Source organism: Pseudomonas sp. zfem004, assembly GCF_032621715.1.
GTDB classification, from domain to species: domain Bacteria; phylum Pseudomonadota; class Gammaproteobacteria; order Pseudomonadales; family Pseudomonadaceae; genus Aquipseudomonas; species Aquipseudomonas sichuanensis.
The window spans coordinates 1-56,699 of record NZ_JAVYJF010000011.1 but is presented as its reverse complement, the minus strand read 5'-3'; the positions used below and the strand labels follow the sequence as shown (position 1 = coordinate 56,699).

The 56,699-nt window shown below is 65.3% G+C and carries 49 protein-coding genes (1 of these 49 running past the window's edge); 23 read left to right on the top strand and 26 right to left on the bottom strand.

Features of this window, described 5'->3' with window-relative positions:
- The 8 genes from RTH46_RS13915 to RTH46_RS13880 form a co-directional block, all read right to left on the bottom strand.
- A protein-coding gene (locus RTH46_RS13915; RefSeq protein ID WP_153788809.1) for an efflux transporter outer membrane subunit crosses the window boundary here: on the bottom strand, nt 1–757 show its 5' portion. Its footprint begins 734 nt before the window's first position; only the first 757 of its 1,491 coding nucleotides appear in the window; its start codon is at nt 755–757; its stop codon lies off the left edge, out of view.
- Complete coding sequence (locus RTH46_RS13910) at nt 754–3,864, bottom strand: efflux RND transporter permease subunit (RefSeq protein WP_316905926.1); 3,111 nt, start codon at nt 3,862–3,864, stop codon at nt 754–756. The genes RTH46_RS13915 and RTH46_RS13910 overlap by 4 nt, the downstream gene beginning before the upstream one ends.
- Nucleotides 3,861–6,959, bottom strand: coding sequence for an MdtB/MuxB family multidrug efflux RND transporter permease subunit (locus RTH46_RS13905; RefSeq protein ID WP_316905925.1), 3,099 nt, complete (start codon nt 6,957–6,959; stop codon nt 3,861–3,863). Before RTH46_RS13905 ends, RTH46_RS13910 begins: the two co-directional genes overlap by 4 nt.
- Nucleotides 6,956–8,245, bottom strand: a complete 1,290-nt coding sequence (locus RTH46_RS13900) for an MdtA/MuxA family multidrug efflux RND transporter periplasmic adaptor subunit (RefSeq protein ID WP_153788806.1) — start codon at nt 8,243–8,245, stop codon at nt 6,956–6,958. Before RTH46_RS13900 ends, RTH46_RS13905 begins: the two co-directional genes overlap by 4 nt.
- A 288-nt stretch (nt 8,246–8,533) precedes the next feature.
- Nucleotides 8,534–9,034, bottom strand: a complete 501-nt coding sequence (gene tpx, locus RTH46_RS13895) for a thiol peroxidase (protein ID WP_153788805.1) — start codon at nt 9,032–9,034, stop codon at nt 8,534–8,536.
- A 169-nt stretch (nt 9,035–9,203) separates the two neighbouring features.
- Entirely contained in the window at nt 9,204–10,484 is a 1,281-nt protein-coding gene (locus RTH46_RS13890) for a serine/threonine transporter (RefSeq protein ID WP_153788804.1), read from the bottom strand.
- A 280-nt stretch (nt 10,485–10,764) separates the two neighbouring features.
- Nucleotides 10,765–11,964 carry an aromatic amino acid transaminase gene (locus RTH46_RS13885; protein ID WP_153788803.1) on the bottom strand — a complete coding sequence of 400 codons (1,200 nt, stop codon included), beginning with the start codon at nt 11,962–11,964 and terminating at the stop codon, nt 10,765–10,767.
- A 238-nt stretch (nt 11,965–12,202) separates the two neighbouring features.
- Nucleotides 12,203–13,228, bottom strand: coding sequence for an Ldh family oxidoreductase (locus tag RTH46_RS13880; protein WP_316905924.1), 1,026 nt, complete (start codon nt 13,226–13,228; stop codon nt 12,203–12,205).
- A gap of 142 nt (nt 13,229–13,370) precedes the next feature.
- On the opposite strand from RTH46_RS13880, the gene RTH46_RS13875 reads away from it, so the two are divergent.
- The 6 genes from RTH46_RS13875 to RTH46_RS13850 all read left to right on the top strand — a co-directional run bounded on the left by RTH46_RS13875 (nt 13,371) and on the right by RTH46_RS13850 (nt 18,723).
- A complete protein-coding gene (locus tag RTH46_RS13875; RefSeq protein ID WP_153788801.1) occupies nt 13,371–14,246 on the top strand; it encodes a MurR/RpiR family transcriptional regulator in 876 nt (291 codons plus the stop codon).
- A gap of 26 nt (nt 14,247–14,272) precedes the next feature.
- The gene (locus RTH46_RS13870) at nt 14,273–15,025 is read left to right on the top strand and encodes a transporter substrate-binding domain-containing protein (RefSeq protein ID WP_153788800.1); all 753 of its coding nucleotides are present in this window, start codon (nt 14,273–14,275) and stop codon (nt 15,023–15,025) included.
- 194 nt (nt 15,026–15,219) lie between these two features.
- On the top strand, nt 15,220–15,939 hold the full coding sequence (locus RTH46_RS13865) for an ABC transporter permease (protein WP_153788799.1): 720 nt from the start codon (nt 15,220–15,222) through the stop codon (nt 15,937–15,939).
- Nucleotides 15,936–16,646: an ABC transporter permease gene (locus tag RTH46_RS13860; protein WP_153788798.1), complete on the top strand. Its 711-nt coding sequence runs from the start codon at nt 15,936–15,938 to the stop codon at nt 16,644–16,646. Before RTH46_RS13865 ends, RTH46_RS13860 begins: the two co-directional genes overlap by 4 nt.
- 16 nt (nt 16,647–16,662) lie before the next feature.
- Complete coding sequence (locus RTH46_RS13855; protein WP_316905923.1) at nt 16,663–17,907, top strand: FAD-binding oxidoreductase; 1,245 nt, start codon at nt 16,663–16,665, stop codon at nt 17,905–17,907.
- Between the two features lie 24 nt (nt 17,908–17,931).
- Nucleotides 17,932–18,723 carry an amino acid ABC transporter ATP-binding protein gene (locus tag RTH46_RS13850; RefSeq protein ID WP_153788796.1) on the top strand — a complete coding sequence of 264 codons (792 nt, stop codon included), beginning with the start codon at nt 17,932–17,934 and terminating at the stop codon, nt 18,721–18,723.
- Nucleotides 18,724–18,753: 30 nt separating this feature from the next.
- Here the strand turns inward: RTH46_RS13850 and RTH46_RS13845 are convergent, their stop codons facing one another.
- From RTH46_RS13845 to RTH46_RS13835, 3 genes are all read right to left on the bottom strand, one after another.
- Nucleotides 18,754–20,856: a putative bifunctional diguanylate cyclase/phosphodiesterase gene (locus RTH46_RS13845; RefSeq protein ID WP_279848136.1), complete on the bottom strand. Its 2,103-nt coding sequence runs from the start codon at nt 20,854–20,856 to the stop codon at nt 18,754–18,756.
- A gap of 125 nt (nt 20,857–20,981) precedes the next feature.
- Nucleotides 20,982–21,482, bottom strand: a complete 501-nt coding sequence (locus RTH46_RS13840) for a GNAT family N-acetyltransferase (RefSeq protein WP_153788794.1) — start codon at nt 21,480–21,482, stop codon at nt 20,982–20,984.
- A gap of 197 nt (nt 21,483–21,679) precedes the next feature.
- A complete protein-coding gene (locus RTH46_RS13835) occupies nt 21,680–22,093 on the bottom strand; it encodes a RidA family protein (protein WP_316905922.1) in 414 nt (137 codons plus the stop codon).
- A 528-nt stretch (nt 22,094–22,621) separates the two neighbouring features.
- On the opposite strand from RTH46_RS13835, the gene RTH46_RS13830 reads away from it, so the two are divergent.
- Entirely contained in the window at nt 22,622–23,632 is a 1,011-nt protein-coding gene (locus RTH46_RS13830; RefSeq protein WP_316905921.1) for a GlxA family transcriptional regulator, read from the top strand.
- Between the two features lie 4 nt (nt 23,633–23,636).
- On the opposite strand, the gene RTH46_RS13825 is transcribed toward RTH46_RS13830, so the two are convergent.
- Together RTH46_RS13825 and RTH46_RS13820 are read right to left on the bottom strand one after the other, a co-directional pair.
- Nucleotides 23,637–24,152: a thioredoxin family protein gene (locus RTH46_RS13825; RefSeq protein WP_153787794.1), complete on the bottom strand. Its 516-nt coding sequence runs from the start codon at nt 24,150–24,152 to the stop codon at nt 23,637–23,639.
- Nucleotides 24,153–24,180: 28 nt separating this feature from the next.
- Nucleotides 24,181–24,456, bottom strand: a complete 276-nt coding sequence (locus RTH46_RS13820) for a DUF2790 domain-containing protein (protein WP_153787768.1) — start codon at nt 24,454–24,456, stop codon at nt 24,181–24,183.
- Nucleotides 24,457–24,675: 219 nt separating this feature from the next.
- On the opposite strand from RTH46_RS13820, the gene RTH46_RS13815 reads away from it, so the two are divergent.
- The 4 genes from RTH46_RS13815 to RTH46_RS13800 all read left to right on the top strand — a co-directional run bounded on the left by RTH46_RS13815 (nt 24,676) and on the right by RTH46_RS13800 (nt 28,061).
- Complete coding sequence (locus tag RTH46_RS13815; protein WP_110994426.1) at nt 24,676–25,416, top strand: response regulator; 741 nt, start codon at nt 24,676–24,678, stop codon at nt 25,414–25,416.
- Nucleotides 25,413–26,699, top strand: a complete 1,287-nt coding sequence (locus RTH46_RS13810) for a sensor histidine kinase (RefSeq protein ID WP_153787769.1) — start codon at nt 25,413–25,415, stop codon at nt 26,697–26,699. Before RTH46_RS13815 ends, RTH46_RS13810 begins: the two co-directional genes overlap by 4 nt.
- A 244-nt stretch (nt 26,700–26,943) precedes the next feature.
- Complete coding sequence (locus tag RTH46_RS13805; RefSeq protein WP_153787770.1) at nt 26,944–27,555, top strand: ferric reductase-like transmembrane domain-containing protein; 612 nt, start codon at nt 26,944–26,946, stop codon at nt 27,553–27,555.
- Between the two features lie 17 nt (nt 27,556–27,572).
- Nucleotides 27,573–28,061: a DoxX family protein gene (locus RTH46_RS13800; RefSeq protein WP_153787771.1), complete on the top strand. Its 489-nt coding sequence runs from the start codon at nt 27,573–27,575 to the stop codon at nt 28,059–28,061.
- Between the two features lie 155 nt (nt 28,062–28,216).
- Here RTH46_RS13800 and RTH46_RS13795 read toward each other — a convergent pair whose 3' ends face one another.
- A complete protein-coding gene (locus tag RTH46_RS13795) occupies nt 28,217–29,116 on the bottom strand; it encodes a pirin family protein (RefSeq protein WP_316905920.1) in 900 nt (299 codons plus the stop codon).
- Between the two features lie 140 nt (nt 29,117–29,256).
- Nucleotides 29,257–30,006, bottom strand: coding sequence for a FadR/GntR family transcriptional regulator (locus RTH46_RS13790; protein WP_279849017.1), 750 nt, complete (start codon nt 30,004–30,006; stop codon nt 29,257–29,259).
- A gap of 191 nt (nt 30,007–30,197) precedes the next feature.
- On the opposite strand from RTH46_RS13790, the gene RTH46_RS13785 reads away from it, so the two are divergent.
- Both RTH46_RS13785 and RTH46_RS13780 read left to right on the top strand, forming a co-directional pair.
- Entirely contained in the window at nt 30,198–30,848 is a 651-nt protein-coding gene (locus RTH46_RS13785) for a DUF998 domain-containing protein (protein WP_316905919.1), read from the top strand.
- 74 nt (nt 30,849–30,922) lie between these two features.
- On the top strand, nt 30,923–31,252 hold the full coding sequence (locus RTH46_RS13780) for a hypothetical protein (protein WP_153787775.1): 330 nt from the start codon (nt 30,923–30,925) through the stop codon (nt 31,250–31,252).
- A 129-nt stretch (nt 31,253–31,381) separates the two neighbouring features.
- On the opposite strand, the gene RTH46_RS13775 is transcribed toward RTH46_RS13780, so the two are convergent.
- The 3 genes from RTH46_RS13775 to RTH46_RS13765 all read right to left on the bottom strand — a co-directional run bounded on the left by RTH46_RS13775 (nt 31,382) and on the right by RTH46_RS13765 (nt 34,190).
- Nucleotides 31,382–32,302, bottom strand: a complete 921-nt coding sequence (locus tag RTH46_RS13775; protein WP_316905918.1) for a LysR family transcriptional regulator — start codon at nt 32,300–32,302, stop codon at nt 31,382–31,384.
- An 18-nt stretch (nt 32,303–32,320) separates the two neighbouring features.
- Nucleotides 32,321–33,295, bottom strand: coding sequence for a quinone oxidoreductase (locus RTH46_RS13770; protein ID WP_316905917.1), 975 nt, complete (start codon nt 33,293–33,295; stop codon nt 32,321–32,323).
- 142 nt (nt 33,296–33,437) lie between these two features.
- Nucleotides 33,438–34,190, bottom strand: a complete 753-nt coding sequence (locus RTH46_RS13765) for a class I SAM-dependent methyltransferase (RefSeq protein ID WP_316905916.1) — start codon at nt 34,188–34,190, stop codon at nt 33,438–33,440.
- Nucleotides 34,191–34,295: 105 nt separating this feature from the next.
- Here RTH46_RS13765 and RTH46_RS13760 point away from each other — a divergent pair, with 105 nt between their 5' ends.
- Entirely contained in the window at nt 34,296–34,988 is a 693-nt protein-coding gene (locus RTH46_RS13760) for a class I SAM-dependent methyltransferase (RefSeq protein WP_153787779.1), read from the top strand.
- Between the two features lie 87 nt (nt 34,989–35,075).
- Here the strand turns inward: RTH46_RS13760 and RTH46_RS13755 are convergent, their stop codons facing one another.
- Complete coding sequence (locus RTH46_RS13755) at nt 35,076–35,939, bottom strand: hypothetical protein (protein ID WP_316905915.1); 864 nt, start codon at nt 35,937–35,939, stop codon at nt 35,076–35,078.
- Nucleotides 35,940–36,143: 204 nt separating this feature from the next.
- Here RTH46_RS13755 and RTH46_RS13750 point away from each other — a divergent pair, with 204 nt between their 5' ends.
- From RTH46_RS13750 to RTH46_RS13735, 4 genes are all read left to right on the top strand, one after another.
- Nucleotides 36,144–37,124 carry an aliphatic sulfonate ABC transporter substrate-binding protein gene (locus tag RTH46_RS13750; RefSeq protein ID WP_316905914.1) on the top strand — a complete coding sequence of 327 codons (981 nt, stop codon included), beginning with the start codon at nt 36,144–36,146 and terminating at the stop codon, nt 37,122–37,124.
- Between the two features lie 15 nt (nt 37,125–37,139).
- Nucleotides 37,140–38,504, top strand: a complete 1,365-nt coding sequence (locus tag RTH46_RS13745; protein WP_316905913.1) for an LLM class flavin-dependent oxidoreductase — start codon at nt 37,140–37,142, stop codon at nt 38,502–38,504.
- Between the two features lie 132 nt (nt 38,505–38,636).
- Nucleotides 38,637–39,473 (top strand): bifunctional allantoicase/(S)-ureidoglycine aminohydrolase, encoded by an 837-nt coding sequence (locus RTH46_RS13740; protein ID WP_125464268.1) that lies wholly within the window; start codon nt 38,637–38,639, stop codon nt 39,471–39,473.
- Nucleotides 39,474–39,562: 89 nt separating this feature from the next.
- The gene (locus tag RTH46_RS13735; protein ID WP_125858835.1) at nt 39,563–40,168 is read left to right on the top strand and encodes an START domain-containing protein; all 606 of its coding nucleotides are present in this window, start codon (nt 39,563–39,565) and stop codon (nt 40,166–40,168) included.
- 127 nt (nt 40,169–40,295) lie between these two features.
- On the opposite strand, the gene cysS is transcribed toward RTH46_RS13735, so the two are convergent.
- Entirely contained in the window at nt 40,296–41,678 is a 1,383-nt protein-coding gene (gene cysS, locus RTH46_RS13730) for a cysteine--tRNA ligase (RefSeq protein WP_153787783.1), read from the bottom strand.
- Between the two features lie 9 nt (nt 41,679–41,687).
- On the bottom strand, nt 41,688–43,391 hold the full coding sequence (locus RTH46_RS13725; protein WP_153787784.1) for a glutamine--tRNA ligase/YqeY domain fusion protein: 1,704 nt from the start codon (nt 43,389–43,391) through the stop codon (nt 41,688–41,690).
- Nucleotides 43,392–43,652: 261 nt separating this feature from the next.
- Here RTH46_RS13725 and RTH46_RS13720 point away from each other — a divergent pair, with 261 nt between their 5' ends.
- Together RTH46_RS13720 and RTH46_RS13715 are read left to right on the top strand one after the other, a co-directional pair.
- Nucleotides 43,653–44,156 carry a peptidylprolyl isomerase gene (locus tag RTH46_RS13720; RefSeq protein ID WP_153787785.1) on the top strand — a complete coding sequence of 168 codons (504 nt, stop codon included), beginning with the start codon at nt 43,653–43,655 and terminating at the stop codon, nt 44,154–44,156.
- Nucleotides 44,153–44,875, top strand: coding sequence for a UDP-2,3-diacylglucosamine diphosphatase (locus RTH46_RS13715; protein ID WP_153787786.1), 723 nt, complete (start codon nt 44,153–44,155; stop codon nt 44,873–44,875). Before RTH46_RS13720 ends, RTH46_RS13715 begins: the two co-directional genes overlap by 4 nt.
- Before the next feature lie 138 nt (nt 44,876–45,013).
- On the opposite strand, the gene RTH46_RS13710 is transcribed toward RTH46_RS13715, so the two are convergent.
- Entirely contained in the window at nt 45,014–47,326 is a 2,313-nt protein-coding gene (locus tag RTH46_RS13710; RefSeq protein WP_316905912.1) for an acylase, read from the bottom strand.
- A gap of 207 nt (nt 47,327–47,533) precedes the next feature.
- Between RTH46_RS13710 and RTH46_RS13705 the strand changes: the two genes are divergently transcribed.
- Nucleotides 47,534–47,896 (top strand): fe2+ zn2+ uptake regulation protein, encoded by a 363-nt coding sequence (locus tag RTH46_RS13705; RefSeq protein WP_153787788.1) that lies wholly within the window; start codon nt 47,534–47,536, stop codon nt 47,894–47,896.
- Between the two features lie 36 nt (nt 47,897–47,932).
- On the opposite strand, the gene RTH46_RS13700 is transcribed toward RTH46_RS13705, so the two are convergent.
- The gene (locus RTH46_RS13700; protein ID WP_153787789.1) at nt 47,933–48,121 is read right to left on the bottom strand and encodes a hypothetical protein; all 189 of its coding nucleotides are present in this window, start codon (nt 48,119–48,121) and stop codon (nt 47,933–47,935) included.
- Nucleotides 48,122–48,606: 485 nt separating this feature from the next.
- On the opposite strand from RTH46_RS13700, the gene RTH46_RS13695 reads away from it, so the two are divergent.
- Nucleotides 48,607–48,987 (top strand): Mor transcription activator family protein, encoded by a 381-nt coding sequence (locus tag RTH46_RS13695; protein ID WP_153787790.1) that lies wholly within the window; start codon nt 48,607–48,609, stop codon nt 48,985–48,987.
- A 77-nt stretch (nt 48,988–49,064) separates the two neighbouring features.
- Here the strand turns inward: RTH46_RS13695 and RTH46_RS13690 are convergent, their stop codons facing one another.
- The 3 genes from RTH46_RS13690 to RTH46_RS13680 are packed head-to-tail and all read right to left on the bottom strand — an operon-like array spanning nt 49,065 to nt 55,182.
- Nucleotides 49,065–52,739: a translocation/assembly module TamB domain-containing protein gene (locus RTH46_RS13690; protein WP_316905911.1), complete on the bottom strand. Its 3,675-nt coding sequence runs from the start codon at nt 52,737–52,739 to the stop codon at nt 49,065–49,067.
- Nucleotides 52,736–54,478: an autotransporter assembly complex protein TamA gene (locus tag RTH46_RS13685; protein WP_153787791.1), complete on the bottom strand. Its 1,743-nt coding sequence runs from the start codon at nt 54,476–54,478 to the stop codon at nt 52,736–52,738. The genes RTH46_RS13690 and RTH46_RS13685 overlap by 4 nt, the downstream gene beginning before the upstream one ends.
- Before the next feature lie 53 nt (nt 54,479–54,531).
- Complete coding sequence (locus tag RTH46_RS13680; RefSeq protein WP_316905910.1) at nt 54,532–55,182, bottom strand: GNAT family N-acetyltransferase; 651 nt, start codon at nt 55,180–55,182, stop codon at nt 54,532–54,534.
- Nucleotides 55,183–55,345: 163 nt separating this feature from the next.
- Between RTH46_RS13680 and xthA the strand changes: the two genes are divergently transcribed.
- Nucleotides 55,346–56,158 (top strand): exodeoxyribonuclease III, encoded by an 813-nt coding sequence (gene xthA / locus RTH46_RS13675; RefSeq protein ID WP_153787793.1) that lies wholly within the window; start codon nt 55,346–55,348, stop codon nt 56,156–56,158.
- Nucleotides 56,159–56,699: the final 541 nt, after the last annotated feature.

The window sequence follows — 56,699 nt, the reverse complement described above, 5'->3', positions numbered from 1 at the left end:
GGGTGCTCTTGAGCTGGGTGCGCGCCTGGGCCACGGCGTCCGGCCCGGCCACGCCGGCACGGTACTGGTTTTCGTTCATCTTCAATGAACGCTCGTAAGCAGCGACGGTTGCTTCGAGCAGGCGCTTCTGCGCATCGATCACCCGCAACTGCAGGTAGTTCTGCACCAGCTCCGACTGCTGGCTGAGGCGGATCGCGGCCAGGTCGGCGAGGCTGGCCTGGGCGCTGGCCTCGTTGGCATTCAGGGTTTCGCGCAACTTGCCCCACAGGTCGATCTCCCAGCTGACACCAAGCTGGGCGTTGTAGGTGTCGCGGATACCGCTGCTGTTGTTCGACAGGCTCGAGCTGGAGCTGCCGGTGCCCTGGGCCGACCGGGTCTTGCCAACGGACAGGTCCAGCGAGGGGAACAGCGAAGCCCGGCTGCTGCGCACCAGGGCCTGGGCCTGGCGGTACTGGGCCGCGGATTGCGCAACGGTCTGGTTGCTGCGGTTGAGTTCCTCGACCAGCGAATTGAGCTGCACGTCGCCGTAGATCTCCCACCAGGCGCCGCGGGCGATGGCGTCGGACGGTTTGGCCTGGGTCCAGCCTTCGGCCTGCTTGAACTGCGCCGGGGTGCTCAATTCTGGGCGGTGATAGTCGGGGCTCAGGGTACAAGCGCTGAGCATCGCCACGCACAGCCCGGCGCCAACCAGGCGCGAGCCGCGCCCGTGGGTCAGGCGCATGAGGGCACGGTGCAGGCGGGTATGGGCAAAGTTCATAGCGGGGTATCCAGGGCAGCGTCGGTGCGCACGCCGCGCCAACGGTTGAAACGGTGGCGCAGGCGGTCGAGGTAGAGGTAGACCACAGGCGTCGTGTACAGGGTGAGCATCTGGCTGAAGACCAGGCCGCCGATGATGGTCAGGCCCAGTGGCTGGCGCATTTCGGCGCCTTCGGCCTGGCTGAGCAACAGCGGCAGCGCGCCGAGGATGGCAGCCAGGGTGGTCATCAGGATCGGCCGCAGGCGCAGCAGGCAGGCACGGCGGATCGACTCTTCGGGCGACAGGCCGTCGTTGCGCTCCAGTTGCAGGGCCAGGTCGATCATCAGGATGGCGTTCTTCTTGACCACGCCGATCAGCAGGAACAGCCCCAGCAGCGAAATCAGGCTGAACTCGCCGCCGGTCAGGTACAGCGCGAGCAACCCGCCGACGCCGGCCGAAGGCAGCGTGGACAGAATCGTCAGCGGGTGGATGTAGCTCTCGTAGAGGATACCCAGCACCAGGTACACCAGCACCAGGGCGCCGAGGATCATCAGCGGCTGGCCTTCGGTGGTCTTGGTGAAGGCATCGCCAGTACCGCCCAGCTTGGCGATCACCGATTCCGGCAAGCCCAGCCTGGCCACCGCACGCTCCAGCGCGGCCAGGGCCTGGTCGGTGCTGTAGCCTTCGGCCACATCGAACGAGATGTCTTCGGAGGCGAACTGCCCTTCGTGGCTCACGCGGTCGTTGGCCAGACTGTTCTCGTATCGGGCGAAGCTGGACAGCGGCACACGGGCACCGTCGACGGTGATCACCTGCACCTGCTCCAGGGTGCTCGGGTCCCAGGCGTATTTGGGGTTGATCTCCAGCACCACCTGGTACTGGTTGAGGCTGTCGTAGATGGTCGAGATCTGCCGCTGGCTGTAGGCGTTGTTGAGCACCGAGGTGACCATGCTCATGTCGATGCCCAGGCGCTTGGCCTGGTCACGGTCAACCACCAGGGTCACTTGCTGGGTGCCGGCGCCGTCGCGGGCATCGATGGCGGTCAGTTCGGGCAGCTTGCGCAGCTCGGCGGCCACCTTCGGGAACCACTCGCGCAGCGCGGCCAGGTCGCCGCTCTGCAGGGTGTAGAGGTACTGCGAAGTACTCTGGTCGCGGCCACCGCCGCCCAGTTGCAAGTCCTGGTCGGCCATCAGGAACAAGCGGCCGCCGGGCACCTTGGGCATTTCCTTGCGCAGGCGTTCGATGACCTTTTGCGCGTTCTCCTTGCGCTGGGAGATGGGCTTGAGCCGCACCAGCATGAAGGCGTTGTTGGTGCCGCTATTGCCACCGATGAAACCGGCGACGCTCTCCACGGCCGGGTCCTTGAGCAGCGCCCGACGGTAGATCTCCATCTTCGGCTGCATCACGCTGAACGACAGGCCGTCGTCGCCCCGCACGAAGCCCTGCAACTGGCCGGTGTCCTGCTGCGGCATCAGCGTCTTGGGCACCACCACATACAAGGCAATGTTGAGGCCGATGGTGGCCAGCAGGCTGAACAGCGTCAGGCGCTTGTGGCGCAGCGCCCAGCCCAGGCTGCGATCGTAACCGGCGACCATGCGCTGGTGGATGTGGTCGCTCAAGCGCTGCAGGCGGGTCTGCTGCTGCGGGCCATGCACCTTCAACCAGCGTGAACAGAGCATCGGCGTAAGCGTGAGCGACACCACCAACGAGACGATGATCGCCGCCGCCAGGGTGATCGAGAACTCCTTGAACAGGCCGCGCACGATGCCGCCCATGAACAGGATCGAAACGAACACCGCCACCAGCGAAACGTTCATCGACAGCAGGGTGAAGCCGACCTCCTGCGCGCCCTTGTAGGCAGCGCGCATGGGGTTCTCGCCGTTCTCGATATGCCGGGAGATGTTCTCCAGCACCACGATGGCATCGTCCACCACCAGGCCGGTGGCCAGGATCAGCGCCATCAGCGACAGGTTGTTCAGCGAGAAGCCGCACAGGTACATCACCGCAAAGGTGCCCACCAGCGACACCGGCACGGCCAGGCTTGGAATCAGCGAGGCGCGGAAGTTGCCGAGGAACAGGTACACCACCAGGATCACCAGCGCCACGGCGATCAGCAGGGTGTGTTCGGCCTCCTTGAGGGTGGCCTTGATCACCGGCGAGCGGTCCATGGCCACGTCCAGCTTGACGCTGGCTGGCAGCAGCGACTGCAGGGCCGGCAGCTCGGCCTTGATCTGCTCGACGGTCTGGATGATGTTGGCGCCGGACTGGCGGTTGACCACCAGCAGCACTGCGCTCTCGTCGTTGAAGAAGCCGCTGTTGTAGCGGTTCTCCACGCCATCGGTGACCTTGGCCACGTCGGACAGGCGCAGGATCGCGCCGTTCTGCTGGCGGATCACGATCGGCTTGTAGTCTTCGGCTTTCTCCAGCTGATCGTTGGCGCGCACCTGCCAGTTGCGCTCCTTGTCCTCGACAAAACCCATGGGCCGGCGCTGGTTGGCGTTGGCCACGGCGGTGCGCACATCGTCCAGGGCCAGACCGTACTGGTTGAGCAGCTGTGGCTCCAGCTCGATGCGCACGGCGGGCAGCGAACTGCCGCCGATCTGCACCTCCCCTACCCCACTGACCTGGGACAGGCTCTGGGACAGGATGGTGTCGGCCAGGTCGTACAACTGCCCCTTGGACAGCACCGAAGAGGTCAGCGAAAGCACCATGATCGGCGCTTGCGAAGGGTTGATCTTCTTGTACGTGGGCATGCTGCGCATGCCGCTGGGCAACAGGTTGCGGGTGGCGTTGATCGCCGCCTGCACTTCACGCGCGGCGCCGTCGATGTCACGGCCCAGGTCGAAGCCGATGATCACCCGGGTCGAGCCCTGGTTGGAGCTGCTGGTCAGGGTGGTGACACCGGCAATCGCGCCGAGCTTGCGCTCCAGCGGCGTGGCCACGGTGGAGGCCATGACCTCGGGGCTTGCACCGGGCAGGCTGGCCTGCACCACGATCACCGGGAAGTCCATCTGCGGCAGCGGCGACACCGGCAGCAGGCCAAAGCTCACCCCGCCCAGCAGCATGATCGCCAGGCTCAGCAGCATGGTCGCCACCGGCCGGCGGATGAAAGGACCGGACAGGTTCATGCGTCGGCCTGCTGTGCGTCAGTCGCTGGGCGCCAACGACGGGCCAGGCGGTCGAAGTACAGGTAGATGACCGGGGTGGTGAACAGGGTCAGCACCTGGCTCACCAACAGCCCGCCGACCATCACCAGGCCCAGCGGCTGGCGCAGTTCGGCACCGGAACCGGTGGCGAGCATCAATGGCACGGCACCGAACAGCGCCGCCAGGGTGGTCATCAGGATCGGTCGGAAACGCAGCAACGCGGCCTGGTAGATCGCATCACGCGGGCTCATGCCCTGGTGGCGCTCCGCCTCCAGGGCAAAGTCGATCATCATGATCGCGTTCTTCTTGACGATGCCGATCAGCAGGATGATGCCGATGATCGCGATCATCCCCAGGTCATTGCCGCTGAGCAGCAATGCCAGCAAGGCGCCAACCGCCGCCGAGGGCAGCGTCGAGAGGATGGTCACCGGGTGGATATAGCTCTCGTAGAGCACGCCCAGCACGATGTACATGGTCACCACCGCAGCCAGGATCAGCAGCAAGGTGCTCGACAACGACGCCTGGAACGCCTCGGCGGCACCCTGGAAGCGGGTCTGCACGCCAATCGGCATGCCGATCTCCTGTTGCACCTGTTCGATCACCTGCACCGCCTCGCCCAGGGACGCGCCATGGCCGAGGTTGAACGACATCATCACTGCCGGGAACTGGCCGATGTGCGAGATGGCCAGCTGGGCCTGGCGCTGTTCGATGCGCGCCAACGCCGACAGGCGCACCTGGCCGCCGTCGGTGGCCTTGACGTGGATCGACTCCAGGGCCTGTGGGCCGAGGCTGGCAGCGGTCTGCGACTGCAGCACCACACGGTACTGGCTGGCCTGGGTGTAGATGGTCGAGATCTGCCGCTGGCCGAAGGCGTCATACAGCGCGTTGGTGATCTGCGACACGCTGATGCCCAGGCGGCTGGCCATGTCGCGGTCGATCACCAGATACACCTGAAGGCCCTTGTCCTGCAGGTCGCTGGCCACGTCCTGCAATTCGGGGCGCTGCTGCAGGGCCTGGACCAGCTTGCCGCTCCACTGCGCGAGCAGCTCGGCGTCGGGTGAACTGAGGCTGAACTGGTACTGGGTGCGGCTGACCCGGTCCTCGATGCTCAAGTCCTGCACCGGCTGCATGAACAGGCGGATTCCTACCAACCGGTCGAGCTGTGGCTGCAGGCGGTTGATCACCTGGCTGGCGGTCACGTCGCGCTCGCCGTGGGGCTTGAGGTTGATCAGCAGACGGCCACTGTTGAGGGTGGCGTTGTCGCCGTCCACGCCGATATACGAGGACAGGCTCTGCACCGCCGGGTCCTGGAGAATCACGCCGGCCAGCGCCTGCTGGCGCTCGCTCATGGCGGCGAACGAGGTGGATTGCGGGGCTTCGGAGATACCCTGGATCACGCCGGTGTCCTGGGCCGGGAAGAAGCCTTTGGGCACCGCCAGGTACAGCACCACGGTCAGCGCCAGGGTGGCCACCGCCACCAGCAGCGTCAGTGGCTGATGCTTGAGTACCCAGGTCAAGGCGCTTGCGTAGTGCTTGATCAGCCAGTCGATCCAGGCGCCGCTGGCACGGTAGAAGCGGCCCTGCTCTTCTTCCTTGGGCTCGCGCTTGAGCAGGCGTGCGCACATCATCGGCGTCAGGGTCAGCGATACCACCAGGGAAATCAGGATCGCCACCGCCAGGGTGATGGCGAACTCGCGGAACAACCGCCCGACCACATCGGCCATGAACAGCAACGGGATCAATACCGCGATCAAGGAAAACGTCAGCGAGATCAGGGTGAAGCCGATCTGCTTGGCGCCCTTGAGCGCCGCCTGGAAGGGTGTCTCGCCCTCTTCGATATGCCGGGAGATGTTCTCCAGCATGACGATGGCGTCGTCCACCACGAAACCGGTGGCAATGGTCAGGGCCATCAGCGTGAGGTTGTTGACCGAAAAGCCGGCCAGGTACATCACCCCGAAGGTGCCGATCAGCGACAGCGGCACGGCGATGGAGGGAATGATCGTGGCGCTGACCCGGCGCAGGAACAGGAAAGTGACCATCACCACCAGGGCGATGGCAAACAAGAGCTCGTGCTGCACGTCGCGCACGGCGGCGCGGATGGTCTGGGTGCGATCGGTGAGCACCATCACGTCCAGGCCCGCCGGCAGGTTGTCGGTGATCGACGGCAGCAGTTCCTTGATCCGGTCGACCACTTCGATGACGTTGGCACCGGGCTGGCGCTGGATATTCAGCAGCACCGCCTCGTTCTGGTTGGCCCAGGCCGCCAGGCGTTCGTTTTCGGCGCCATCGACGATCTCGGCGACGTCCTTCAGGCGCAGCGGCGCACCGTTGGTGTACTTGAGGATGAGGTTGGCGTACTCCTCGGGCGAGCGCAGCTGGTCGTTGGCGTCGAGCATCGACACCCGGGTGGGGCCGTCGAAGTTGCCCTTGGGCTGGTTGACGTTGGACGCGCCGATCAGGGTGCGCACGTCATCCAGGTTCAGGCCGTTGGCGGCCAGGGCATCGACGTTGACCTTGATCCGTACGGCCTGGCGCTGGCCGCCGGCGATGCTGACCATGCCCACGCCGCTGATCTGGGCGATCTTCTGCGCCACGCGGGTGTCGACCAGATCGTTGAGCTTGGGCAACGGCATGGTTTTCGACGAAATCGCCAGGGTCAGCACCGGGGTGTCGGCCGGGTTGACCTTGTTGTACACCGGCGGTGCCGGCAGGTCGCTGGGCAGCAGGTTGCTGGCGGCGTTGATCGCGGCCTGCACCTGTTGCTCGGCAACGTCCATGTTCATGTCGAGGTTGAAGCGCAGCGTGAGTACCGAAGCGCCACCGGAACTGGTCGAGGCCATCTGCTCCAGGCCCGGCATCTGCCCGAACTGGCGCTCCAGCGGCGCGGTGACGGCACTGGTCATCACCTGCGGGCTGGCGCCGGGGTACAGGGTCATGACCCGGATGGTCGGGTAGTCGACCTGGGGCAAGGCCGCCACTGGCAGCATCTTGTAGGCAATCAGGCCGGCCAGGACGATGGCCAGCATGCTCAGCGTGGTGGCGACCGGCCGCAGGATGAACAGGCGGGAAAGGTTCATGCGCCCGCCTTGGAGCTCGATTTACCGGTCTGGGCCGCGCCTTTGGCGTCCTGGCCCTGCAGGTGCTGGCCGGGGGTGGTTGGCACTTGCGAGCTGTCTTCGACCACATCGACCTTGGTGCCTTCACGCAGGCGGTCGGTGCCTTCGAGCACCAGGCGGTCACCGGCGGCCAGGCCTTCGAGGATCACGCTGTGCTGGCCATCGCTGGCCCCTACCTTGAGCTTGCGGATATTGACCTTGCTGTCCTGGTTGACCACATAGGCGAAGGTGCCGTCGTTGCCGAACTGGATCGCCGCGGCCGGGGCCAGTACCACCTGTTTGAGGGTGTCGGCCAGCAGGCGCACGTTGACGAACTGGTTGGGGAACAGTGCGTGGTCCTTGTTCTGGAACGCGCCCTTGAACTTCAGGGTGCCGGTGGTGGTGTCGATCTGGTTGTCGAGGCTGCCCAGCACGCCGGTGGCCTGTAGCTTGCGATCGCCACGGTCCCAGGCTTCGACTGGCAGGCTGGCACCGCTGCGGTAGCGGGCAAGCACGGTGTCCAGTTCGGTTTCCGGCAGGGTGAAGGCGACGTTGATCGGCTCGGTCTGGGTGATCACCACCAGCGCGGTGGTGTCGTTGGCGGCGACCAGGTTGCCCAGGTCCAGCTGACGCAGGCCCAGGCGGCCGTTGATCGGTGCACGGATCTGGGTGAAATCGAGGTTCAGGCGGGCGTCGTTGACGGCGGCCTGGTTGGTCTTGACCAGCCCCTGGAACTGCGCCACCTGGGCTTCGGCGGTGTCGAGGGTCTGCTTGGCGATGCTGTCTTCGGCGTACAGGCCTTTATAGCGGGCCAGGTCGACCTGGGCGTTCTTCAATTGCGCCTGGTTCTGCGCCAGGGTGCCTTCGGCCTGCTGCAGGGCAATGCGGTACGGGCGTGGGTCGATCTCGGCGAGCAGGTCGCCGGCCTTGACCTGCTGGCCTTCCTGGAAGTGGATCTTGACCAGCTCGCCAGCCACCCGGCTGCGCACGTTGACGGTGTTGGTCGCGGTGACGGTACCCAGAGCCTTGTAGTACAGCGGGAAGTCACCGACTCGCACAGGCTCCACACGCACCGGCACCGGGTCGCTAGAGGCGCCGAAGCCCGGGCGCCCACCCATGCCCATGCCTTTGCCCGGTCGGCCACCGCCAGTCGCTTCCTTGTGGACGGGCGCTGCGGGCCACAGCCACCAGGCCAGCAGGGCCACCAGCAGCAGGATCAGCAGGCCGAACAGCCAGCGACGGGGGGAACGGGAATTGGACACTTGCATGGGACGAACGAACCTTGTTCAGAGAAAGACGGCGGGAAGAGCGTGAACGATAAGCACTGGCATCGGATTAGCAAAGGAGCTTTACCCGTGCTTTACCTTCGGCTGACGTTGGCCAGGGGGTGCACTTTAAATGAAAACGGCCTGGAACGTTGTCCAGGCCGTTTACCGGGTGTAACCCGTTGGGGGCGCTTTGCGGCCCTTTCGCCGGCAAGCCGGCTCCCACAGGGTGGTGATCGCCTGTGGGAGCCGGCTTGCCGGCGATGGGCTGCGCAGCAGCCCCAATGACACTTACTTCAGAACAGCCAGCGCCGCCTCGTAGTTCGGCTCGTCGGCGATTTCGCCCACCAGCTCGGCGTGCAGCACTTTGTCGTTCTCATCCACCACCACCACGGCACGTGCGGCCAGGCCGGTCAGCGGGCCGCTGGCGATAGCCACGCCGTAGTTCTCCAGGAACTCGACGCCACGCAGGGTGGACAGATTCTGCACGTTTTCCAGGCCTTCGGCGCCGCAGAAGCGTGCCTGGGCGAACGGCAGGTCGGCGGAGATGCACAGCACCACGGTGTTGGCCACGTCATTGGCCTGGGCGTTGAACTTGCGCACCGAGGTAGCGCAGGTCGGGGTATCGACGCTTGGGAAGATGTTCAGCACCTTGCGCTTGCCGGCGAAGTCCTTGAGCGACTTGTCGGACAGGTCGCCTGCGACCAGGGAGAAGGCTGGAGCGGCGGCGCCGGCTTTGGGCAGTTCGCCTTTGACCTGAACCGGGTTGCCTTTGAGAGTCACTTGAGCCATGGCAGAAATCCTTATACGGGGTTTGAAAAGGACCCTGAGTTAAGCATGAAGCCGCGCAAGTGCCTATAAGCAAACATGAAATTGTTCCATTCTCAGAAAATTCCTGTGAACAAAAAAATGTCCGGGTGGCGACAACCAACCCGGACATTTCTTATTGCAAGTGGTCGTTTCAGCCGATCAGGCCATACACCACCGAGGTCAGGGCCACCAGGCCGATCACCACCACGAACAGGTTCGACAGCGCGCCGCTGTACTTGCGCATCGACGGCACGCGACGGATGGCGTACATCGGCATCAGGAACAGCAGCACGGCGATGATCGGACCACCGAGGGACTCGATCATGCCGAGGATGCTCGGGTTGAGGGTGGCGACGATCCAGCACACCACCAGCATCAGCGCCGCGACCATGCGGTCCAGGGCCTTGGCGCCCGGGCGCAGGCCGGTCTTGACGATCATGCCCTTGAGGCCTTCGCTGGCACCGATGTAGTGGCCCAGGAACGACTTGGCGATGGCGATGAACGCGATCAGTGGCGCGGCAAAGGCGATGGTCGGCTGGTCGAAGTGGTTGGCCAGGTACGACAGGATCGACAGGTTCTGCGCCTTGGCTTCGGCCAGCTGGGCGCTGCTCAGGGTCAGCACGCAGCTGAACACGAAGAACAGCACCATGAGCACCATCAGCAGGTGAGCGCGGCGCAGGATCTGGCCGCTGCGCTCGTCGGCATGTTCACCGTAGCGGCGCTTCTGGTCGACGGCGAAGGCCGAGATGATCGGCGAGTGGTTGAACGAGAACACCATCACCGGAATGGCCAGCCACACGGTGTGCAGGAAGGCAGAGCCCGACGGCACTTGCGAGGCGGTGTCGAGGATGCCACCGGTCCAGTGCGGCACCAGGTACAGGGCCAGCAGCGCCAGGGCGACGATGAACGGGTAGACCAGCAGGCTCATGACCTTGACCGTGGCCTGCTCGCCGCAGCGCACGATGGCCAGCAGGCCGAGGATCAGCACGAACGACAGGATCGCCCGCGGCGGCGGCGCGATGTGCAGTTGGTGCTCCATGAAGCTGCTGACGGTGTTGGTCAGGGCCACGCTGTAGATCAGCAGGATCGGGAAGATGGCGAAGAAGTACAGCACGGTGATCAACGCACCGGCCTTGATGCCGAAGTGCTCTTCCACTACCTGGGTGATGTCACCGCCGTTGCGCCCGGACAGCACGAAGCGGGTCAGGCCGCGGTGGGCGAAGTAGGTCATGGGGAACGCCAGCGCCGCGAGGATCAGCAGCGGCCAGAAGCCGCCGAGGCCGGCGTTGATCGGCAGGAACAGGGTTCCGGCGCCGATGGCTGTGCCGAACAGGCCCAGCATCCAGGTGGTGTCGTGACGCGACCAGCTGCCGAGGGTGGCGGGGGTCGATTCTGCAAAGCGTTGTTCAACGCTTGGGGCCTGCTCATTCATTCCGGGTGAAGCTCCACTCGCAAGACTGCAACAGGCTGAGAATGGCGAAATAGACGTTTCGCCCAACTCAACCGGGGAAGAGGGGCGCGATTGTGCATGCAAAGGTTGCACTTGGGGAAGCCCCGTCCGAGGGACGGTTGCACTTGTCTGTACAACAAATCTGATTTTTGGGTTGCACAAAAGATCGCGGGGCAAGCCCGCTCCCACGTCTACCCGCATTCAAGAGGTCGGCGTGGGAGCGGGCTTGCCCCGCGATAAAGCCAGATCGGCCAGTGGTGACTCAGCCCTTTTGCACGGCGGCAAACGCCTCGGCCACCTGGCACAGGTTGGCCGGACGCAGCCCGGACATGCACACCCGGCCGCTGTCGATCAGGTACACACCGAACTCGTCACGCAGGCGACGCACCTGCTCGACGCTGAAACCGGTGTAGCTGAACATGCCGCGCTGGCGCAGGAAGAACTGGAAATCCTGGCCCGGCAGCAGCTCGCCGAGCAGGTCGACCAGGCCCTGGCGCATGTCGAGGATGCGCTTGCGCATCACTTCAACTTCCGCCGCCCACTGGGCATTGAGCGCGGCATCGCCGAGCACGCCGGCTACCAGCTGGGCACCGAACGCGGGCGGGCTGGAGTAGTTGCGGCGCACGGTGGCCTTGAGCTGGCCGAGCACGCTGACCGCGGTGGCGGCGTCGTCACAGACCACCGACAGGCCCCCTACCCGCTCGCCGTACAGCGAGAAGATCTTCGAGAACGAGTTGCTGACCAGGCACGGCACGCCGGCACGGGCCATTTCGCGGATGGCGTAGGCATCCTCGACCAGGCCTTCGCCGAAGCCTTGGTAGGCGATGTCGAGGAACGGGATGAGCTGACGTGCCTTGACCACTTCGACCACTTGCTGCCACTGGCTCTGGTCCAGATCTACGCCGGTGGGGTTGTGGCAGCACGGGTGCAGCAAGACGATGCTGTTCGCCGGCAGGGTCTGCAGGGTCGCCAGCATGCCGGCGAAGTCGACGCCACGGGTGGCGTTGTCGAAGTATGGGTAGGTATGCACCTTGAAGCCCGCGCCTTCGAAGATCGCCCGGTGGTTGTCCCAGGTCGGGTTGCTGACCCAGACTTCCGAGCCTGGGAAGTAGCGCTTGAGGAAGTCGGCGCCGACCTTCAGCGCACCGGAACCGCCCACGGTCTGCACGGTGGCCACACGGCCATCGGTCACGGCCGGGTGATCGCTGCCGAACAGCAGCGCCTGGATCGCCTGGCGATAGGCGGCCAGGCCTTCCATCGGCAGGTAAAGGGAGGCTTCGTGAGGCTGGCCGGCCAGGCGCTTCTCGACTTCAGCCACCGCCGCCAGCTGCGGCACCACGCCGGCTTCGTCGTAGTACAGGCCGATACTCAGGTTGACCTTGTCGGCGCGCGGGTCGGCCTTGAAGGTTTCCATCAGCGAGAGAATCGGGTCGCCGGCATAGGCATCGACATGTTTGAACACAGCGTGCAGCTCCTTGGAAATCAGGACAGTTCAGAAAAGGCTGCAGCGAGGATACCCGCAGACAGGCGTCAGGAACATCACTGATGTGCAAGGGGGTGGATGCGCCGTTGCACACACTGGCCCCTGTGGGAGCGGGTTTACCCGCGAAGATGACACCGCGATGCATGGCACGGGCTACGCCCGTGATCGCGGGCAAGCCCGCTCCCACAGGGATCGCGTCAGCTTGAGAAATTCCGGTTCAGCCAGCCAGTTCCTTCAAACCGGCCAACTCCTGCTCGGTCAACGCCACCCCTTCGCGCCCGGCCACTTCCCGCTCGCGATAGCGACGCTCCCCCGGCATGCGCGACAGCCCCACCGCCTGCATCTGTTCCACCAATTCACGGCTGCGCTGGGCAAAGCGCTCGCCCTCGGCCTTGCTCGGGTCGATCACGATGATCAGTTGCCCGGTCCACGGCGTCTTCGCCCCCGGGTGCCCGGACCAGTCGAACTCCCAGGAGAAGTGGCCACCAGTCAGCGCCGCTGCCAGCAACTCGACCATCATCGACAGCGCCGAACCCTTGTGCCCGCCGAACGGCAGCAGCGCACCGCCTTCAAGAATCGCCCTCGGATCGGTGGTGGGCTGCCCGCCGGCATCCACACCCATGCCTTCAGGCAATTGCTGGCCGGCACGGGCGGCAATCTGCACGTCACCGTGGGCCATGGCGCTGGTGGCCATGTCGAACACGATCGGATCGTGCCCGGCGCACGGCGCGGCAAAGGCGATGGGGTTGGTGCCGAACAACGGCTTGCGCGCACCGTGGGGCACCACGCAGGTCATGCTGTTGACCACGCTCAGGGCCACCAGGCCTTCATCGGCGAACGGCTCGACATCTGGCCACAGGGCCGCGAAATGGTGCGAATTGTGGATCGCCAGCACGGCGATACCGGCGCTGCGGGCCTTCTCCACCAGCAGCGCACGCGCCGCCGCCAGGGCCGGTTGGGCAAAACCGCCACCGGCATCGACCCGCACATAGCCCGACGCCACGTCGGTCACCTGCGGCACGGCCGTGCCATCGACCCAGCCGCTGGCCAGGGTCGAGACGTAACCGGGAATACGGAACACGCCATGACTGTGGGCGCCATCGCGCTGGGCGCTGGCGCAGTTATGGGCAAGCACGGCGGCCACCGCTGCGCTGCAGCCATGGCGTTGGAGGATCGCTTGCAGCAGCGCCTGCAGCTCGGCAAAGGGCACGCGCACGGCAGGGCTGGTGGACGGTGCGGACATCTGAAGCTCCTTTCTTGGTATTGGAATGGCTACAGCGCAACGCCCTGACTTTCCCGTGAATGACAGCTATCTGTCAAATATTGACTTGATGACAGAAAACAGCCATTTTCTTCTCCACGCCAGAAATCAGCCGGAGCGCTTCATGAGCCAATCGATCAAGCAACGCCTGGAAAGCAGCCTCGACAGCGCTGCCGCCTCTGGCCGCAAGATCGCCAGCTACATGCTCGCCAACCTGCACGAGCTGCCGTTCCAGACGTCGGCGAGCATCGCCGCCAAGCTGGACGTCAGCGAATCGAGTGTCGGCCGCTTCTGCCGCGCACTGGGCTACGCCCACCTCAAGGCGCTCAAGCAGGATTTGCAGAACGACCTCGGTGATGGCCCCTGGCTGGTCGGTGACCGCCTGCAGGAGTTTCGCCAGCAACCCGAAGACGACCGCGAACACGCCGGCAGCCTGGAGCTGGAAATGGCCGCCCTGGTGCGTGTGCACGAACACAGCCGCAGCGAGGCCTGGCGCCAGGTGGCCCGCCGCCTGGCCGACAAACCCCAGGTGTTCATCGCCGGTTTCCAGACCGAGCGCGGCATCGCCCTGTGCATGACTCACCTGCTGCAGTACCTGCGCAATGGCGTGCACTGCGTGGATGGCAGCGCCGGGCACTTCGGCGAGGTGCTGCTGGGCAAGCCCGAGGACCTCACCCTGGTGGTGTTCGAAGCCCGCCGCTACTCGCGCCACGCCCTGCAGCTGTGCCAGAAGGCGCGCGCCCTGGGCATCCCGGTGACGCTGGTCACCGACACCTTCTGTGACTGGGCCGATGCCAACGCCGACGAGGTGTTCCGCATCCCCACCGAATTCAATCTGTTCTGGGACTCCACGGCGGCGATGCTGTCGTGGGTGCACCTGATGGTCAACGAGGTCTGCAAGAAGCTCGGGCCGGATGTTGAAAAACGCTTGGAAGCAACTGCCGCTCTACATAACGAGTTCGTCGGCTACACCTCGTGGCCGGCGGGCAAACAACAATAGCAAGAGTGTTGGTACAGAGGTGCGAGATGAAAAGATCCATGGCTGTGGTGGGTGCGTGCGCCCTGCTGCTGGCGGGTGCCGCCAGCGCCGAAACCCTGCGCTTTGCCACCGAAGGCGCCTACCCGCCCTTCAACTATGTCGATGCCGATAACAAGCTGCATGGCTTCGATATCGACATCACCCACGCCCTGTGCGAGCAGATGAAGGTCGAGTGCACCCTGGTGGCGCAGGACTGGGAAGGCATCATCCCGGCCCTGATGGCACGCAAGTATGACGCCGTGGTGGCGTCGATGATCGACACCGAGGAACGGCGCAAGAAGATCGCCTTCACCGACCACTACTACCGCACCCCACTGACCGTGGCCGTGGCCAAGGACAGCAAGATCACCGACGCGCAGACCGACTTCGTCGGCTACACCGTCGGCGCCCAGTCCTCCTCCACCCAGGCGATCTACGCCGAAGACGTGTACGGCAAGGCCGGCGCCGACGTGAAGCTGTACCCGACCATGGACGAAGCCAATGCCGACCTGGCCGCCGGGCGCCTGGACGGGGTGATCGCCGACAAGTTCCCGCTGCACGAGTGGCTGAACAAGAACGGCCAGGACTGCTGCAAGATCCTCGGCGACGTCAAGGACACCAAGGCCGATGCGGCGATTGCCGTGCGCAAGGACGACGAAGCGCTGCGCACGCGGTTGAACACGGCGCTGGCGGCGATCGTGGCCAATGGCACGTACCAGAAGATCGCCAGCAAGTATTTTGCCTTCGATATCTATAACTGATGTGCCGTTGAGAGCAGCTTGGGGCGGCTCATTCATCTGCTGACTGCCCCGGCCCTATCGCTGGCAAGCCAGCTCCCACAGGGATAAGCACACACTCTGTGGGAGCTGGCTTGCCAGCGATAGGGCCAGCCGGAGCAACTCCACAGTCGAAGGTGCCCCGCAAGCCAAACCCAACCGAACTGGGGACTCCACCCATGCTCGATCAACTGTCTCTACTGTCCTTCGCCAGCGGCGGCTGGGGCCAGGCGCTGCTGGCCGGCGCCCTGGTGACCGTGTCGCTGGCCCTGGCCTGCCTGCCCGTCGGCCTGCCGCTGGGGCTGCTCGTGGCCCTGGCCGCGCGTTCGCGCAAACGCCTGCCACGGGCCTGGGCCACCACGTTTTCCACGGTGTTCCGCGGCCTGCCCGAACTGCTCACCCTGCTGATCATCTACTACGGCTGCCAGATCGCCGCGCAGAAGATCCTCGCCGCCCTGGGCTACCCGGGCGAGGTGCTGATCAACACCTTCCTCGCCGCCATGGTCGCCTTCAGCCTGGTGTTCGCCGCGTTTTCCAGCGAAATCTGGCTGATGGCCTTCAAGACCCTGCCCAAGGGCCAGCTGGAGGCCTGCTCGGCCCTGGGCCTGAGCAAGCGCACCGGGTTCTTCAAGGTGGTGCTGCCGCAGCTCACGCGCATCGCCCTGCCGGGGCTTTCGAACAACTGGCTGAGCCTGCTCAAGGACACCTCGCTGGTGTCGACCATCTCGCTGATCGACCTGATGCGCCAGACCAACCTGGCGGTCAGCGTGACCAAGGAGCCGATGTTCTTCTACGGCGTGGCCTGCCTGGCCTACCTCCTGTTCTCGGCAGTCTCGGGCCGGGTCTTCGCCGTGCTTGAAAAGCGCAGCAACCGCCACCTGCAAGGAGCCCGCACATGAGCCTCGAACAACTGCTGGCCTACGTGCTCGACCCGGACCTGCTGGAGCGCTATGGCCCGCGCTTCGTCGACGGCCTGCTGGTCACCGCCAAGCTGGTGGCCATCTCGTTCACCCTGGGCGCGCTGCTGGGCATGCTGCTGGCCCTGGCGCGGATGTCGCGCAGCCTCGTGCTGCAGCGCCTGGCCGCCGGCTATGTGTACTTCTTCCGCGGCTCGCCACTGCTGGCCCAACTGTTCCTGCTGTACTACGGGCTGGGCTCGCTCAAGGGCTTCTGGCAGGACGTCGGGCTGTGGTGGTTCTTCCGCGAGGCATGGTACTGCGCCCTGCTCGCCTTCACCCTGAACACGGCGGCCTACCAGGCAGAGATCTTCCGCGCCAGCCTGCTGGCCATTGCGCCCGGGCAGTACGAGGCGGCCAAGGCGCTCAACCTCAAGCGCTCGACCACCTTCTTCAAGGTGATCCTGCCGCAATCGCTGCTGGTGGCCATCGGCCCGCTGGGCAACGAGCTGATCATGATGATCAAGGCCAGCGCCATCGCCTCGCTGGTGACCATCTACGACCTGATGGGGGTGACCAAGCTGGCCTTCTCGCGCAGCTTCGACTTCCAGATCTACCTGTGGGCGGCGGTGCTCTACCTGCTGATCGTCGAGATCGTCCGGCGCACCCTGAAACACCTGGAGGCCCGCCTGGGCCGCCACCTGAACTGATTGAAGGAAACGTTCCATGCATTGCCAAACCATCGTTCTGGGCGCCGGTATCGTCGGCGTCAGCACCGCACTGCACCTGCAGGCGCGCGGCCGCCAGGTGATCCTCGTCGACCGCGACGAGCCGGGCAGCGGCACCAGCCACGGCAACGCCGGGCTGATCGAGCGCTCCAGCGTGATCCCCTATGCCTTCCCCCGGCAGTTCGGCGCACTGCTGCGCTACGGCCTCAATCGCCAGCCCGACGTGCGCTACAGCCTGCTGCACCTGCCCAAGGCCGCGCCCTGGCTGCTGCGCTACTGGCAGCAATCGGCGCCGAACCGCGTGGCCGAAGCCGCGGCGGACATGTTGCCGCTGGTGCAACGCTGCGTCGAGGAACACGACGCCCTGATCGAGGCCGCCGGGCTGCAAGGCCTGGTGCAGGCCAAGGGCTGGATCGAGGTGTACCGCGACAGCGCGCTGTTCGAGCAGGCCAAGCAGGATGTGCTGGGCCTGGCGCGTTATGGCCTGAAATACGAGTTCCTCGACCGTGGGCAACTGCAAGCCCGCGAGCAGGGGCTTGACGGCGGCGTGGTCGGCGGCATCCACTGGCTCGACCCGAAGACCGTGAGCAACCCCGGCGGCCTTACCCGTGGCTATGCCGCACTGTTCGTCCAGCGTGGCGGCCAGTTCCTCCACGGCGACGCCCGCACCCTGCAACGCACCGAGGGCGGCTGGCAGGTCGACACCCAGCGCGGCGCGGTGATTGCAGACGAAGTCGTGGCCTGCCTCGGCCCGCAGTCGGGCGAGCTCTTTGAGCGTCTGGGCTACCACTTCCCGCTGGGGATCAAGCGCGGCTACCACATGCACTACAGCACCCGCGACGGCGCTCCACTGCAGCACTCGGTGTGCGACACCCAGGGCGGCTACGTACTGGCGCCGATGGCCCGGGGCGTGCGCCTGACCACCGGCATCGAGTTCGCCGCCAGCGATGCGCCTGGCAACGAAATCCAGCTGCGCCGCTGCGAAGCCCTGGCGCGCAAATTGTTCCCGGCCCTGGGTGAACGGCTGGACGACAAACCCTGGCTGGGCCGCCGCCCATGCCTGCCGGACATGCGCCCGGTGATCGGCCCGGCACCGCGGCACCAGGGCCTGTGGTTCAACTTCGGCCACGCCCACCATGGCCTCACCCTGGGCCCGGTCAGCGGCCGTCTGCTGGCCGAACTGATGACCGGCGAGCGCCCTTTCACCGACCCTGCGCCCTACAGCGCCGCACGCTTCGACTGAACCTTGAGCGGGAGAACAACAACGATGTCCGCACCTTCCAGTCTTGCCAGCCTTGCCACCCCGCAACCCACGCCCGACCTGCGCCCGGAGCTGATCCGCATCGAGGGCCTGAACAAGCACTACGGCGCGTTTCACGTGCTGCACGATATCGACCTGTCGGTGCGCGAGGGCGAGCGCATCGTGCTGTGCGGCCCTTCGGGCTCGGGTAAGTCGACGCTGATCCGCTGCATCAACCGCCTGGAGATCGCCCAGCAGGGCAGCATCCAGGTGGCCGGCATCGACGTGGCTGGCACCGACCGCAAGGCCACCCAGATCCGCAGCGAAATCGGCATGGTGTTCCAGCACTTCAACTTGTTCCCGCACATGAGCGTGCTCGACAACTGCCTGCTGGCCCCCACCAGCGTGCGCGGCCTGTCGCGCAAGGATGCCGAGGAACGGGCTCGCATGTACCTGGCCAAGGTCGGCATCGAGAACCAGGCGCACAAGTACCCCAGCCAGCTTTCCGGCGGCCAGCAACAGCGCGTGGCCATCGCCCGGGCACTGTGCATGAAGCCGCGGATCATGCTGTTCGACGAACCCACCTCGGCGCTCGACCCGGAGATGGTCGCCGAGGTGCTGGACGTGCTGGTGCAGCTGGCCGGCACCGGCATGACCATGCTCTGCGTCACCCACGAAATGGGCTTCGCCCGCCAGGTGGCCGAGCGCGTGCTGTTCCTGGAAGGCGGGCAGATCATCGAGGACAGCCCGCCCGAGGTGTTCTTTGGCCAGCCACGCACGGCCCGGGCGCAGGCGTTCCTCAAGCAGATCCTGCACTGAGCCGGTTGGCGCGGGGCATGCCCGCGCCGCTTACTGACCGGCCGGCGTGAGCTGTTTGAGGCGCTCGCTGGCCGGCGCCGGGCGCCCGTACAGGTAGCCCTGGAAGTGCGAGCAGCCCTCGGCCATCAGCCGCTGCATCTGCTCTTCCGACTCCACCCCTTCGGCCGTGGTCTTGATCATCAGGCTGTTGGACAGCTCGGTGATGGCGCGGATGATCGACATCGCCTCGCGGCTGTCGCACATGTCGTGGACGAACGACTTGTCGATCTTGATCCGGTCGAACGGGAACGAACGCAGGTAACCCAGCGACGAGTAGCCGGTGCCGAAGTCGTCCAGGGAGATCGACACCCCCAGGTCCTTCAGCGCCCTCAGGGTGCGCACGTTTTCCTCGCTGTTGCCCAGCAGCACCGATTCGGTGATTTCCAGTTCCAGGCGTGTGGCCGGCAGCCCCGAATCAGCCAGGGCCAGGGCCACGGTGTGGACCAGGTTGGCGTTCTTGAACTGCACCGGCGACAGGTTGACCGACACGGTCTGCTCGGTGCCCCAGCTTGCCGCTTCCTGGCAGGCCAGGTTGAGCGCGCGAACCCCGAGCTCATGGATCAGCCCGGTTTCTTCGGCAATCGGAATGAAGTCCATGGGCATGATCATGCCGCGCACCGGGTGCTCCCAGCGCAGCAGCGCCTCGTAGCCGGTGACGCTGTTGCTCTGCTGGTCGACCACGGCCTGGTAGTGCAGTTGCAGCTGGCCCAGGTGCAGGGCCGTGCGCAGGTCGGTCTCCACCAGGCGGCGCTGGCGGGCCGCCACGTCCAGTTCAACGTGGAAGCTCTCGAAACGGTTGCGGCCGTTGCGCTTGGCCTCGTACAGGGCCATGTCGGCGTAACCGAGCAGTTGTTCGGCGTTGTCGTGATCGTCGGGCGCGATCGCCACCCCGATGCTCACCCCCACGCTGAATTGGTGGCCCTCGATATGGAACGGCGGGCTGATTGCATCGATCAGGCGCTGCGCGGTGTTGCGCGCGGCCTCGCGGTTATCCAGCCCGACCAGCACCACGGCAAACTCGTCACCGCCCAGGCGCGCCAGGGTGTCGTGCTCGCGCAGCTCGCGGCGCAGGCGCTTGCCGAGGGCGCGCAGCAACTTGTCGCCGAAGGCGTGGCCGAGGGTGTCGTTGATGTTCTTGAAGTTGTCCAGGTCCAGGCACAGGGTGGCGGTCAGCTTGCCGCTGTCCTCGCCGCGCAGCAGGGCCTGCTTGAGCCGTTCATGGAACAGCGTGCGGTTGGGCAGCCCGGTCAGCGCGTCATGGTGGGCCATGTGGTGAATCTGGGCGTGGGCGGCCAATTCCTCGGTGGCATCCTCGGCCACGTACAGCACGTAGTCGCCCTGCCCGGCGCGGCCCTCGCAACGCAGGGTGCGGCTGCGCAGGGTGCGCGGGCCGCTGGCGGTGTCGACGCGGGTTTCGGCGACATAGCCCTTGCTGCTGCGCGCGCCGCGGGCCAGTTGCTGTTCCAGGTACTCCGCCGCCTCCGGGGCCAGGCCCTGCCCGGGCAACTGGCCGACCAGGCTGACGCCCTGGCCACCGAACAGGCGCTCGGCCTGGGGGTTGGCCAGCAGGATCTGCTCGCTGGCCAGGTCCTGCACGATGACGCTGGCCGGAATATTGCCGATCACCGAGTCGAGGAACTGCGACAGGCTGGTCATCTCCTGGCTGTATTGCTCGGCCAGTTCCTTGGCCTTGAGCAGTTCCAGCTCCTGCTGGCGGCGTTCGGACATATCGCGGGTGATCTTGGCAAAGCCGATCAGCTGGCCGCTGCCTTCGTCGACGATCGGCTCGATCACCACACTGGTCCAGAAGTGCGAACCGTCCTTGCGCTGGCGCAGGCCGTCTGCCTGGAAGCGCCCGGCTTCCAAGGCGGTGGCCAGGCTCAAGGCCGGCAAGCCGGCATCGCGGTCGGCGTCGGTGTAGAACACCGAGAAATGCTGGCCGACGATTTCCTCGGCGCGGTAGCCCTTGGCCCGCTGCGCCCCCGGGTTCCAGCTGGCGACGACACCCTCGGGGGTCAGCAGGTAGATGGCGTAGTCGACCACGCTCTGGATCAACAGGCGGGACAGGGTGTCTGGGCTTGCAGCTAGCGGCATGGGATTTACCTGAGCAAGGAAGCTTCCGGACTTCGCGTCAGACCAGTCCGAAAATACGAATTACTGGCATTATGCCGCCAGACGAACGGTTTTTGTGAAGTGCGTCACAAAAAAATCCCGTGCATTCAATGGCGGTACGGCGTGACCAGAAAATTGCGCAGCTGCGGTTCATCGTCCAGCGCAATCTCGCGTACCGGGCGCGGCAGGTCGGCCAGCACGGCCTGGCAGAAGCTCATGGCCGGGGCATCCCCGGCATAGCAACGCAGCAGCCAGTCGCCCCGACCGTCGCTCAGCAACTGCAGGGCCACGGCTCGGCCGACGCCCTGGCGCCGATAGCGCTTGAGGATGAACAGGTCGGCCAGCTCCAGGGCATCGATGCCCGGCAGTTCGCTGCGTTCGACCAGCACGAAGCCGGCGATGAAGCCATCCACCAGCACCAGGTGGGCAGCCCAGTCGGGGGACTGCCAGTAGCGCTCGAAGTGCGGCTCGTGGAGATAGAAGCGCCCGTCCACCTCGACATCCTCCTGTTCCCAGTCGGACGATTCGTAGGCATAGAACTGGTAGAGGTTGCGTACCAGATCGGCCTGTTCGGGGCCGGTCTGGAGCAGTTCGATGGGGGTGGGCATCAAGGGCGCTCGGGCAGAGGGGAAGCGCGAGTCTAGCGCCAAGCGGGCGACTGCGCAGCACCCTGTGGCAGCAACTTTCTTGTGTCGCTCGCGCCGGCCTCATCGCCGGCAAGCCGGCTCCCACAGGTACAGCGCCGGCCTTGAGGATGGCGCGATTGATTGGGAGCCGGCTTGCCGGCGATGAGGCCAGTGAGTTACTAACTCAGCGCCGCCACCGCATCGATTTCCACCAGCATGCCGTCCAGCGCCAGCCGCGGCACCGGGATCAAGGTGCAGGTCGGGGTCATGCTGCCATCCCAGGCGCGGGTAGCGGCGGCCACCCACTGCTGCAGCCGGGTTTCACTGTGGTCCACCACCAGCAGGGTGAGCTTGACCACGTCCTGCAGGCTGGCGCCTTTGGACGCCAGGGCGATCTTCAGGTTGATCAGCGCCTGACGCACTTGCGCCTCGAACTGTGGTGACAGCACGCCATCCAGACCCTCGCCGCCCTGCCCGGCCACATACAGCAGGCGACTGCCGGCGCGGACTTCGGCGACATGGGAATAGGCGTTGCCGCTGGGGTCGTAGAGGCCTTCGGGGTTGGACAGGGTAAAAGCGCTTGGTTGGGTCATGGGCACGCTCCATCGTTGGTCAGAGCGGGCGAGTATCAGACCTCAGGTTTGGTTGAGGTCAAGCACAGGCGCGACCGGAATTTGTCCACGGTGCGATGAGGGCTGCGGGGTGCCCGGCGGGAGATTTGCAGCGCCTATCAGATCGAGCGCCGCCCGCGCGGCGCTTCGCGGGTAAACCCGCTCCCACATCTGTTTCGGGCCAATTATTCCTGTGAAAGTACCGCTGCCCGCCTTGGTGCATGTCTTGAGTCATGTGAAGCAGCATTAGCGACCACGCCAAAACAGCGTCGTACCAACAAGGCGGACCAGGTGATGGCACAGGAGAGACTGGCCCGAAACAAACTGTGGGAGCGGGTTTACCCGCGAAGCGCCGCGCGGGCGGCGCTCGATCTCATAGGCGCTGCAAACTTGTCGCCTTACACCTGGCCGCCCAACCACCCTTCCAAGACACACACCCGGCGCCCCCCGTTGTCTTTACCCGCCACACCCCGCACACTCACTGCCGCCAGCCAGGAAACGGAGTCCGCAGTGCCCACGCCACGCCAGTTCAGCAAGAAAACCAGCACCAGCAACATGCTGCGGCTCAAGACCAGCGAAGGCAGCGCCCAACGCCCCTACCGGGTCGACTTCGTCCTGCTCGAACACTTCTCCATGGCCAGCTTCACCGTGGCCATGGACGTGCTGGTCACCGCCAACCTGCTGCGCGCCGACAGTTTTGCCTTCACCCCCCTGTCACTGGCCGGCGGTGACCGGGTGCTCAGCGACCTGGGCCTGGAACTGGTGGCCAACCCGCTGGAGCCGACCGACCTGCACGACCTCGACCTGCTGGTGATCTGCGGCGGCCTGCGCACCCCGCTCAAATACCCGACCCTCGACCGCCTGCTCGGCGACTGCGCCGCCCACGGCATGACCCTGGGCGGGCTGTGGAACGGTGCCTGGTTCCTCGGCCGCGCCGGGGTGCTCGATGACTACGGTTGCAGCGTCCACCCCGAGCAGCGCGCCAGCCTCAGCGAATGCAGCCCGCAAACCCGCATCACCCCGGCCAGCTTCACCCTCGACCGTGACCGCCTCACCGCCGCCAGCCCCAACGGCGCCATGGAACTGATGCTCGGCCTGGTCCGCCGGCTGTACGGCGATGCCCTGGCCGAGGGCGTGGAAGAGATCCTGTCGTTCTCCGGCGCGCGCTATCGCCAGGTCGGCCCCGGGGCGAAGAAGTCCATGAGCCTGCACCTGCGCACCATCGTCGAGCTGATGGAAAACAACCTCGAGGAAACCCTGAGCCTCGACCAGCTCGCCGCCTACTCCGGGCGCTCGCGGCGGCAGATCGACCGGCTGTTCCAGGCCCAGCTCGGTACCTCGCCACGGCGCTACTACATGGAGCTGCGCATCACCAAGAGCCGGCGCTTGCTGCAATATTCCGACCTTTCGGTGATGGAAGTGGCAGTGGCCTGCGGTTTTGTCTCGGTGTCGCACTTCAGCAAGTGCTATGCGGCGTATTTTGGGTACCCGCCGTCACGCGAACAGCGTTTGGGCGAGTAACCCACTAGCTGCGCTCATCGAGCAGCTGCTTGATGACCCGCTCCTGCCCGTCGTAGTCGCCTTCACCGAAATGCACATGGCGCACTTGCCCCTTGCGATCGACAAAGTAGTGCGCCGGCCAGAACTGGTTACCCCAGGCATTCCAGATCCGATAGTCGTTGTCCACCGCCACCGGATAGCCGATACCCAAGCGCTTGACCTGCTCGCGCAGGCTGGCGACATCGTGCTCGTAGTCGTACTCCGGCGTGTGCACCCCGACCACCACCAGCCCCTGGTCGGCATAGCGCCGCGCCCAGTCGTTGACATGGGGCAGGCTGCGCCGGCAGTTGATGCAGTCGTAGGTCCAGAAATCCACCAGCACCACCTTGCCCTTGAGCTGTTGTCCCCCCAGCGGTGGTGAGTTGAGCCACTGTTCGGCACCGGCCAGCGACGGCATGGGGCCGTAGTCGTCGCGTGCCAGCAGGTGGCCGGCCAGCCCCAGCCCGACAAGGGCCAGGGCCACGCCGCCAGCCTTGAGCAGGCGACCTTTGCTCCCTTTACCGCGCGGATCAGTTGTCATGGCAGCTGCTGGTGGCGTAGGTACGGTATTCAACGCTTTGCGGTTTGCCGTGGGAATCGATGTAGTCCATGCGGGTGTTGACCAGGCCACAGCCGCTGCGCTGGTCATCTTTTACCGACAGGACTTTCTTGATGTCCAGATGGTCCCCGTAGCGATACTGCATCACGCTGCTGTCGTTCATCGAGGTGCTGCTGGCCTGGGCGGTGATGGCTCCCAGGCCAAGGATGGCGAACAGGGCGGCGCTGGTAAAAGTCTTGACGGTCATGGCATCTCTCCTGGTGCGGCTTCTTGGGTGGGGAGGTGTTGCTCCCCGGTCGAGAGCCATTTCAGCGCCGCCAGGTATCGCGCTTGTGTCCGCCCAGGCACTGAAGTGCTTGCGCCTGTATCTGCAGCCGCGCCAGATACACTGCAATACAAACCGCCGCAGGCAAGGCCGAACGCGCTCGGTACACTGCGCCCACACCCAAGACAAGGACACCCCCAGATGGAACACGTCGATCACATCCTGGTCGTTGACGACGACCGCGAGATCCGCGAACTGGTCGGCAACTACCTGAAGAAGAACGGCCTGCGCACCAGCATCGTCGCCGATGGCCGGCAGATGCGCGCCTTCCTCGAGAACAACGCCGTCGACCTGATCGTCCTCGACATCATGATGCCCGGGGACGACGGCCTGCTGCTGTGCCGCGAACTGCGTGCCGGCAAGCACCGCAACACGCCGGTGCTGATGCTGACCGCGCGCAACGATGAAACCGACCGCATCATCGGCCTGGAGATGGGCGCCGACGACTACCTGACCAAGCCCTTCTCCGCCCGCGAGCTGCTGGCACGGATCAACGCCGTGCTGCGCCGCACGCGCATGCTGCCGCCCAACCTGACCATCAGCGAAAGCAGCCGGCTGATCGCCTTCGGCCCATGGCGCCTGGACACAACCTCGCGCCACCTGCTGGACGCCGAAGGCACGCTGGTGGCGTTGTCCGGCGCCGAATACCGGCTGCTGCGGGTATTTCTCGACCACCCGCAACGGGTGCTCAGCCGCGAACAACTGCTCAACCTCACTCAAGGCCGCGAGGCCGACATCTTCGACCGCTCCATCGATTTGCTGGTCAGCCGCCTGCGCCAGCGCCTGGGCGACGACGCCCGCGAGCCCACCTGCATCAAGACCGTGCGCAGCGAGGGCTATGTGTTCTCGCTGCCAGTGCAACTGCTGGAGTCTCCGGCATGAAATGGCCGCGTACCCTCGCCTCGCGCCTGGCACTGATCTTCTTCACCGGGCTGGTGCTGGCCTACGGCCTGTCGTTCAGTCTGCAGGCGTATGAGCGCTACGTCAGCAGCCGCTCGATGATGCTCAGCAACCTGGAGCTGGACGTGTCCACCTCGGTGGCCATCCTCGACCGCCTGCCCGCCGCCGAGCGCCCGGCCTGGCTGCCGCGCCTGGAGCGGCGCACCTACCGCTACCGCCTCGACGGCGGGCTGCCTGGCGAGGCCATGCCCAGTGCCGAAGCGCCCATGGCCGCCGAGTCGATCGTCAAGGCCATCGGTGATCGCTATCAGTTGACCTTCCTCGAGATCCCCGGCCCCAACGCGCACTTCCAGGCCCACCTGCGCCTGGCCGACGGCGCGCCATTGACCATCGACGTGACCCCGGCACCGGTGCCGGTGGCCACCTGGCTGCCAGTGGTGCTGCTGATCCAGCTGCTGGTGCTGCTGCTCTGCACCTGGCTGGCGGTACGCCTGGCCATCGGCCCGCTGACCCGCCTGGTGCAGGCGGTGGACAATCTCGACCCGAACCACCCCGGCCCGCTGCTGGACGAAAGCGGCCCGCGCGAGGTGCGCTATGCCGCCGTCGCCTTCAATGCCCTGCAGGCGCGAATCGCGGCCTACCTCAAGGAACGCATGCAACTGCTTGCAGCGATCTCCCACGACCTGCAAACCCCGATCACCCGCATGAAACTGCGGGTCGAGCAGATGGACGACGGGCTGGAAAAAGACAAGCTGTGGCATGACCTCGACGCCATGGAGCATCTGGTGCGTGAAGGCGTGGCCTACGCCCGCAGCATGGACAGCGGCACCGAGGCGCCGTGCAAGGTCAACCTGGATGCCTTCCTCGACAGCCTGGTGTTCGACTACCAGGACAGCGGTGCCCGGGTCGAGCGCCGTGGCAGCACCCAGGCCACCCTGCAGGCACGGCCCCACGCCCTACGCCGGGTGCTGGTCAACCTGGTGGACAACGCCCTGAAGTTTGCCGGTGCCGCCCAGCTTGAAGTCGGCCATGAGGGCGGCGTGACGCTGATCCGTGTACTTGACCACGGCCCGGGCATCCCTGAGGCGGAGCTCGATGAAGTACTCAAGCCGTTCTACCGGGTCGAGGGGTCGCGCAATCGCAGTACCGGCGGCACCGGGCTGGGCCTGGCCATCGCCCATCAGCTGACCCAGGCCATGGGCGGCAGCCTTACCTTGCGCAACCGCGCAGAAGGCGGGCTGTGCGCGCAGATCGAGCTGCGCTGAGCGGCCTGTGCTGGCCTCATCGCTGGCAAGCCAGCTCCCACCAAGACCGCATGAATCCAAGGCATGCACCAACCCTGTGGGAGCCGGCTTGCCGGCGATGAGGCCGCCAAGGCAAAGCTGATCTACAAACCGATACACAACCCCCAACCCGCCGACACACTGCAGATACCCCACCCCCGCAAACTCCCGGCCACAACAGAGCGACGGCACCCCGCCGTCGCCACACACTCCGGGAAACCCATCGATGAAAGCCTTGCCCAGCGGCTGGAAGCTGTTTGCCGCCCTCGCCGCCCTGACCCTGCTGATGACCGCCGCCGTACTCGCCGCCTACCCGGCGGGCGCCGAAGGCCTGCGCAGTGCCATCCGCGCCACCGCTCGCAGTTCGTTCGCGCTGTTCCTGCTGGCCTTCCTCGCCTCGTCGCTGGTCACCCTGCTGCCCGGCGCGACAAGCCGCCAGCTGATGCGTGAAAGGCGCTACCTGGGCCTGGCCTTTGCGTTTTCACACACGGTGCACGGGGCCCTCATCTACCTCTATGCCCAACGCTTCCCCGAACTGTTCTGGGCCGGGCGCACGGCGCTGGCCAACCTGCCGGGCTCGCTGGGTTACCTGTGCATCCTGCTGCTCGGCATCACCTCGTTCAAAACGCCCGCTCGCCTGCTCGGCCCGCGCCAGTGGAAGGGCCTGCACAGTACAGGGACCTGGGTGCTGGCAGCGGTGTTCTGCCTGTCGTTCTACAAGCGCATTCCTCTCGGAGGCTGGTACCCGCTGGCCTTCGCCCTGATGTTCGCCGCCATCACCCTCAAGCTCATCGCCAAGGCTGCCCTGCAACTGCGCCGCCCAGTCACGTCCCACTGATCCCAAGGAGTTCTGCCATGCTGACGCACACCCTGACCCGCCCGTTTACCGCCCTCGACCGTATCGGCAACTGGGGCGCCGACTTGCCGCTTCGGCTATTCCTGGCCTGGGAGTTCTTCGAATCGGGGCTGGAGAAATTCAACGGCGCCAACTGGTTCGCCGACTTGCAAGGGAGCTTTCCGTTCCCCTTCGACCTGCTGCCTGCGGGCCTGAACTGGCAGTTGTCGATGTGGGCCGAGCTGCTCTGCCCGTTGCTTCTGCTGTTGGGCCTGGGCACGCGACTGGCCAGCGCGGTGCTGGCGGTGGTGACGCTGGTGGCAATTGCCGCCGTGCATTGGCCGGCCGAGTGGTCAAGCCTTGCGGAGCTGGCCCAGGGCTATGCGATCAGCGACCAGGGGCATGGCAACTTCAAACTGCCGCTGATCTACCTGGTGGCGCTGCTACCGTTGCTGCTCAAGGGTTCGGGGCGCCTGAGCCTGGATCACTGGCTGTGGCGTCGGGCCTGATACCGGTCAGTCAGCCAATCGGGGCCGCTTTGCGGCCCTTCGCGGGTAAACCCGCTCCCACAGGTTTTGCGCCAGCTCTAGGCTTTGCGCAATCTTGTGGGAGCGGGTTTACCCGCGAAGGGCTGCAAAGCAGCCCCATTGGTGACGATGAAATGTTACCTGTCAGGCATTAGCGCGGGACCGGTTTCAACCCCGCCCATCTGGCCGAAGCGCCCGGCCTGGAAATCGTCGAACGACTCTGCGATCTCCGCCTGGCTGTTCATCACGAACGGGCCGTAACCTACGATCGGCTCGTCGATCGGCTCGCCGCTGAGCAGCAGCACGCTGACATCCTCCAGCGCGTCGATACGCAGCCCCTCGCCATCACGCTCGAACAGCACCAGGCTGGCCGGGCCGGCCTCGCGCTCGCCGTTGACCCGCAGGGTGCCGCGCAGCACCACCAGCGCCGCGTTGCGCCCGCTGGCAACCGGCAACTGCAGGCTTGCACCGGCCTTCAGGCGCAGGTCCCACACATCCATGTCGGTGAAGGTGCGGGCCGGGCCCTGGTGTTCGAGGTAGCGGCCGGCAATCACCCGCAGGCTGCCAGCCTCGCCTTCCAGCGACACCACCGGGATATCGCTGGCCAACAGGGTCTGGTAGCCGGCGGCGGCACGCTTGTCCTTGGCCGGCAGGTTGACCCACAACTGCACCATCTCCAGGGTGCCGCCACGCTTGGCAAAGGCCGGCGAATGGAACTCCTCGTGAATGATACCGCCTGCGGCGGTCATCCACTGCACGTCACCCGGGCCGATCAGGCCACCGGCGCCAGTGGAGTCGCGGTGCTCCAGCTCGCCCTGATAGACGATGGTCACCGTCTCGAAACCGCGGTGCGGGTGCTGGCCGACGCCACGGCGGGCACTGGTCGGGGCGAAATCATGGGGGCCGGCGTAGTCCAGCAGCAGGAACGGGCTGATATGCCGGGCCAGATGGTCGTAGGTGAACAGGCTACGCACCGGGAAACCGTCACCCACCCAGTGGGCGTGGGGGCTGCGGTGGATACCCTGGATCTTTTTCATGAGAAACCTCCTCTCGTGGATGGGCACCACGTTACAGATGAGGTTAATCGCACACTAGACAGCCAAAATGGCATGCATCGTCCCACATATAGAACAATCCGACAGCGCCGGCGAACGGGCCGGTGCAGCCGGCTGAGATGTCAGGCCCCTTGTGCCTCGGCCTGTTCATGGGCCTGGCGCAAGCGCTCGCGACTATTGCTCAGGTGCAGACGCATGGCCATTTTCGCGCCTTCGCTGTCGTGCCGGGCAATGGCCTCGTAGATGGCTTCGTGCTCGTGCATCAGCCGGCCCATGTAGTGGGCTTGGTCGTCATGGGCCAGGCGCGCGGAGTTGAGGCGGGTGCGCGGGATGATGCTGGTGCCCAGGTGGTTGATGATATCGGCGAAGTAGTGATTGCCGCTGGCCTGGGCGATGCGCAGGTGAAACTGGAAATCCGCCGAGACCGCGTCCGAAGCGTGGGCCGCCCCTTCGTTGAGCTCGTCGAGTGCGGCGCGCATGCCGGCCAGCTGCTCGTCGCTGCGCCGCTGTGCGGCAAGCCCGGCCGACTCGATCTCCAGGGCGATACGCAGCTCCAGCACCGCCAGCACTTCGCGCAGGGTGACAACCGTGGCCGGGTCGATACGGAAACCGCCGGCGGTCGGTGCATCCAGGACGAATGTGCCGATGCCGTGCCGGGTTTCGACCTGGCCGGCGGCCTGCAGCCGCGAGATGGCTTCACGCACCACGGTCCGGCTTACGCCCTCCTCGACCATGATCTGCGATTCGGTGGGAAGCTTGTCACCGGGTTTGAGCTGGCCGTTGCGAATGCGCTCGGTCAGCACCGTGACCAGTTCCTGCGCGAGACTGCGCGGCTTGCGCCGGGTGCGCGGCTGTACCTGCTGCTCTGTCATGCCCTGTACATCTTGTTGTGAAAGACAGGCGTGATGATAGCGCAAGCAGTTGTACGATCACATACGTGTGCTGGGGATTTCACCTTTCGTCGGCCACCGGCAGGCGACGCGACGTTATCGAATGCTGGCGAAATGCCCTGCCAGGGCGCTAGGCTGCGCGCTTGCCCATGCCCACCAAGGAAGGAACCTGCATGAAGACATTCGATCGCCTGTTGCTCGCCAGCGGCCTGCTGATCCCATTCTGGTTGCTGATCGGCGTCGCACTGACCGCCCAGGCCTACCCCGGCTACAGCCACCTGCAACAGGCCATGAGCCAGCTCGGCGCGGTGGATGCCCCCACCCACATGTTCTCGCCATGGATCAACAACTTCCCCCTGGCCTTGCTGTTCGCCTTGTTCGCCTGGGGCCTGGCGCGACGTTGGCGACAGTCCAGGATGGCGCAACTGAGCGCGCTGCTGATCCTGCTGCATGGCGTGGGCAGCCTGGGCACCGGTTGGTTTGCCTGTGATGCCGGCTGTGCGCCGATGACACCTTCGCTGTCGCAGCAACTGCACAACCTCAGCGGGTTGCTGATGTTCCTCTCCCTGACCCTGGCCTGCGTGCTGTGGATCGGCCTCGGCCAGCGCCTGGCCCGATCACGCGGCCTGGCCTGGTGGTCGTTGCTGTGCGCCGTGCTGGCGGTGGTCACGGTGCTGCTGATGGCGCGGGCAGCCGACACCGGGCAATTGTTCGGGCTGTATCAGCGCCTGAACTACGGGGTCTCGCTGCTGTGGCTGGCGGCCCTGGCCCTGGTGTCGCTGCGCCCCAGCCGCCACAACCCACTGCGCATGGCCATCGCCTGACGGCAAATTGCTGGCCCCCAGGCGTTTGAAGTACGGGCAAACTCCGTTTTCCTTCAGACGCTTAGGACAGCAACATGCGGGTATTTCTAGCAAGCGTAGCCGGCTGCCTGTTGGCCGTCGCCACCTTCGGCGCCCAGGCCAGGGCACTGAGCCAGAACGATCGCCAGGTGTGCGGCTGGGGCGCGCAAATCGCCGCCGAGGCCCAGCAGGCCAAGCTTTCCGGGGTCACCTTGTACGCCACGCGCAAGAAGCTGCAGGCCCGCAAGTTCGCCAAACCCTGGATGCGCATGACCGCCTTCGGCATCACCGAGCAGACCTACAACAGCCGCTCGCGACTCAAGCCGGCGGCGATCAAACAGACCTACTATGAGCAGTGTGCCCAGCATGCGCTTGCTAAGCGATAAATGCTTATAAATCAGTAATTTACAAAATTATCTGAAAGTGACTTATCCGGATTTGCCTCGCTCAGCGCCTATCCGGATAAATCATTCAAAATCAATATGTTACAGCCAATACATGATTTGATTTCGAGTTCAATGTCGCCATGGCGCGCCATCCTGGAAACAGACTTCGAGCCAGGCCTTGAACGCCTGCATCACCGCCGTGTTGAGCCGCGCCGAAGGCCGCACCAGGTAGATCCCCGCGGCCACATCCAGTTGCCACTCCGGCAGTATCCGCACCAGCCGGCCGGCTTGCAGGTCCTCGACCATCAACCAGTCGCCACCGGCGAGAATCCCCACACCCCGCCGCGCCGCCTCCAGCAGCGCCTCGTTGTCGTTGCCGCGCAGGCTGCCAGCGACCTTGACGCTCGCCTGGCGGCCCTTGGCGGTGAGGTGCCACTCGGGGAACGAACGCAGCCCACTGAAGCCCAGGCAGTTGTGGCTGGCCAGGTCGGCCGGCAACTGCGGCGTGCCATGCCGTTCCAGGTAGCCCGGCGCGGCGCAGAGGATGCGCAGGTGCTCGCACAGCTTGCTGGCCACCAGGCGGTTGTCGGCCAGCTCGCCAATACGGATGGCGGCATCGAACCCCTCGCCCACCAGGTCGACGAAACGGTCGGCGTACTCGGCGTCGATCGTGACCTGCGGGTGGGCCAGCACGAAATCCGCCAGCAGCCCGCTGAGCCAGCGCCGGCCCATGGCCGCTGGCAGCGCCAGGCGCAGGCGACCGCGCACCTGTGCGGCGCCCAATGCAGCCTCCTGCTCGGCCTCGTCGATCAACCGACTGGCATGGCGCAGGCGCTCCACCAGACGCTGGCCTTCGTCGGTGAAGCGCAGCTGGCGGGTGGTGCGTTCCACCAGGCGGATGCCCAGGCGCTGCTCCAGCGCACCCAGGCGCCGGGACAGCACCGAAGGGTGGCGCTCCAGCTGGCGCCCGGCGGCGGCGAACGACCCCTGTTCGTGCAGGGCCAGCAAGGTGGCAAGTTCGTCGGCCCGACGGCTGTCGAAGGGGTCCATGGCAAGGCTCATCCGCGATCAGGGGGTAAGGATCAGCGCCCCCTCCGACCGGCCCTGTTCCAGGTCTTCATGGGCCCTGGCCACATCGGCCAATGGGTAGCGGCGCCAGATCCGCGGCTGGATGATACCCGCGCCAAGCGCTGCCAGCACGCTTGCCGCGCGGGCCTGATACTCCTCGGCGGTGCGGGTGTGCGCCGCCAGTGACGGGCGGGTGACGAACAGCGAGCCCTTGGCGTTGAGCGTGGCGACCTCGATGGCTGCCGGCGCGCCGGAACTGCCGCCGAACGACACCAGCAGACCGCGTGGGCGCAGGCTGTCCAGCGAAGCGTCGAGCGAGAGGCGCCCGACGCTGTCGTAGACCACGTCCACGCCCTCCCCGGCAGTCAGCTCGCGCACCTCGGCGGCCAGGGTGGCGGCGTTGAACTGCAGCACGTGGTCGCACCCTGCGGCCTTGGCCCGGGCCAGGCTCTGTGGCCGCGACACCACACCGATGACGGTCGCCCCCAGGTGCTTGGCCCAAGGCACCATCAATTGGCCGAGCGCACCGGCGGCGCCATAGATCAGTACCCGTGTCCCAGGGCCGACCGGGTAGGTGCTGGTCAGCAGGTACTGGGCGGTGATGCCCTTGAACAGGGTCGCGGCGGCCTGCTCTTCGCTCAGGCCCGCCGGCAGCTTCACCAACCGCTCGGCCGGGTACAGGCGTGCACTGGCATAGCCGCCAAGTGGGCCGGTGGCATAGCCCACGGAGTCGCCCACCTTCACGTTGGTGACGCCCGCGCCTACTGCGGCTACCCGCCCGGCGCCCTCCAGGCCCAGGCCGCAGGGCAGCGGCACTGGCGCGCCACCCTTGCGCTGCAGCACGTCCAGCGGGTTGACCCCGATAGCGGCCTGTTCCAGCCATACCTCGCCGGGGCCGGGTTGTTGTACCGGCAGGTCCTGCAGGTGCAGGACTTCGGTGCCGCCGGTCTGCTGCAGGACTATTCGCTTGGCCATGTTCGTTTCCTTGGGTGATTGCAAAGTCGGGCTCAGGCTAGAGCGCTGCAACAGATCGAACAATCAGGCCTGGTGCAGATGATTCGTGCACCAAAAACAGCAGTCGCCGAATAAAACCCATAGCGCGGTTGCTGCTGGGCGATCAGCGCTTGCGCGCCACCACGCCATACAGCATGTCGCCGATATAGATACCCGTACTGGCCTGGCGCTCGGCATCGAGTCGTGACTGCAGGGTTTCGATGCCTACCTGCCGGGCACTGGCCACGCCCTGTTCGATAATCCGCGGCAGACAGGCGCGAACGATATCGGCCAAGGCGTAGCGGCTGTCGGGCGTCTGCACCAGGCATTCGGCGCGCAGGTCCTCCACCGCAAGCCCGGCCTGGCTGAGGATGCGGTGCAGATTGAAGCCGATGTGCAGGTCGGCGCCCTCTAGCTCGAGCATGCGCTGCAGCCACTGCTGGGCCTTGCGGTGCAACGGGAAAGGTTCGCGGCTGGCCGGCGTCAGGCTGGCGTCGTGCTCTTGGAACACCATCACGCCACCCGGCAGCAGGTGCCGGGCCAGCCCCCGCACGGCCTTGAGCGGATCCGGCTGGTACATCAGCACCCGGCGCCCGACGATGGCGTCGAACAGCCCCAGCGAGGCAGGCAGCGCATTCAGGTCGGCGTGGATGAACTCGGGCGGCGCAGCCCCCCTCGGCACTTCGCATTGCCGGGCGCTCTCCAGCGCCCCGGCCGCCTGGTCAACGCCTACAACCGCACCATCGCCATCCACCAGGCGAGCCAGCAGCAGGCTCACCTCGCCGGTGCCGCAACCGACATCCAGCACACGCATGCCAGGGCCTATTCCGGCGTCGAGCAACAACCGCGTGGTGAAATCCGCTTTCGCAAGTGCCATGCCTTACTCCTTAGCGAGGACGCATGAGTGTGCCGAGCAACGGTCCCCTGACACAAGGCGGATCTGGCCTATCCTTGTGCCACCCGCGTCCACCGGAACTCTTCCATGCCAGCCCCACAAGATCCGCTGCTGCACAGTTGGCAGCAAAACGCCCAGGCCTGGATCGAGGCCGTGCGCAGCGGTGCTATCGAGTCCCGCCGCCAGGTCACCGACCAGGCCATCCTGCTCGCCGTGCTCGGCCGTCAGCCGCAGCGCGTGCTCGATCTTGGCTGTGGTGAAGGCTGGCTGTTGCGGGCGCTGGCCACGCGGGGTGTCGAGGCGGTCGGGGTGGATGGCGATGCAACGCTGGTAGCGGCTGCACAGGCGACGGGGGCGGCCAAGGTGCACCTGGCCAGTTATGAGCAGTTGGCCGCAGGAACGGTGGATATTGGCTGCGAGTACTCGCTGATCTGCGCCAACTTCGCGTTGCTGCACCAGGACATCATTCCTCTGCTGCACGCACTGGGCGGGCTGCTGGAGGCCCGGGGAACGCTGGTGATCCAGACCCTGCACCCGTGGACAGCGGCCGCCGGAAACTACCAGGATGGCTGGCGCGAAGAATCATTCGCCGGGTTCAGCGGCGATTGGCAGCCGATGCCTTGGTATTTCCGCACCCTGGCCAGTTGGTTGAAGGCACTGGAAATGGCCGGGTTCAGGCTGCTGGAACTGCACGAGCCGCAGCATCCGCAGAGCGCGCTGCCACAATCGTTGTTGCTGGTGGCGCAGCACGTCGGTGAGCCTGAACTCAGTGCCGTGTAGGAGTGGCTTCAGCCACGATGCAGGAACCGCGCCGGATGGCACGGGCTGCGCCCGTGTTCGCGGCTGAGGCCGCTCCCACAGGGGCTGCTACAGCGCAGGCGGGGTCAGATGCAGCACACGGTCGCGGCCGCCTTCGGCGAGCAGGTAGCCACCCTTGCCGTCCGGCACGATCGCTTGCGGCGCCTTGAGGAAGCTGAGCACGGTGTGCCGCGAGCCATCGCCGTCGACGCGCAGCAGCCGGGCACGGTGGGTGGAGTCTTCGCTGATCCACAGGCCGCGGGCATCGCAGAGCAGGAACGTCGGGTTGCGCAAACCTTCGACCACCACCGGGTCCTGGCCATCGTCGCTGAGCGCCCGAATCTTGCCGCTGGCCTTCTCGGTATACAGCAGGCGACCGTCGTTGCAGCGGGTCAGCCCTTCGGTTTCGGTCAGGCCCGAGCGCAGCACATCCAGTTGGCCGCTGCGCCAGTCGTAGCGCATCAGCCGGCCATCCCCCTTGCGGTCTTCGATCGCGTAAAGGTGTTCGCCATCGTTGTACAGGCCTTGCACATTGTTGCCCTGAAACAAGGGCATGACCTGGCCATTGCGCGACAGGCTGACCGGCGCCTCACCCACCTCTTGGCTGAACGCCCAACCGCCTTCCACGGCGACCATGCCATCGGGCTTGGATAAGCCTTCAACCAGCACCCTGCGATTACCGTCGGCATCGATCTTGATGATGCTGCCTTTGCCACCGCTGAGCTCGCGGCTCACCAGCAGGCTGCCGTCGGCCTGGGGCAGCAACGAGGCGGCCTTGTCCAGTGCGCTGTGTAGCACCTGCACGCGCCAGCCATCGGCGGCCTGCACCGGGTAGAAACTCTGCCATGCGAAAAAACCCAGGGTGCTGGCAACCAGCCCTGCACTGGCGGCCAAGGCCAGGCGAACACCGCGCTTGCGCAGAACATGCATCATCGATTCAGCTCCTGGAAAGTGGCGAGATCGTAGCAAGGGCATGTGAAAAATATGTCAACAACCAGGGTCCGGCTTGGCCAAGATAATTAATGGATATAAAAATAACAAAACAATCTAACTGAATGGAATAAAAAAATTGAAATGCCCCCTGCCAGCTCCGTAGGCTGGAGCCACGCTTTCCCGCCTGCTCAAGGAGCCCTCACCGTGCCTTCCCGTGCCTTCTCTCCCCTGCGCCGCCTGCTGATCGGCGGCCTGCTGGCCAGCGTTGCCAGCGCCCTGTTGCCTTGGTCCAACGCGGTTGCTGGCGATGGCAAGACCCTGCGTATCGGCTACCAGAAGTTCAACAGCATCAACATTCTCAAGGGCAGCGGTGCCCTGGAAAAAGCCCTGGCGCCCCAGGGCGTGAAGGTCAGCTGGCATGAGTTCGCCGCCGGCCCGCAACTGCTCGAAGCGCTGAGCACCGGCGCCATCGACCTGGGCCACGCCGCCGACGCGCCTTCGGTGTTCGCCCAGGCCGCCGGCAAGCCGGTGGTCTACCTGGCCGCCGAGCAGCCTTACCCGCGCGGCATCGGCCTGGTGGTGCGCGAGCAGGACCAGATCACTTCGGTCGCCCAGCTCAAGGGCCAGCGCGTGGCCACCGGCCGCGGCTGGAACGCCCAGTACCTGCTGGCCGTGGCCCTGGAGCAGGCCGGCCTGAGCTACCAGGACATCACCCCGGCCTACGTCAACAACGCCGCCGATGCCGTCGCCGCGCTGCAGTCGGGCAGCGTGCAGGCCGTCACCCTGTGGGACCCATTCCTCGCCGCTGCCGAAAAGCAGCCGGGCCTGAAAAACCTGCGCGACGGCAGCGGGCTGTCGAACAACCGTACCTTCTACCTGTCCACCGCCGACTTCGCCGACCAGCACCGCGCGCTGCTCAAGACCTTCTTCGGCGAACTGGCCAAGGTCAGCCAATGGGCCAACGCCCAGCCCGGCGAAGTCGCCAGCCTGTTGTCGCCGCAACTGGGGATTGGTGCGGACGTGCTCAAGACCGCCAGCGAGCGGCGCAACTACAATGCCGTGGCCATTACCCCGCAGATCGTCGCCGAACAGCAGAAGCTGGCCGACACCTTCCAGGGCCTGGGCCTGATCCCGCGCAAGCTGAACGTCGCCGACGCGGTTTACCCGGCCTCCGTGCTGCCCTGAGCAAAGGAGCCGACGATGCCCCGCCCGATCCGCTTCAACGCCTTCAGCATGAACGCCGCCAGCCACCAGTCCCCAGGCCTGTGGCGCCATCCACGCAACACCAGTGCCGAGTTCAACCGCCTGGACTACTGGACCGACCTGGCCCGGCTGCTGGAGCGCGGCCTGTTCGACGCGCTGTTCATCGCCGATGTGCTGGGCATCTACGATGTCTACCAGGGCGGCCCCGAGGCGGCCCTGCGCGGCGGCGTGCAGGTGCCGGTAAACGACCCGCTGCTGCTGGTGCCGGCCATGGCCGGGGTCACGGAACATCTGGGCTTCGGCGTGACCTTTTCGTTGACCTATGAGCACCCGTACCCCTTCGCCCGGCGGATGTCCACCCTCGATCACCTGAGCAATGGCCGGGTCGGCTGGAACATCGTCACCGGCTACCTCGACAGCGCCGCGCGCAACCTGGGCCTGCCCCGGCAGCTCGGCCACGACCAGCGCTACGACCTGGCCGAAGAATACCTGCAGGTGCTGTACAAACTCTGGGAGCAGAGCTGGGAAGACGATGCGGTGGTGCTGGAGCGCGGAACCGGGCGCTATATCGAGCCAAGCCGGGTACACCCGATCAACCACCACGGCGAGCACTTCCAGGTACCCGGCATGCACCTGTGCCAACCCTCGCCACAGCGCACCCCGGTGCTGTTCCAGGCTGGCGCCTCGGCACGCGGCCAGCAGTTCGCCGCGCGGCACGCCGAGTGCGTGTTCATCAGTGGCCCGACGCCCGCAGTACTGCGTCGCTATGCCGACGGCATTCGCCAGGCCAGCGAGGTGGCCGGGCGCGGGCGTGACGAAGTGCTGATCTACGCACAGGCGTTGCTGATCGTCGGCGCTACCCGCGAGCAGGCCGAAGCGCGCTTCGCCGAATACCGCCGCTATGTAGACCTCGATGCCGCCCTAGCCCTGCTGTCGGGCTGGACCGGCATCGACTTCGCAGGCCTGGACCCCGACGCGCCCATTGAATATGTGGAGAATGACGCCGGCCGCGCCGCCCTGGCGGCGTTCACTGCCGCCGACCCGAGCCGCCGCTGGACCGTGCGCGAGGCCGCCGAGTTCGTCGGCCTGGGTGGGCGCGGCCCGGTGCTGGTGGGCAGCGCCAGCGAGGTGGCCGATCAGCTGGAGCAGTGGCTGGAGCAGACCGGCATCGACGGTTTCAACCTCACCTATGCGGTGCAACCGGACGATCTGGCCCAGGTGGTCGAGCTGTTGGTGCCCGAACTGCAACGCCGTGGCCGCTACCCCACTGCGTACTCCGATGGCACCTTGCGCCACAAGCTGTTCGGCCAGGGCGACCGCCTGCCGGCGGAGCATGTCGGGCGCCACGCTCGCATTCAGTAAACAAATACAGGGTATTTCAACATTTAATTTGTGGATGTCACGGACAGGCTCTTATGCTGTCCCGGCATCCCCTGCACGCACCGGCCGGTGTGGTCAAAGGCATGGGGAGAGAACAACAAGTCGAGACCGTTCATGTCGAAACCATCCTACTTCGCCCCCCACGGTGGGCACCCGGCTCAGACCGAGCTGCTGACTGACCGTGCCATGTTCACCGAAGCCTATGCCGTCATCCCCAAGGGCGTGATGCGTGACATCGTCACCAGCCACCTGCCGTTCTGGGACAAGATGCGCATGTGGGTCATCGCCCGCCCGCTGACCGGTTTTGCCGAAACCTTCTCGCAGTACATCGTCGAAGTCGCCCCGGAAGGCGGCAGCGAGCGCCCTGAGCTGGACCCGAACGCCGAAGCGGTACTGTTCGTGGTCGAAGGCCAGATCGACATCACCGTCGAAGGCAAGCACCACACCCTGGTCCCAGGCGGCTACGCCTTCCTGGCCCCGGGCGCCGAGTGGAGCCTGCGCAACAACAGCCAGGCCAACGTCACCTTCCACTGGCTGCGCAAGCACTACCAGAAAGTCGAAGGCCTGCCGGTGCCGGAGTCGTTCGTCACCCACCGCGACAACGCCACCGTCATCGAGATGCCGGGCACCGAAGGCGCCTGGAAGACCACCCGCTTCGTCGACATGGCCGACATGCGCCACGACATGCACGTCAACATCGTGACCTTCCAGCCGGGCGGCGTAATCCCGTTCGCCGAAACCCACGTCATGGAACACGGCCTGTATGTCCTGGAAGGTAAAGCGGTGTACCGCCTGAACCAGGACTGGGTCGAGGTCGAGGCCGGCGACTTCATGTGGCTGCGCGCCTTCTGCCCGCAGGCCTGCTACTCCGGCGGCCCGGGCCCGTTCAGCTACCTGCTGTACAAAGACGTCAACCGCCACGTGCACCTGACCCTCAACCCGCAGCGTTGAGTTCAGGTTGATGGCCACGAGCCCGCCTTGATGGCGGGCTTCGTTTTTGTGGCCATACTTGCAGCTTGCCCTTGCTGCGGCCACCGATCATGCCCCTCTCCCGCCTGCTGCTTGCCCTGTTGCTGTCGCTGCCAGCCCCGCTGCTGGCCGCCGACGACTGGCAGCTGGCCTATGACCGCGAAGGTATTCGCGTCTACCTGAGCAGCGTCGCCGGCTCCCCCTACCAGCAATTCCGTGGTGTCAGCACCATGAATGCCAGCGTGCGCACGCTCACCGACCTGCAGGAAAACCTGCGGGTGGCGTGCAAATGGCTGTATGCATGCGAGCAGATGCGCCTGCTGGACGTGGAAGGCGACAGCACCTGGGTGTACCTCACCACCAACCTGCCGTGGCCGACGCTGCCGCGGGACATGGTGCTCAAGGTCAGCACCGAGCGGCTGGACGACGGTACGCTGGTGCGCCACCTCAGCGCCGACCCTGGCAGGGTGCCCGAAGAGCCGGGGCTGATTCGCGTAAAGCGCATCAATGGCGAATGGATCATGAAGCCGGTGGGTGCAAAGCGGACAGAGGTGACCTATCAGTTGCAGGCTGATCCGGCCGGCGATGTACCGGGCTGGCTGGCCAACCGGTTCGTGGTGGATGCGCCGGTGGTGACATTGCGCACGTTGCGTGCGGTGGCGGAGCGCCAGCGTTGAGCGCGGGACCGATTCAGGGCCGATGAAAGCATCGCGGGGCAAGCCCGCTCCCACGCAATCTGAAAAACTGCGTGGGAGCGGGCTTGCCCCGCGATCAGTCACAAGACAGGCCTTGGGGTGACGCTACTCAGTCCGCCAAACGCCAGGTGGTAGCGCCTTTGCTGTCTTCCAGCACCACACCCATGGCAGTGATCTGGTCGCGGATGCGGTCGGACTCGGCCCAGTTCTTGTCGGCCCGCGCTTGCAGGCGCGCCTGGATCAAGGCTTCCACTTCGGCGGCGTCGACCTTGCCTTCGGCCCCTGCGCGCAGGAAGTCGTCGGCCTCCAGTTGCAGCACACCCAGCACATCGCCCAGCTCACGCAGACGACCGGCCAGGCCAGCGGCAGCCTCGAGGTCGCTGTCACGCAGGCGGTTGATCTCGCGCACCAGATCAAACAGCACGGCGCAGGCTTCAGGGGTGCCGAAGTCGTCGTTCATCGCGGCGCTGAAGCGCTCGACGAACTCGTCACCGCCCTTGGCCGCCACGCGCGGCAGACCACGCAGGGCGTGGTAGAAGCGCTCCAGTGCGCCTTTGGAGTCACGCAGGCTGTCTTCGGAGTAGTTGATCGCGCTGCGGTAGTGGCTGGCCACCAGCAGGTAACGCACCACTTCCGGGTGGTACTTGTCGAGCACGTCGCGGATGGTGAAGAAGTTGTTCAACGACTTGGACATCTTCTCGCCATTGATGCGGATCATGCCGCAGTGCATCCAGGCGTTGGCGTACTGCTTGCCGGTGGCCGCCTCGCTCTGGGCGATCTCGTTCTCGTGGTGCGGGAACTCAAGGTCGCTGCCGCCGCCATGGATGTCGAAGCTCTCGCCCAGGCAGCAGGTGGACATCACCGAGCACTCGATGTGCCAGCCCGGACGGCCCGGGCCCCACGGCGAATCCCAGTACGGCTCACCCGGCTTGACGCCCTTCCACAGCACGAAGTCCAGCGGGTCCTGCTTGGCCTCGTCGACTTCGATGCGTGCGCCGATGCGCAGGTCTTCGATCTTCTTGCGCGACAGCTTGCCGTAGCCGACGAACTTGCCGACGCGGTAGTACACGTCGCCATTACCCGGGGCGTAGGCGTAACCCTTGTCGATCAGGGTCTGGATCATCGCGTGCATGCCGGGGATATGGTCGGTGGCACGGGGCTCCAGGTCGGGCTTGAGGATGCTCAGGCGGCGCTCGTCCTCGTGCATCGCGTCGATCATGCGCGCGGTCAGGGCGTCGAACGACTCGCCGTTCTCGTTGGCACGGTTGATGATCTTGTCGTCAATGTCGGTGATGTTGCGCACATAGGTCAGCTCATAGCCGCTCTTGCGCAGCCAGCGGGTGACCAGGTCGAAGGCCACCATGCTGCGGCCGTGGCCCAGATGGCAGTAGTCGTACACGGTCATGCCGCACACGTACATGCGCACCTTGTTGCCATCGAGCGGCTTGAAGGCTTCCTTGGTCTTGGTCAGCGTGTTGTAGATGTTGAGCACGGCGGTTCCTCAGCTGCCCCAGGAGTCACGCAGGGTGACGGTGCGGTTGAACACCGGGCGGCCCGGCTGGCTGTCTTTCAGGTCGGCGCAGAAGTAGCCTTCACGTTCGAACTGGAAGCGGTCTTCAGGTTGGGCCTGGCCCAGCGATGGCTCGGCGCGGCAGCCGGTCAGCACCTGCAGCGAATCGGGGTTGATGTTGTCGAGGAAGCTGCCGCCGTCTTCGGTCTTTTCCGGGTTGGCGGAGCGGAACAGGCGGTCGTACAGGCGCACTTCGCACTCGACGCTGCCTGCGGCCGGCACCCAGTGGATCACGCCCTTGACCTTGCGGCCTTCGGGGTTCTTGCCCAGGGTGTCCGGATCGTACGAGCAGCGCAGCTCGACGATGTTGCCGTCGGCGTCCTTGATCGCCTCGTCGGCGCGGATCACGTAGCTGCCGCGCAGGCGCACTTCACCGGCCGGTTCCAGGCGTTTGTAGCCCTTGGGCGGCTCTTCCATGAAGTCGTCGCGGTCGATGTACAGTTCGCGGGCGAACGGCAAGACGCGTACGCCCATATCCTCTTTCGGGTGGCGCGGCAGTTCGAGCTGCTCGACCTGGCCCTCTGGATAGTTGGTGATGACCACTTTCAGCGGACGCAGCACGCACATGGCGCGTGGCGCGGTACGGTCGAGGTCGTCACGGATGCTGAATTCGAGCATCGCCATGTCGACCACGCCGTCGGAACGGTTGGTGCCGATCATTTCGCAGAAATTGCGGATCGATGCCGGTGTGTAGCCACGGCGGCGGAAGCCCGACAGGGTCGACATACGCGGGTCATCCCAGGCGCTGACGTGCTTCTCGTCGACCAGCTGCTTGAGCTTGCGCTTGGAGGTGATGGTGTAATTCAGGTTCAGGCGGCTGAACTCGTACTGGCGCGGGTGCGCCGGTACCGGCAGGTTGTCGAGGAACCAGTCGTACAGCGGGCGGTGGCCTTCGAACTCCAGGGTGCAGATCGAGTGGGTGATGCCTTCGATGGCATCGGACTGCCCGTGGGTGAAGTCGTAGTTCGGGTAGATGCACCACTTGTCACCGGTCTGGTGATGGTGGGCATGGCGGATGCGGTAGAGGATCGGGTCGCGCAGGTTCATGTTCGGCGAGGCCATGTCGATCTTGGCCCGCAACACGCGCTCACCGTCCTTGAACTCGCCGGCCTTCATGCGGGCGAACAGCTCGAGGTTCTCTTCGACGCTGCGCTCGCGGAACGGGCTGTTCTTGCCCGGCTCGGTCAGGCTGCCGCGGTATTCCTTGGCCTGATCAGGGGTCAGGTCGCAGACATAGGCCTTGCCACGCTTGATCAGTTCAACGGCCCAGTCGTGCAACTGGTCGAAGTAGTTGGAGGCATAGCGCACCTCGCCGGCCCAGTCGAAGCCCAGCCATTTCACGTCGCTCATGATGGCGTCGATGTATTCCTGGTCTTCCTTGGCCGGGTTGGTGTCGTCGAAGCGCAGGTGGCAGACACCGCCGAATTCCTTGGCCAGGCCGAAGTTGACACAGATCGACTTGGCATGACCGATGTGCAGGTAGCCGTTGGGCTCTGGCGGAAAACGGGTGACGATGCTGCTGTGCTTGCCCGCGTCCAGGTCGGCCTGGATGATCGGCCGCAGGAAGTTCACAGGGACGGCGGGGGCGCCTTTGGCAGCGGCGTTGGGCGCGTTGTCGGCAGTGGGCTTGCTCATAGTGTCCTTGAATGCAGGTAGCTGGCCTGGGTAGGCCGATTGAAACAAAGGGCCTATCATAGCCGAAGCAGTCAAGCTGCTGACAGCCGGGCGCAGACAAACTGACGCGATTTGCGCAGCTATTTGTCGCAGCCGCCGGTCTAAACCGGCAGAATGGCCGCCGTGCACCTTGTGGCATGTGCCGCGGCCTGCTGATCCTGCGTCAGCTAACCCGAGCGCCCTGCGCCCCCTATTTCCGATGCCTTGAGAGCGAACTTAAGCATGTCCAAAGTCAAACTGAGCACCAACCACGGCGACATCGTCATCGAACTGAACGCCGAAAAAGCCCCGATCACCGTTGCCAACTTCCTGGCTTACGTTGAAGCCGGCCACTACAGCAACACCGTGTTCCACCGTGTGATCAAGGGCTTCATGATCCAGGGCGGCGGTTTCGAGCCAGGCATGAACGAAAAGCGCGACAAGCGCGCCAGCATCCAGAACGAAGCCGACAACGGCCTGAAGAACGACAAGTACACCATCGCCATGGCCCGTACCATGGAGCCGCACTCGGCCTCCGCGCAGTTCTTCATCAACGCTTCCAACAACGACTTCCTCAACCACAGCGGCAAGAATGTCCAGGGCTGGGGCTACGCCGTGTTCGGTAAAGTGACCGAGGGCACCGAAGTTGTCGACGCCATCGAAAAAGTCGCCACCGGTTCCAAGGCTGGCCACCAGGACGTACCGAAAGAAGACGTGATCATCGAGAAAGCCGAGATCATTGAGTGATTCTGCTGATCTCCGATCTGCACCTGCAAGAAGAACGCCCGGACATTGTCCGGGCGTTTCTTGATCTGCTCGACGGCCGCGCCCGTCACGCCAAGGCGCTGTACATCCTTGGCGACTTCTTCGAGGCGTGGATCGGCGACGATGCCATGACCCCGTTCCAGCAGTCGATCTGCCAGGCCCTGCGCCAACTGAGCGACAGCGGCACGGCGGTGTACCTGATGCACGGCAACCGCGACTTCCTTATCGGCCAGGCGTTCTGCGAAGCCGCCGGCTGCACCCTGCTGGCCGACCCCAGCGTGGTCGAGCTGGGTGGCGAGCAGGTATTGCTGATGCATGGCGATACCCTGTGCACCCGCGACGTGGCCTACATGAAGCTGCGCCGCTACCTGCGCAATCCGCTGACGCTGTGGATCCTGCGGCACCTGCCGCTGTCCACGCGGCACAAACTGGCACGCAAGCTGCGCAGTGAAAGCCGCTCGCAGACCCGCATGAAGGCCACCGAGATCGTCGACGTGACCCCGGAGGAAGTGCCCAAGGTGATGGCCGCCCATGGCGTACGCACCCTGGTGCATGGCCACACGCACCGCCCGGCGATCCACAAGCTGGTGGTCGATGGACAACCGGCGCGGCGGATCGTGCTCGGTGACTGGGACCGGCGTGGCTGGACGCTGCAGGTGGATGAACAGGGCTTTCAACTGGCCCCGTTCGATTTCGCCTGACGCTATGGACCTCCTCCTGTAGGAGCGGCCTTGCGCCGCGAAAGGGCCGCGAAGCGGCCCCGGCGATTTAAAAGCCAGGGGCTGCGTTGCAGCCCTTTCGCGGCACAAGGCCGCTCCTACAGTGAAAGCCGGCGAGCCTTACTGGGCGCTGACCACCGCCGCCCTGTCCTTCTCGCTGATCACATACTGCCGATACTGCGGATCCGCCTTGATCTGCGCCTCGGTGAACGGGATCGCTGACAGCTGCTTGGCCGCAAAGGCGCGGGTCTGGTCACCGGCGTGGGCCGAAGCCGCCTCGCTGGACAACGAAAACGCCAACAAACCCTGTGCCTGCGGCCCCTGCTCGGTAAAGCTGACCACCTGCAGGTAGCTGGAGCCGCTGACCACCAGGCGCTTGCCCGGTGCAACCGGCACACTGAGCATGGCGTTATACACCCCCAACTCCTGCGGACCGCCAGGCACCGGCGTACCATCGCTGGCCTGCTGGATCTGCCCCCAACGCTGATCGGAAGCAATGCCGGCTTCGCCAACCTGGGCCAACGAGGCCAGTGCAGCCTGGTGCAACAGTTTGCCCACCGCCGCCTGCTCCACTGCCAGGCCACGAGGCGTATGCAGTGGATCGGCCGGATCGAACGCCACTCGCCAGCTCTCGCGGTGTTCGGCCAGCGCGCCGGCGATGTTCTCGAAGTGCACCAGGCCGATGCCGGCCTCCAGGTCAGCCTTGCCATTCCAGACCTGCAGGCTGGCGCATACCGCCGCGACATCCGCCGGCGCGCCTTTGCACCATTGCAGCAGGTCGGGCAACAGCAGGCTGGCCAGGTAGACCTCATCATCGAAAACCATGCGCTTCAGGGCATCGCCGTCCAGCTTGGCGCTACCTTGCAGGCGCTGCAGGGCGAAGCGGCTGCGCATGCCCAGCGGTTGTTCGGCGCGGCTTTGCAGCGGCGAGAAACCGGCCAATGGCGCAGCGGGGTTGGCCAACCAGGCCGAGTCATTGGAGTGCTGCACGAAGTCACCACGCACCAGGCTAGGTTGCAGGCGCGCCGGGAAGATCCCCGGTTGTGCGGCCTGGGCGTCGACCTTCCACTGGCAGGCACTGCGCGAGCCGTCCAGCACCACCACCGGCTCGGTGACGCCAGGGTTGCCGCAACGGGCCAGCAGCTCTTCATCGACATAGGGCACCACTGACTGATTCAGGTACAGTGCCTGCCCCGCTGCATCGACCGCCAGGGTGTTGACCCAGGGGATGCCCTGCAACTGCGCCACCGACGCTTGCAACGCGCCAAGGCTGTCGGCGCGGTTGATCCGATACCACTGCTGCAGCACCCGGGTGTTTTCCAGGTTGGCGTCACGCAGCGCGTAGGCCGCCTGATTGTCCCAGTCCAGTCGGCCGGGCCACTGCACCACGGGGCCAAACTTCGACAGGTAGATGGGCCGTTCGACCTGCTGCAGCGCGCCGCCCTCGCCTTTCACCGTGACGCTGACCTTCTGCTGCTCAAGCGGCAGCGACTGGCCATCGACCAGGTAGCGGGTCGGGTCTTTCGGGTCGAGTTGCAGGCGATACACGGTGAAATGCTTCGACGTGTCTACCGTGTGGGTCCAGGCCAGATGCTTGTTGAAACCGATGTTGACCACCGGCAGGCCCGGCAACGCCGCCCCCATGACATCCAGCTGCCCGGGGATGGTCAGTTGCATCTGGTAGAAGCGCATTCCGCCTACCCAAGGGAAATGCGGGTTGGCCAACAACAGGCCACGGCCATTGGCCGAGCGCTGCGCGCCCACCGCAACGGCGTTGCTGCCACGGCTCATGGCGAACCGTTGCTGCTGGGCCAGGGCCACGCTGTAGTCGACCGTGGGCCGCTGCGCCGCAAGGTTGGGCGGGGTCGCCGCCACCACGGCCTCGGCGAACTGGCCTAGGCCACCTTCGGCCAACAGGCGCCGGGTCAACTTGACCAGGTCCAGGCTGGTGATCGGCCGCACCCAGTCGCCCGCCCCGCACTCGGCGGGCAGGCCCTGAGCCCGCCGCTCACCCAGGGCGCGGTTGTAGCCGCGGGCATAGCCGTCCAGCAGGTCGCGCACTGCTGCCGGCTGTGCCTGCAGGAAGCCGTTGACTGCAATGGGGTTGTTGAGCCAGGTGAAGAACAGGTCGCTGGCGAGGTTGTCGCGTTGCTCCACGGTCTTGCCGTCAGCACCGAAATAGCGGGAGCGCTCGCCGTTGACCGTCAGCACCTCGTTGGCCAGCAGGCACAGATTGTCCTGGGCGTAGGCATAGCCGATGCCATAGCCCAGGCCACGCTCGTCATTGGCCAGGATGTGCGGCACACCGAAGCTGGTGCGACGGATCTGCGCAGAGGCTTCGCCGGTAGCCTCGCGCGCCTGCGCCAGCAGGCTCGAGGCAACCAGGGCGGCGGCGAGGCCAAGGCGCAGGGTAGGACGCGAAAGAGGGATCACAGGCACTCCTCGTGCAATCGGGGGTTATCCCGATCAGACGAATGGCCGGATGAAAATTTTACGCCCTCTTGCCTGCTGCAACGTCTTCAACAAGGCATTTCAGATTTTTTTACCGAGGGACTGCAGTTTTGCCGTTCTCGTTCGTCTTAATAGGTGAGAGAGGCAACAACGATGAATCCGCTGCGGTCGATGAAAAGGAGCATTCGCATGCATAACCCACACCCCGCGCTGCCGGCGACGCACAGCCCGGTCAGCACGCCCTGCGTACAGGAAGTGCGCACCGGCAACGAGCAGATTCGCGAGCTGCTGCGTGTCTACGGGCTGCGTACCAGCCTGATCCGCCTCAAAGTCATCGACGCCCTGCACAGCGCCGATCGCAACGGCCGCAGTATTGGCGTGCGCGGTGTCCACGCGCACCTTGAGCAGCTGGACATTCCGTTGTCGTTCCTCAGCGTGCGTGAGGTGCTCAAGCGGCTGTGCACCGAAGGTGTCATCAGCCTGGGCAACGACAAGTGCTACAGCCTCGAGCCCCAGGCCCGCGCCGTACTCGAGCAGCCTACCTTGCGTTGAGCGTACGGCCGGCCATGATCTGCCGGCCGGCCCGCCTCAGGGCTTGACCTTGCGCCGCAGGATCCCGTTGATCACCACCACGACCACCGCAACGGCGATGGCGATGTACTGGAATGTCTGCTCGCTGATGGTGCCCTGCTTCTGCAGGTGACTCAGGCCGAGCATGATCCCCAGTACCACCAGGATGATCAGGATCGAATATTTCAGGCGCTGCACATGTGTCATCGGGAGTTCCTTGCGACATCGGGGACATGAGGCTCCCTTGGAGCCGGCGTCATGATACCTCGCCGCCATTTCCTACGCTGATATTCCTGCCAACCTACGACGCACGCCTCCCCGCAGCAGCAGATTCGCTGCTGGCCTGACGCAAAATCACCTTGCCGGTCGACGCCCGGATCCCTGGGAATACTGTTCCCTTGCAATTGCTTGGGGTGACCCACCCAAACTGCCACCATGGAAGGTCTTCTCTAGGACTTTTGGGGCCTGTAGCGCAAGGGTGAAGATTTTTCATACATCAATTATCGCGATTGCTTTCAATCGTCGTGCCGACAAGGCTACAAGCACCGGTCCGATTCGCGCCTAGCGACCCTTTCTGATGCTGTTTGAAAATCGAGGCCAGCCAAGCGCCCAGCCGCGCCATGGCAACCCTCGATGCGCGGTCTATGCAAAGGCCCCGCGTCAAACGATCCCACAGTTCAAGGATGCTTTGCGTGGATATGCCAGACCTCAACAACATCGAAGTTACCCAACTGCCCCAATCACTGCAGGTTCTGATCGAATGCATCGGCCTCGAAAATGCCTATCGGCTCACCTGTGCGTTCGGCGGGCGTCCCAAATACATCCCCAAGCACCGCTCACGAACCAAATTGGCAGATGTCTTGCCGCCCGAAGCGCTCGACGCGTTGATCAAGCGCTTTGCCGGCCTGGCTCTGGAAATCCCCAAGGCCGACCACTTTCAGCGCCAACTGCGCAACCAGCAGATTCAGAAGGAAAGCGCCAACGGCCTGTCACGCAGCCTGCTGGCCGACAAATACGGGCTTAGCCTGCGACAGATCGGCAACATTCGGCGCCAGGACTGCCAGGCTCGCTAAGCGTTGAACGGATGAATGAAACGACCAGAGGCGTCCGCGCCCAGCCACTGGCAGCTGGCGCGGACGAGCCCGAACAGTCAGAAGTCGCGCTTGTAGAAAATGTCCAACGAGCTGGCCAGGCCGCTGGCGGCCTCCAGGTAGACTTTCTTGCTCAGTTTGTAGCGCAGGGCAATGGTATTGGCAGGCTCGAACACTCCCACACCGTAACGCAGGCTCAGCCGCTCGCTCAGGTTGCCGCTGGCGACCACACTGGTGCTGGTGCCCGAGCCCTCGGTGTCGAGCTGGAAATCTTCGATCCCCAGGTTCGACGCCAGGCTGCCAGTGATCCCCGCACTGCCCGCCAAACCCAGGCCCAACGCCGCCTCGGCCAACATGTTGCTGTCTTCACCCGACGCTCCCAGTGGCCGCCCCAGCACCAGATAGGACAACGCCTGCTCCTGGCTCATCGCCGGCTCCGAAAACACCTTGGTGGTGGGTTGTTCGGCGCTGCCGCTCAGGCGGATACCGGCAATCACATCATCCACCTGCCGAATCGCTTCGATATCCAGGTACGGCTGGTCGATGGGCCCCGCGAACAGCAGGCGCGCCCGGCGGATGGTAAGGCGCTGGCCATAGGCACGGTAGCGACCATCGGCCAGGCTCAGCTCCCCGCGGGTATCGAGATTGTCACCGATGTGCACGTGGCCGAGCAGGTTGGCGGTGAGGCCGAAACCACTGAACGACAGCTTGTCGCGGCCGACCTCGACGTCGATGTCCATCGCCACCGCCATGGGCGGCTTGCCCTCTTGCGTCTGGTGGCCAACGATCACCGTGTCGTCGGATACCTGCACCGTCGACGGTGGCAGTTCACGCACGGTGATCTTGCCCTTGGGCACCAGCACCTTGCCGGTTACTGCCAGTTTGTCGTCGACCAGGCGGATGACCAGGTCGGGCGCAACCTCGAGCACCGCGTAGGGCTCGACGGTGACGGGCAGCTGCTGGCCGCTCAGGCGCAACTCCATGGCCAGCGCCTGCCCCCAGGTCATCTGCCCGGCCAGCTCGCCACGCCCGGCGTCGCCACTGCGCCAGTCGCCCTTGAGTTGCACCTGCTCGCCGGCGATCAGCGCCTGCAGTGAAAGTGCCTGCAGGCTCACCGGCAACTCTGCGCCACTGACTTCACCGCCGCTCAACGCCAGGTTGCCGTTGACCTGCGGTGCCAACAGGCTGCCCGACAGGCGCCCGCTGCCATTGAGCTGGCCGGCCAGGCGCTCGACCATCGGCAGGAACGGCCGGGCCACCGACAGCTCCAGTCCGGCCAGGCGGAACTCGCCGGTCAGCGGCTTGTTGCGCCCAAGCGGATCAAGGCGGGTGTCGAGGGTCAGCTCCCCCAGGCGCTCGCCACGAAAGTCCAGGCGGGTGTCCACCCGACGCGGTGCCAGGGTGCTGTCCAGGCGCAGAACCTGGTAGGGAAAATCGACCCAGCGCCCCTTGTCACGCACGCGCAGGGTGCCGCCGCCGGCATCGATACGAATACTGCCCTTGGGGCCGCTGGCCGGGATATCGAGGTTGATGTCGGCATTGAGCAGCCCCTGCCAGGCGAAGTCCTTGGGCAGCCACTGCGCCAGGCTGTCCAGCGGGAACTGCTTGAGGTGGTAGCGCAGGCGCGGCTCCGGTGCCAGGCGCTGGTCCTCGCCACACAGGCTAGCCTGGCCTGCGCGCCAGCAATGGCCACCGAAGTCCAGCTGACCGCTGGCCAGACGCTGCAGGCGCGCCGGGGCTTGCAGTTGCCAGTCCTGGCCACCGGCCTGGATACGTCCGCTGGCCAGGCGACCGCGCCAGTCGCCCTTGCCGAGGGTGCCGTCGAGCGCCAGGTCGAGCTTGAGCTGCGGGCCATCGAGCGCCAGGGTGGCAGCTTGCTGGCGGATATCGCCCTTGCCCTGCACATCCAGGTTGCCCAACGGGGTATCGCCCAGGCGGATAGCGCCGGCCTTGAGCGTGAGCTGCCCACGCTGGGCATTGTCCAGGCGCGCCTCGAGGTCCAGCCGCTGTACACGGTTGTCGGCCTGCGCCAGTTGCTGGCCGTGCAGCGTGAGGCTGCCCTGGGGCGCTGCGAGAGTGCCCGCCAGGTCCAGGCGGCCCTTGACCTGGCCCTGCAACTGCGGCCAGAGCTGGCCAAGCCGCGGCAGGTCGAGGTCGACACGCCCGGCCAGGCGCTGCTGCAGGCTGCCGCTGCCGTTGATGCGGTTTTCGCCCAGCTGCACCGCGAGGCTGCCCAGGGTCCAATGGTCGCCCTTGCCGTCGGCATCCACCTTGAGCACGGCTGGCTGGCCACGCAGGCGCCCCTTGAGGTCGAGCTGCGCCTTGAGCTGCAATTGCTGGTTCTTCAGCTCGCCCTGGCTGCGCAATGGCCCGGCCAGGGTACCGGGCAGCTCGGCCAGCCAATAGGCCGGGTCGAGCGCTGCCAGCTGCAGGTCGACATCCCAGGCCAGGGTGTCGGCAAAGCGCAAGGCGACGCTACCGGTTGCCTTGCCCTGCCCTGCACTCAGCGCCAGCTGCGGCAAGCGCACCTGGCCAAGGTCACCGTCGAACGGGCTGGCGACGGTGAAGGCACCGGCCGGGCCATCCAGGTCACCGTTGAACACGCCCTTGTAGTTGCCATCGCGGTACTGCACCTGGGCATTGAAGCGCTTGAGGGTCACCTGCGGCGGTTGCTCGAGGGGGTACAGGCGCAACCAGGGAAAATCGAGCCAGTCGATGCTGGCGTCAGCGCTCAAGCCCTGCTGCCAGTCGGCACTGGCCTGCAGCTTGACGCGCTGGGTATCGCTGGCATTGAGGTCCAGGGCATCGAGCCGGGCGCCCTTGGCGTCCACCTTGCCGGCCAGCACCAGACCCACCGGGCCCTGCTCCGCCGGCAGCGTGGCCGCACCGGAGAGCTGGTAGCCCTTGAGCAGGTCGCCCTGGGCGTCGAGCCTGAGCTGGTTGAGTTGCAGGGTGTCGGGCAGGCTGGCGGCGGGCTTGAACGCCTCGGCACGCAGGCTCAGCTTCGCCGGCAGGTGTTCGGCCAGGGCCTGCAGCTCGCCGTTCAAGCGGGCATCGAGGTAGCCGCTGCTGGTGGCGTCCAGTGTCAGAGTCTGTTGCAGCTCACCCTTGGCGCTCAACGCCAACTGCCAGGGTTGGCCGTCCACGGACGGCAGCTGCAAGGTACCTTGCAGTTGCAGCGGCCAGTTGCCTTGCGGTTGCAGCTCGCACTTCAGTTCAAGGTGCAAGTCGTCGCGCCGCAATTGCAGGCTGTCGACCCTCAGGCCGGCCGTGGTCCAGTGCGCAGCCAGTTGCAGATTGCCCAGCAGCTCGCTGCCATCAAGCCGAAGCTGGCCGACCTTGACCTCGCCCAGTTCGATGGCCAGCGGCAGGTTCAGCGCCGGCAGTTGCAGCGGGCCGCTGTCGGGCTCGCTGTCGCCAGGGGCGAAGGCCATGTCGATGCGCTCGGCCTGCAGACGCTCGATGCACAGGGTGGCGCGCAACAGGCAGGTCGGGGACCAGGCCAGCTGCGGGGCTTGCAGCTCGACCCGGCTCTCGCCGTCAACCCAGCGCAGTTGGCTGGCTTGCCAAGTGCCACCCAGGCGCCCTTCGAAGTCGCTGACCTCAAGCCCCGGCACCAGTCCCATTACCCAACGGCTGCCCGCCTGGGTACCCAGCACCAGGCCCAGCGCCAAGGCGATCAGCAGCAACAAAATGCTGATAACCAGCAAGAGGGTTCTGAACACACGTATCACAGCTCGGGCCCCATGGAAAAGTGCAAACGAAAACCACCGTCGTCATCCAGCGCGTGGGCCAGGTCCAGGCGCAGCGGCCCTACCGGCGAAACCCAGCGCACGCCGATGCCGACACCGGTCTTGAGGCTGGGCAGTTCCAGGTTGTTGAACGAGTTGCCCTGGTCGATGAAGGTTGCCAGGCGCCATTTTTCGGCGATCGAGTACTGATATTCGGCACTGCCGGCCACCAGGTAGCGACCACCGATGCGGTCGCCCTTGTTGTTCTCCGGCGACAGCGACTGGTAGTCGTAGCCACGCACGCTCTGGTCGCCACCGGCGAAGAAGCGCAGCGACGGTGGGATGTTCTGCTGGTAGCCGTTGGTGGCGCTGCCGCCGAACTGCACGCGACCGAGGAAGCGGTGGTTATGGCCGAGTGTGGTCAGGCCTTTGAGCAGCACATTGCCGTGCACCAGGTTGGCATCCGAACCCAGCCCCTCCTTGGCCGCCTGCAGGTCGAACTGCAGCCGATAGCCCTGGTGCGGATCTATCCGGTTGTCGCTGCGCAAGTAGGCAAAACTCACCCCTGGCATCAAAAGGTTGCTCAGTCCCGAGTCGTCACCCAGGCGATATTCTTCGCGTTGGTACTTGAGCGAGATCACCCGCTGCCAACCGCTGGGAAGCTTGCTGTGCCATTCCGGACCGACGGTCAGCAGCTTGCTCAGCGTGTCGGTGCCGGCGATGTCCTCGTTCTGGTAGCCGCCAGCAAAACGCAACTTGTCGGTGAGCGGTGGATCGAGCGGGATGTCGTACCACAGGCCGACGTTCTGCCGGGGTGCCGACAGTTCGGTCTCCCAACCGTAGCTATGGCCTTGCGGGTTGACCCAGTGGCGGGTCCAGTTGGCCTTGGCACGTGGGCCGACGTCGGTCGAAAAACCCAGGCCCAGGCCCATGGTGCGGGGTTTACGCGTGTCGAGGCGAACTTCGACGGGAATGTCTTCGCCCACGGCGGCGGTCGGCGCGGCATCCACCCGTACGCCTTCGAAATAGCCGCTCGATTGCAGGTCGTTGTTGAGTTCGGCGATCAACTCCGAGTCGTAAGGGGTGCCCGGCTGGAACTGCACCATGCGCTGCAGCAGGTCCTGGTCCAGGGGCGTGTCACCGCCGAAGTGCACCGCCCCCAGGCGATAGCGTGGCCCGCTCAGGTAGATCAGTTCGATGTCGGCGACGCCGGCCTGGGGGTCGACTGCCAGGCGCTGGCGTGTGAAGCGACCACTGAAAAAGCCATAGCGCGACGCCTGGTTGAGGATCAGTCGCTTGGCATCTTCGTAGTGCCCATGATTGAGTTGCTCGCCGGGGCGCAGCGCCTTGCTGTCGGGGATGCGAAATGCCTGCATTTCGCTGGCCGGCCCTTCGATGCGCACCGTCACGTTGCGCAGGCGTACCGGCTCACCCGGTTCGACGCGGATGATCAGTTGCGGGGGTTTGTCCTTGTCACTCGGCGCCTTTACTTCGCTGTCGATGCGCGCCTGGTAATAACCCAGCGCCTGCGCCGCCTTGCGTGTCTGCTCCTCGGCGCCGCGACTGAAACGCAGCAGCGCTTCTTCATCGCGCTCGCCGAGGCTGCCGATATAACCTTCGATATTGGCCTTGAGCGGCTTGTTGGCGGGTTTCACCCGGACCAGCAGCTCGCTCTGCGCCCATGCCATGGAGCTGGCGGCCAGCAACAGCAGGCCCCAGCAGAGTCTTCCTGAATACGTCATGCGGCGCATGCTACCAGAGCGAGCCGGTCAAGGGTGCCGCCTGTCAATACCGGTCACACAACTGTCGCCCCGGACGACTCCGGATTGGGATGGAAGAACACCCTTTCGCGGATCGGCCCTACCGCGACCTCGCCGATCTCCTGATAGCCCTGGCGCTCATAAAAGGCCAGGTAGTGTGCATTGCCGGTATCCAGCACCACGCCCTGGGTGGTCGGGTCATCGGCGCACCAGTCGTGCACTGCTTGCAGCAACTGTTCGCCGTAGTGCTGCCCCTGGAACTGCGGGTGCACACCCAGCAGCGGCAGTACATGCACCTGCCCGCTCGGCAGGCAGCCAGCCAGCGCAGCCTGGTAGTCCAGATAGCGTCGTGTGCAGCGCAGACCGGTGCCGAGCATCATGCGCAGGCGCCATGCCCAGCTGTCAGCCACACCCAGCCGACGTTGCGGCGGCACGATCAGCGCGATCCCGACCAGGCGGTCTTCCAGCAGCAGGCCGATCGCCGGCAGCTGCAGGTAGAAGTGCTGGCGCAGCCATTCGCGCACCAGCACCCGCAGGCGCTGTTCATAGCCAGGGCGCTGGGCTTCGAACAGCCAGGCAAAGGTCGGTTCATGGCGGTAGGCGTGGTACAGCAGCGAGCGAGCCTCGCGAGCGTAGCCTTCGTCGAGCAGGCAGATCCGGGCTGGTGCGGCTGGGGCGTCGGGCATCGCGGGCGGTCCTCCTGGAATGGGCGTGCAGTGCCTTGGAGTGACTGCACCGCATATCGTTCAGCTCCCACAGCACGTTAGCAGCGCCAACCCTGGGTCGCCACGCTGGCCGCCGCCGGCGATGTCGGCTAGCATTCGTGGCTTTTACCAGGATTGTCTTTCCATGAAAGTCGTCTCGTTCAACATCAATGGCCTGCGCGCCCGCCCGCACCAGCTGGCGGCGCTGATCGACAAGCACCAGCCGGACGTGATCGGCCTGCAGGAAACCAAGGTCAGCGACGAGCAGTTCCCGCTGGCTGAAGTCGAGGCGCTCGGCTACCACGTGCATTACCATGGCCAGAAGGGCCACTACGGCGTGGCGCTGCTGTCTCGGGAGAAGCCGCTGTCGCTGTCCAAGGGTTTCGCCAGTGATGAGGAGGATGCCCAGCGCCGCTTCATCTGGGGCACCTTCGCCGACCGTAACGGCACGCCGATCACGGTAATGAATGGCTACTTCCCCCAGGGCGAGAGCCGCGACCACCCCACCAAGTTCCCGGCCAAGCAACGCTTCTACAGCGACTTGCAGGTGTTGCTGGAGAACCAGTTCAAGAATGACCAGCCGCTGCTGGTGATGGGTGATGTGAACATTTCGCCGCAGGATTGCGACATCGGCATCGGAGCGGACAACGCCAAGCGCTGGTTGAAGACTGGCAAGTGCAGTTTCCTGCCTGAAGAGCGCGAGTGGATGGAGCGGCTCAAGGGCTGGGGGCTGGTCGACACGTTCCGCCATCTGCACCCGGAAGTGGCTGATCAGTTCAGCTGGTTCGACTATCGCAGCCGGGGGTTCGAGGATGAGCCCAAGCGTGGGCTGCGGATCGACTTGATCATGGCTTCGCAGGGGTTGCTGCCTCGGGTCAAGGCGGCGGGGATTGACTATGAGCTGCGGGGGATGGAGAAGCCTTCGGATCATGCGCCGATTTGGCTTGAGTTGGGGTGAGGGTTCGGGTTCGGGTTCGGGTTCGGGTTCGGGGCCTAGTGTGTTGGTTTTGATAGATGTATGCGCACTCGGCGGCGATGTCGACTTTTAGTCACCTTTCCGCCCTTACGGCGGCCTACTTTGGTCTTGGCCAAAGTAGGCAAAGCCGCCCGCTCCATCATACGGCCCCTGCGCTGCGCTCCGGGGTCCCCTCGCTCCGGTGCCTTCCGGGCCCGCGCGGCCTCCGACTTGCTAAGTCTACATCTCGCGCCTTCGGCTTACGCCGAAGGGTGCTGCGCACCTGGGCCCTCCAGTCACCTCCACTCGGCCTCCTGAAGTCGCAATTTGTGTTGCCTGGACTATCGCGCGCTTAGAAGCAAGAGCAAGAGCAAGAGCAAGAGCAAGAGCAGTGATACGGCTATCTGAGTTTGGCTGTTGTTTATGTGTTGTTTATTCTGGCCCTATCGCCGGCAAGCCGGCTCCCACAGGTACAGCGCAAGCCTTAAAGTTTGGCATTTACTTGTGGGAGCTGGCTTGCCAGCGATTGCAATCCTGAGCTCCC

Excerpts from the sequence above, each read along its gene's own strand:
- RTH46_RS13740 (WP_125464268.1), top strand. The coding sequence starts at position 38,637 with ATGTCGAAACCATCCTACTTCGCCCCCCACGGTGGGCACCCGGCTCAG.
- RTH46_RS13795 (WP_316905920.1), bottom strand. The coding sequence starts at position 29,116 with ATGAAAAAGATCCAGGGTATCCACCGCAGCCCCCACGCCCACTGGGTG.
- RTH46_RS13810 (WP_153787769.1), top strand. The coding sequence starts at position 25,413 with ATGAAATGGCCGCGTACCCTCGCCTCGCGCCTGGCACTGATCTTCTTC.
- RTH46_RS13835 (WP_316905922.1), bottom strand. The coding sequence starts at position 22,093 with ATGACCCAACCAAGCGCTTTTACCCTGTCCAACCCCGAAGGCCTCTAC.
- RTH46_RS13755 (WP_316905915.1), bottom strand. The coding sequence starts at position 35,939 with ATGATGCATGTTCTGCGCAAGCGCGGTGTTCGCCTGGCCTTGGCCGCC.
- RTH46_RS13765 (WP_316905916.1), bottom strand. The coding sequence starts at position 34,190 with ATGGCACTTGCGAAAGCGGATTTCACCACGCGGTTGTTGCTCGACGCC.
- RTH46_RS13760 (WP_153787779.1), top strand. The coding sequence starts at position 34,296 with ATGCCAGCCCCACAAGATCCGCTGCTGCACAGTTGGCAGCAAAACGCC.
- RTH46_RS13680 (WP_316905910.1), bottom strand. The coding sequence starts at position 55,182 with ATGCCCGACGCCCCAGCCGCACCAGCCCGGATCTGCCTGCTCGACGAA.
- RTH46_RS13880 (WP_316905924.1), bottom strand. The coding sequence starts at position 13,228 with ATGTCCGCACCGTCCACCAGCCCTGCCGTGCGCGTGCCCTTTGCCGAG.
- RTH46_RS13855 (WP_316905923.1), top strand. The coding sequence starts at position 16,663 with ATGCATTGCCAAACCATCGTTCTGGGCGCCGGTATCGTCGGCGTCAGC.
- RTH46_RS13875 (WP_153788801.1), top strand. The coding sequence starts at position 13,371 with ATGAGCCAATCGATCAAGCAACGCCTGGAAAGCAGCCTCGACAGCGCT.
- RTH46_RS13790 (WP_279849017.1), bottom strand. The coding sequence starts at position 30,006 with ATGACAGAGCAGCAGGTACAGCCGCGCACCCGGCGCAAGCCGCGCAGT.
- RTH46_RS13815 (WP_110994426.1), top strand. The coding sequence starts at position 24,676 with ATGGAACACGTCGATCACATCCTGGTCGTTGACGACGACCGCGAGATC.
- RTH46_RS13890 (WP_153788804.1), bottom strand. The coding sequence starts at position 10,484 with ATGAATGAGCAGGCCCCAAGCGTTGAACAACGCTTTGCAGAATCGACC.
- RTH46_RS13860 (WP_153788798.1), top strand. The coding sequence starts at position 15,936 with ATGAGCCTCGAACAACTGCTGGCCTACGTGCTCGACCCGGACCTGCTG.
- RTH46_RS13770 (WP_316905917.1), bottom strand. The coding sequence starts at position 33,295 with ATGGCCAAGCGAATAGTCCTGCAGCAGACCGGCGGCACCGAAGTCCTG.
- RTH46_RS13845 (WP_279848136.1), bottom strand. The coding sequence starts at position 20,856 with ATGCCGCTAGCTGCAAGCCCAGACACCCTGTCCCGCCTGTTGATCCAG.
- RTH46_RS13910 (WP_316905926.1), bottom strand. The coding sequence starts at position 3,864 with ATGAACCTGTCCGGTCCTTTCATCCGCCGGCCGGTGGCGACCATGCTG.
- RTH46_RS13700 (WP_153787789.1), bottom strand. The coding sequence starts at position 48,121 with ATGACACATGTGCAGCGCCTGAAATATTCGATCCTGATCATCCTGGTG.
- RTH46_RS13780 (WP_153787775.1), top strand. The coding sequence starts at position 30,923 with ATGCGGGTATTTCTAGCAAGCGTAGCCGGCTGCCTGTTGGCCGTCGCC.
- RTH46_RS13775 (WP_316905918.1), bottom strand. The coding sequence starts at position 32,302 with ATGGACCCCTTCGACAGCCGTCGGGCCGACGAACTTGCCACCTTGCTG.
- RTH46_RS13720 (WP_153787785.1), top strand. The coding sequence starts at position 43,653 with ATGTCCAAAGTCAAACTGAGCACCAACCACGGCGACATCGTCATCGAA.
- RTH46_RS13900 (WP_153788806.1), bottom strand. The coding sequence starts at position 8,245 with ATGCAAGTGTCCAATTCCCGTTCCCCCCGTCGCTGGCTGTTCGGCCTG.
- RTH46_RS13685 (WP_153787791.1), bottom strand. The coding sequence starts at position 54,478 with ATGACGTATTCAGGAAGACTCTGCTGGGGCCTGCTGTTGCTGGCCGCC.
- xthA (WP_153787793.1), top strand. The coding sequence starts at position 55,346 with ATGAAAGTCGTCTCGTTCAACATCAATGGCCTGCGCGCCCGCCCGCAC.
- RTH46_RS13785 (WP_316905919.1), top strand. The coding sequence starts at position 30,198 with ATGAAGACATTCGATCGCCTGTTGCTCGCCAGCGGCCTGCTGATCCCA.
- RTH46_RS13905 (WP_316905925.1), bottom strand. The coding sequence starts at position 6,959 with ATGAACCTTTCCCGCCTGTTCATCCTGCGGCCGGTCGCCACCACGCTG.
- RTH46_RS13820 (WP_153787768.1), bottom strand. The coding sequence starts at position 24,456 with ATGACCGTCAAGACTTTTACCAGCGCCGCCCTGTTCGCCATCCTTGGC.
- RTH46_RS13725 (WP_153787784.1), bottom strand. The coding sequence starts at position 43,391 with ATGAGCAAGCCCACTGCCGACAACGCGCCCAACGCCGCTGCCAAAGGC.
- RTH46_RS13840 (WP_153788794.1), bottom strand. The coding sequence starts at position 21,482 with ATGCCCACCCCCATCGAACTGCTCCAGACCGGCCCCGAACAGGCCGAT.
- RTH46_RS13705 (WP_153787788.1), top strand. The coding sequence starts at position 47,534 with ATGCATAACCCACACCCCGCGCTGCCGGCGACGCACAGCCCGGTCAGC.
- RTH46_RS13800 (WP_153787771.1), top strand. The coding sequence starts at position 27,573 with ATGCTGACGCACACCCTGACCCGCCCGTTTACCGCCCTCGACCGTATC.
- RTH46_RS13735 (WP_125858835.1), top strand. The coding sequence starts at position 39,563 with ATGCCCCTCTCCCGCCTGCTGCTTGCCCTGTTGCTGTCGCTGCCAGCC.
- RTH46_RS13870 (WP_153788800.1), top strand. The coding sequence starts at position 14,273 with ATGAAAAGATCCATGGCTGTGGTGGGTGCGTGCGCCCTGCTGCTGGCG.
- tpx (WP_153788805.1), bottom strand. The coding sequence starts at position 9,034 with ATGGCTCAAGTGACTCTCAAAGGCAACCCGGTTCAGGTCAAAGGCGAA.
- RTH46_RS13805 (WP_153787770.1), top strand. The coding sequence starts at position 26,944 with ATGAAAGCCTTGCCCAGCGGCTGGAAGCTGTTTGCCGCCCTCGCCGCC.
- RTH46_RS13745 (WP_316905913.1), top strand. The coding sequence starts at position 37,140 with ATGCCCCGCCCGATCCGCTTCAACGCCTTCAGCATGAACGCCGCCAGC.
- RTH46_RS13865 (WP_153788799.1), top strand. The coding sequence starts at position 15,220 with ATGCTCGATCAACTGTCTCTACTGTCCTTCGCCAGCGGCGGCTGGGGC.
- RTH46_RS13850 (WP_153788796.1), top strand. The coding sequence starts at position 17,932 with ATGTCCGCACCTTCCAGTCTTGCCAGCCTTGCCACCCCGCAACCCACG.